Raw genomic sequence first — 57,671 nt, 5'->3', positions numbered from 1 at the left:
TAAGAAACAGGATAAAACTATTTTGTGTTCATAAGAACCGGAAACACGCATGATAGCAGGAGATACTTGATAACACAGGCTGAAAAAAAGATTGATTTGAAATGCATATTAAACACAAACACCAGGGTGTGACTATACGTCCAGAAGGATATCAGGGGAAAAATGAAAGCGCATTCTCTTCGATTTTTAAAAAAAGTGATGAGGTATAAGTCCTGCTGTTTTCCAAAAATAGAAAACAGTTTGTAGGTATAAAATCTCTTTCAAAAGAGAAGTTTGGCTTAGTCGATTAGGGAAGATTATGTTACATAATGCCGATTGAGAATTCATAGTGATTCTATATACTGATGAATGAATTTACAACAATATAGAAGGAGATGTCGAAAAGCAATGTGGTTACTCATTATAGCCTGTGCTGTCATACTGGTCATCGGAATATTAGAAAAACGACGACATCAGAAAAACATTGATGCCCTCCCTGTTCGGGTGAATATTAACGGCATCCGCGGAAAATCGACTGTGACAAGGCTGACAACCGGAATATTAATAGAAGCCGGTTACAAGACTGTTGGAAAAACAACAGGAACAGATGCAAGAATGATTTACTGGGACACACCGGAGGAAAAGCCGATTAAACGGAAACCTCAGGGGCCGAATATCGGAGAGCAAAAAGAAGTCATGAGAGAAACAGTAGAAAGAGGGGCTAACGCGATTGTCAGTGAATGCATGGCTGTTAACCCAGATTATCAAATCATCTTTCAGGAAGAACTTCTGCAGGCCAATATCGGCGTCATTGTGAATGTTTTAGAAGACCATATGGATGTCATGGGGCCGACGCTTGATGAAATTGCAGAAGCGTTTACCGCTACAATTCCTTATAATGGCCATCTTGTCATTACAGATAGTGAATATACCGAGTTCTTTAAACAAAAAGCAAAAGAACGAAACACAAAAGTCATCATTGCTGATAACTCAAAAATTACAGATGAGTATTTACGTAAATTTGAATACATGGTATTCCCTGATAACGCTTCTCTGGCGCTGGGTGTGGCTCAAGCACTCGGCATTGACGAAGAAACAGCATTTAAGGGAATGCTGAATGCGCCGCCAGATCCGGGAGCAATGAGAATTCTTCCGCTGATCAGTCCGAGCGAGCCTGGGCACTTTGTTAATGGGTTTGCCGCAAACGACGCTTCTTCTACTTTGAATATATGGAAACGTGTAAAAGAAATCGGTTACCCGACCGATGATCCGATCATCATTATGAACTGCCGCGCAGACCGTGTCGATCGGACACAGCAATTCGCAAATGACGTATTGCCTTATATTGAAGCAAGTGAACTGATCTTAATCGGTGAAACAACAGAACCGATCGTAAAAGCCTACGAAGAAGGCAAAATTCCTGCAGACAAACTGCATGATCTAGAGTATAAGTCAACAGATGAAATTATGGAATTGTTAAAGAAAAGAATGCACAACCGTGTCATATATGGCGTCGGCAATATTCATGGTGCCGCAGAGCCTTTAATTGAAAAAATCCACGAATACAAGGTTAAGCAGCTCGTAAGCTAGGGGGAAATGCAAACATGTTCGGATCAGATTTATACATCGCACTAATTTTAGGTGTACTACTCAGTTTAATTTTTGCGGAAAAAACAGGGATCGTGCCGGCAGGACTTGTTGTACCGGGATATTTAGGACTTGTGTTTAATCAGCCGGTCTTTATTTTACTTGTTTTGCTAGTGAGCTTGCTCACTTATGTTATTGTGAAATACGGTTTATCCAAATTTATGATTTTGTATGGACGCAGAAAATTCGCTGCCATGCTGATAACAGGGATCGTCCTAAAAATCGCGTTTGATTTTCTATACCCGATTGTACCATTTGAAATCGCAGAATTTCGAGGAATCGGCATCATCGTGCCAGGTTTAATTGCCAATACCATTCAGAAACAAGGTTTAACCATTACGTTCGGAAGCACGCTGCTATTGAGCGGAGCGACCTTTGCAATCATGTTTGTTTACTACTTAATTTAATGTAAGGTGTGTCAAACGATGAAAAAAGAACTGAGCTTTCATGAAAAGCTGCTAAAGCTGACAAAACAGCAAAAAAAGAAAACCAATAAGCACGTATTTATTGCCATTCCGATCGTTTTTGTCCTTATGTTCGCTTTCATGTGGGCGGGAAAAGCGGAAACGCCGAAGGTCAAAACGTATTCTGACGACGTACTCTCAGCCTCATTTGTAGGCGATATTATGATGGGACGCTATGTTGAAAAAGTAACGGAGCAAAAAGGGGCAGACAGTATTTTTCAATATGTTGAACCGATCTTTAGAGCCTCGGATTATGTAGCAGGAAACTTTGAAAACCCGGTAACCTATCAAAAGAATTATAAACAAGCAGATAAAGAGATTCATCTGCAGACGAATAAGGAATCAGTGAAAGTCTTGAAGGACATGAATTTCACGGTTCTCAACAGCGCAAACAACCACGCAATGGATTACGGCGTTCAGGGCATGAAAGATACGCTTGGAGAATTTGCGAAGCAAAACCTTGATATCGTTGGAGCGGGATACAGCTTAAGTGATGCGAAAAAGAAAATTTCGTACCAGAAAGTCAACGGGGTAACGATTGCGACGCTTGGCTTTACCGATGTGTCCGGGAAAGGTTTCGCGGCTAAAAAGAATACGCCGGGCGTGCTGCCCGCAGATCCTGAAATCTTCATCCCTATGATTTCAGAAGCGAAAAAACATGCTGACATTGTTGTTGTGCAGTCACACTGGGGCCAAGAGTATGACAATGATCCAAACGACCGCCAGCGCCAGCTTGCAAGAGCCATGTCTGATGCGGGAGCTGACATCATCGTCGGCCATCACCCGCACGTCTTAGAACCGATTGAAGTATATAACGGAACCGTCATTTTCTACAGCCTCGGCAACTTTGTCTTTGACCAAGGCTGGACGAGAACAAGAGACAGTGCACTGGTTCAGTATCACCTGAAGAAAAATGGAACAGGACGCTTTGAAGTGACACCGATCGATATCCATGAAGCGACACCTGCGCCTGTGAAAAAAGACAGCCTTAAACAGAAAACCATTATTCGCGAACTGACGAAAGACTCTAATTTCGCTTGGAAAGTAGAAGACGGAAAACTGACGTTTGATATTGATCATAGTGACAAACTAAAATCTAAATAATCGGAGTGATAAAGATGAAATTTGTCAAAGCCATCTGGCCGTTTGTTGCCGTAGCCATCGTGTTCATGTTTATGTCAGCTTTTAAATTCAATGATCAGCTGACAGATCAGGAAAAACAGAAGATTGATATGGAAATGAATAAAATCCAGCAGCAGGAAGAACCGGTAAACGCCAATAAATAATTCAAAAAAGAGAGTGTCTGATGAGACACTCTCTTTTTATTTGCCCAGCATATTCATTCTGTAAAAATATTAAAAAGTCTCTTAACATATTCAAAAAAATACCGATGTTAAAACTGCAAAAAGAGGAGGAGATAATAAAAGTGAACACACTGGCAAACTGGAAGAAGTTTTTGCTTGTGGCGGTTATCATTTGTTTTTTGGTTCCAATTATGACAAAAGCGGAGATTGCGGAAGCTGATACATCATCAGAATTGATTGTCAGCGAAGCAAAAAACCTGCTTGGATATCAGTATAAATATGGCGGGGAAACGCCGAAAGAGGGTTTCGATCCATCAGGATTGATACAATATGTGTTCAGTAAGGCTGATATTCATCTGCCGAGATCTGTAAACGACCAGTATAAAATCGGAACAGCTGTAAAGCCGGAAAACCTGAAGCCGGGTGATATTTTGTTTTTCAAGAAAGAGGGAAGCACCGGCACTGTTCCGACACATGACGCCCTTTATATCGGAGACGGCCAAATGGTTCACAGTACACAGTCAAAAGGGGTTATCATCACCAATTACAAACAAAGCAGCTATTGGAGCGGAACTTATATCGGGGCGAGACGAATCGCTGCCGATCCGGCAACGGCTGATGTTCCTGTCGTTCAGGAGGCCGAAAAATATATCGGTGTCCCATATGTGTTTGGCGGAAGCACGCCGTCAGAGGGCTTTGATTGCTCGGGGCTTGTGCAATATGTGTTTCAACAGGCACTTGGCATTTATCTGCCGCGATCAGCCGAACAGCAGTGGGCAGTGGGCGAGAAGGTAGCCCCTCAGAACATAAAGCCTGGTGATGTCGTCTATTTCAGCAATACGTATAAAACGGGAATTTCACATGCAGGCATTTATGCGGGCGCAGGCAGGTTCATTCAGGCAAGCCGGTCAGAAAAAGTAACCATTTCCTATTTGTCAGAGGATTACTGGAAATCGAAGATGACGGGTATTCGCCGATTTGACAACCTGACAATCCCGAAAGAAAATCCGATTGTTTCCGAAGCGACGCTTTATGTCGGAGAAGTGCCTTACAAACAGGGCGGAGTAACACCTGAGACAGGATTTGATACAGCTGGATTTGTCCAATATGTCTACCAGAAAGCAGCTGGCATTTCCCTGCCTCGATACGCAACAAGCCAGTACAATGCCGGAACTAAGATTGAGAAGGCGGACCTGAAGCCGGGAGACATTGTGTTCTTTCAATCAACAAGCTTAAATCCCTCCATCTATATCGGAAACGGACAAGTTGTTCATGTCACATTATCAAACGGCGTGACCATCACCAATATGAACACGAGCACATATTGGAAGGATAAATACGCAGGAAGTATACGGGTGCAATAAAAGAAAAAGACTCCAATCTCTGGAGTCTTTTCTTTATGCATATTGGCCTGAAAGAAGCTGGTCTATAAAGAAGGCCACACCATTTTCGTCATTGCTTTTTGTGACAAAGGTGCTTTTTTCTTTTAATTCATCAATTGCATTTTCCATGGCGATACGGTGTCCGGCGACTTCAAACATGGACAAATCGTTTGGACTATCGCCGATCGCATAGATATCCTGTGTTTCAATTCCGTATATGTCCGCCAGCTTTGTTAACGCGCGTCCTTTTCCTGACGAGGCCGGCAGGATTTCGATAATATGTTTTCCTGAAGAGGTTTGCGCCAGTTTTTTATGATGCTTCAGTTCTTCCTTCGCTTGTTTCAGCTTGTCCATATCAAAGGAGAAGCAAAGAAGCTTATAAATGTTTTCACCGCCGTCAAAAACCGATTCGATATGAGGGATTGGTTTAATGCCAAACTGTTTGAATTGAGTCATGGCTCCTTGCCACAAGTCATCCGTCTGCTCGTTTGGGTTTGCGCTCTTTAGAATGTCAAGCTCCGCGTGCAGCTTAGCTTCGCCGTCAAAAGGAGAAAGCAGATGGTCATCTGTATATACCTCAAAGTAAATGTTTTTTGAAAGTAAGTAATCAGCAATCGCTTTACCGGCTTCCTGATCCATTAATGTCCGGCTGATCAAACGGTAACCCGTGTCGTGGATCGTGCCGCCATTAGCTGCAATGATAGGGATGTCCAAGTCATCCAGCAGCGCTTTTACATCAAATGTCGCTCTTCCCGTGCAAATGGTGACGAGGATGCCGGCATCAACGGCCCGCTTGATCGCCTCTCTGTTTTCCGCAGAAATGACGCTTTCTTTATTGAGTAATGTTCCGTCTAGATCAATCGCAATACATTTCATATGTAGGGGAACCTCCTTAAAAATGAAGCTGCTTCGTGTAGTATGTTCAGCTTGCCTGTGAAACATAATCCATATAAATTAAGGCTAAACGTTACTTTGATAATTTTCAACAAGGAAATATGTAAAACGGGATGGCGTAATCGCCATCCCGTTCATTATACACCTAAATCGTTTTGCAGCTCTTCTTTAACTTCCTGCAGCTTTTGCTGATTCAATTTGAAATAATAGACTCCGGCAGGTTCATAATCATAACCCGTCAGCTGAATAGACTCAACTGATTTCAATGAAGTGATGAACGGGAACAGGCCGATGGCATCTTTAAGAGATAAGTTCATTTTTAAATTTTGCCCCATCGTATCCACAATATCATCATAAGCCGGAATTGAGCTCAATGATTTTGATTTATCTATAATGGCGCTCAGCACTTCCATTTGTCTTTGCCCGCGTAAAAGGTCACTGTCCGCTTTACGTGTTCTTACGTAAGCGAGCGCTTCTTCCCCATCAAGCGTATGTGTTCCTTTTTGAAGAACGACTTTACCTTTTGTATCTTTTTTGATTTGCTGAATGACTTTATCGCTTTTTACAGTTACTTTGACGCCATTTAACTCGTTTACGACGTCTTCAAAAGCCGTGAAATTGCTTTCTACGACATAATCGACTGGAATATCCAGCATTTCTTCAACTGTTTTCACAGTCAAGTCAACGCCGCCGTAAGCGTGAGCATGTGTGAATTTATCATACCCGTGACCTGGGATGTTTACATAGGCGTCACGCGGAATGCTCAGCATTTTAGCTGTTTTTTCTTTCCGATTAAATGTAACCAGCACATTCGCGTCACTTCTTGCCTGATCGACGGTCTCGCCGTTTTTCTCCCTGGCATCAATTCCTAAGAGCAATACAGAAAAAGAATCTTTTCCAGGATCAAATTCTTTGATCCGTTTTACAGATTGTTCTCCGCGTGCAAGGCTGACGTGAGCTTCCTTAGAAGCATTGTTCAGCTTTACAAAAGCATAGGCGCCGACAGAGCCTGCAGTAATGATTAAAAAAGCCATTAATCCGGCAACAACTTTCACCCATTTTTTTAGTTTTCTTTTTTTCTTTCTGCGCTGTGATCGTTCTTCCATATATCAATACCTCACGTTTCTTTAATATTTGAAGCGTACCATTCTATTTGCCACGGGGCAACTACTCGAAAGACATTTTTCGATAAATATTCCTATATTTATAAGTTCTTGTTTTTGAAAATTGATAACGATGATGTACTGAATCACCTTATATTGGACGCCGCAGCAGGTAAAATGTTTCGGCGACATTGAAAAAAATACAAGTAAATGATTGGAAAACTTATGATCAGCAAAATAAAAAGGTTTAATGGCCGGAAAAAGAGGCTAAAAGATTTCTAAAAAAATCCCACAGACAATATCATTGCAGCTGATGGAGAAAGGGAGTCATCTTTATGAAAAAGCAGTCAAATATATGGCTTTATTTTTTCGGAGCTCTTGGAGGCGCGTTATATGGCTATGATACCGGAGTGATTTCCGGAGCTATTTTATTTATGAAAAAGGAGTTAGGCTTAAACGCGTTTACAGAAGGTCTTGTTGTCAGCTCCTTGCTGGTTGGGGCGATATTGGGCTCAGGAGCGGCCGGCAAGCTGACTGACCGTTTCGGAAGAAAAAAAGCAATTATGGCAGCCGCGCTGCTGTTTTGTATAGGCGGTCTTGGTGTGGCACTGGCCCCAAATACAGGAGTCATGGTGCTGTTTCGCATCATTTTGGGACTTGCAGTCGGAACATCGACGACAATCGTGCCCCTTTATTTATCTGAACTGGCGCCAAAACATAAACGCGGGGCGCTGTCATCACTGAATCAGCTGATGATCACGGTCGGCATCCTTCTTTCTTACATTGTCAATTACATATTTGCCGATGCCGAAGCGTGGCGCTGGATGCTTGGATTGGCTGCTGTGCCGTCATTGCTCTTGCTTATTGGCATTTTGTTTATGCCGGAGAGCCCGCGCTGGCTGTTCACGAATGGCGAAGAAAGCAAAGCGAAGAAAATTCTTGAAAAATTGCGTGGCACAAAAGATATTGATCAGGAAATACATGATATAAAAGAAGCGGAAAAGCAGGATGAAGGCGGCCTGAAGGAGCTGTTCGATCCATGGGTGCGCCCAGCGCTTATTGCCGGTTTGGGACTCGCTTTTTTGCAGCAATTTATCGGAACGAATACGATCATCTACTATGCGCCAAAGACCTTTACAAACGTCGGATTCGGAAACTCCGCTTCGATTTTAGGCACGGTCGGAATCGGCACAGTCAATGTTGTCATGACATTAGTAGCGATTAAAATCATCGACAAGATTGGAAGAAAGCCGTTACTGCTATTCGGGAATGCGGGCATGGTGATCAGCTTGATCGTTCTCGCTTTAGTAAATCTCTTTTTCGATAACACTCCGGCTGCCTCATGGACGACCGTCATTTGTTTAGGCGTGTTTATCGTTGTCTTTGCGGTCAGCTGGGGACCGGTTGTATGGGTGATGCTTCCTGAATTGTTCCCGCTTCATGTCAGAGGAATCGGGACCGGTGTTTCGACCTTAATGTTGCACGTTGGGACACTGATTGTTTCATTAACCTATCCAATATTAATGGAAGCGATCGGAATCAGTTATTTATTCCTGATTTATGCCGCGATCGGTATCATGGCGTTCTTATTTGTCCGATTTAAAGTAACAGAGACAAAGGGAAAAAGCCTTGAAGAAATTGAGCAGGATTTACGGGACAAAAACGGACAGGGAGGAGCGGCCGGAAAACAGCAGACTGTCGGAACATAAAAAAGGGTGCGCGATCATGCGCACCCTTTTGATTGCTTACTTTCCCACCGTGCCAAAATTAATGATTTTAAAAGAAATATCGTACTTAAAATCAGTCTCAGAAAATATTTCCTCCCAATGCCCTTTTACTTTATTCCAGTAGTCAGGGTGTTGAATCCTTATGTGGTCTGATAAAAAGACCGGATCGGTTTTATACTCGTGCTGCAGTTTATCCATTACCTGCTTTACATCTCGTTCAAGCTTTTTTTCAAAAATGTTTTCCAGCCTGTGCAAATAACTTTTGCTGAACGAGTTTTCATTCGGGTTTTGGTCTTCTGTCAGGATGCCCTTCGTTTTAACAGAAATATGAAAGATAGGCTTTCCGTTTTCAATGACCGGCTTAATTTTGGTTTTCGACTTTTTGATTTCAAACGTAATCGGATGTCCTTTATCTGTCGTCGGCATGACACCGCCTTGGATCGTCCCCATGACCCATGACAGTGTTTGGGTTTCATCAGCTGAAAGAAACCCAACGAGTTTATTGCTGCCCCTTTTGATAATGCCTGCTCCGTCATACTTGGCTTTTCCCTTTTCGTTTTTCACGGCTTGAATAAGATAACTGTACCCGTTCTGAGAGTAGACAGAAGCTCTTCCGATGCGCAGCGGTATCATAATCTTACCGTTATATCCGCTGTGAGTTGTCAAATCAATCAGTTTTTCGGAGGGCATCGGCTGCTGCTGATTGGGGTTTCCTTTTGTGAGAACATCAGCTGCATTCCCTCTGGCTGCCATCAAATAGCTGCTTCGCCGCAGCTCATCATCTCGGATAAAGTGGTTGAGGACTTGGTCTACATTTTGATTCCTCATCAGTTTTTCTCCCAGAAGAATGACTTTTAAATGATCGCTATAAACAGGAGGGTCCTTGATGGATACATCACTGACTGCTTCCAGAATCGTTTTCCCGTGGGACGTCACATTGACAAATTCGGGTTTTCCGGATGCTTGGCTGTCTTCGCTTTGGGGAAGAAGGTTTTGATACGTCAGTTTGTACTGGTGATCATCTGTCTCATCGATCGCCAGCCCTCTGGCGAAGGATAGTTGCTCGATATCTTTGACATCCCAGCACCCGCAGAGGACCAGCAGCATAAAAAACATGACGGAGAATTTTGTTGCTGTTTTCATTGCAGCTGCCCCCTCCCTAATTTTTTCTGTATCCAGCTTAAAAACCAGACGAAGAATGGAATTGTAATCACAATTAAGAAAGCATATCCAAGAAGCGTCCCGTAATAAAACACGTCATTCAAGTCCTTGGGATACATCGTTATGAAAAACGTCGCAGCCAGCATTGCAGTCAGCAGCCATGCATTGTTTTTATTTTTCAGATGAAAGATTTCCGTTAACCCGATATGGGCGCCTTTAAAGGATCCGAGCATACAGGCAAATTGCTGGACTGTCCAGGTCAGCTGTAAGAACAAATCAAATCGTTCAATAAAAATACCCGGAACCTCTAATGCGTGAATAAGGGAAATGGTCGGCCATGTCACCGTTTTTGCCTCAGCCACAGTCATACAGCCAATCACAATGAGCAAAGTAATGCTGTAGAACAATGTGGAAGTCGCGATGCCCAGAGCAACAGCCTTTTTCACTTGCTTTGGATCTCTCATAAAGGGGACCAGGTAAAAAATGATTTCAAATCCGGAGAAATATAATAATGTTTTTGGGAATAAAGAGAAAAAGCTTTGATAGCCTCCTTCAAATACCGGCCGGATAAAATCAAGCTGGAACAAGCGAAAGCTGAACATCAGAAGCATCATAAAAATAATAAGGGTTATAGGAAAAATATAAGCGTATACTTTTGCAATTGAATAAACGCCTCCGCCTACATGATAGATGGCAACTGCAAGAAATATAAACACCACAACTGCCATTGGCGTATTTTTCAACAAAAAGAATCCGACAACCTCTCCCAAAATCCGAGCTTGAAAGCAAACAATCCCAATGAAATATAGACAGATATATAAATTCAATAGAAAGCCGATGAATGTTCCAGCTACAATGCTGTTGAGCTTAAAAAGAGTTTTTCCGCTGTTTTTTTGAAGAAAAGGCAAAAAAAGCAGAGCGATGATAATAAAAATAACGCCCTGGAGCAGTATCATTAGCCATCCGCTCGGACTGCCGGTTTCGGCGGCTGAGCGGGGAAGGGTCAGCACCCCGGCACCAATCAATGTGCTGCTGATCATAATGAGCGTCTGCATAAATGTCAGTTTATGCTCTGATTTCCTCATAGCCATCACCTTTGTCTGATGTTATCTTCGGGATCGTTTCGTGTCGGTCTTCTTTTTAAAAACATCGTGGGAATACGGATGACTGTGTCTTTCAAATCCTGTCCAGGCTGCGCCATGATCGGGATAATGTAATCCTGTCCAAAGCTTTTCAGGCGCATGAGATGGCCGATCACAAACAGATAAACCATTATAACGCCATACATGCCAAGCGCTGTTGCACTTATCATAACCCCGATCCGAATGATCCGCAGCGGAAAGTTATAGGCGTATGAAGGAACGGTAAAGGATGCCAGTGCTGTGACAGAAACGACAATGACCATAAGCGCACTGACAATTTGCGCCTGAACAGCTGCCTGTCCGATGACAACGCCGCCGATAAGGCCAATTGTCTGTCCAATCGGCTTAGGCAATCTTAATCCGGCTTCTCGAATCAATTCGATAGTAAAGATCATGATAAAGGCCTCTACAAAAGGCGGGAATGGTACGTTAAGCCTGCTGCCTGCAATGGAAATGGCCATTCTAGTCGGCAATAGCCCGGTGTGAAAAGAAACGAGAGAAATATACAGACCGGGCAAATAAATGGTGATCAGGATGCTGGAATAACGAAGAAGGCGTACAAGTGACATTGGGATCCAGCGCTGGCTGTAATCATCGGGCGAATGAATAAATTCGTCAACCGTAGCCGGTACAATCAAAGCAAACGGCGTACCATCCACTAATATGGACACTCGCCCTTCTAATAGAGAACTTTCGACCCGGTCCGGTCGTTCTGTGCTTAATATTGTGGGGAAAATTGAAAATGGTTCGTCTTCAATCAGCTGTTCAAGCGTCCCCGATTCCGGCAAATTATCTATATTGACTGATTTCAGCCTTTTAAACACTTCTTTGACGACATAATCTGGGGCGATATCCTGAATATAAGCGACAGCGATTTTCTTTTTGGTCCTTTTTCCGAGTGTCATTTCTTTGATGACGAGATTAGGATCACTCGTCCGTTCACGCAAAAGCGCCGTGTTTGTCCGCAGTTTTTCAATAAATCCTATTTTAGGGCCGCGTTCCACGACTTCGGAGGAGGGTTCATCAAGACTGCGTGTTGCGACTGACTTTGTGTCGAAAGCTAATCCTCCGCGATAGCCATCAGCGAGCAAAATGGCTTGCCCTGAAAAAACGAGCTGCTCTATTTCTTTCATTGTAGAAACAACGCTGTGGTGAAAGCCGAAAAAAAAGGCGGATAAGTCTTCAATCGAGCATTCCTTATGGGCCAACGCCTCTTTTTGTAAAGGAGAAATGACGTATTGCGCCAGCATTTTATTCTCTGTCAGACCGTCAATATACAGTAAACACGCCTTTTGTCTGCTATCTCCGAAAGCAAATGTATAAAACATCATATCGTCGTTTTGTCCCAATGTTTTTTTCAGTGTGTCTAAATTGTTCTGGAGATCAGAGTCGATTTGCATAGTTTCTCTCCTTCGTAAACAGATTGACGGTTTTTATTAATTTGTATCAAAAAAGGAGAATTATTCTTATCGAGGAAAAGGCTGAAACAAAGCTTCTTTTCGACGTGATATAATAGATAGGAAGCGTTTTCTTTGAAGGGGTAATGAAAAGATGATGCTTTGTACATATGTTGTCATCGGAAAAAGACAGCTTATACGGGCGTTTGTAAGAGGGGCGCACCGGGAAAATGATGATCAGTTATTTACAGGGGAGGGGTACGGATCATGACGCAATCACCGATTTTTCTAACGCCTGTGTTTAAAGAAAAAATCTGGGGCGGAACCGCTTTACGAGATAGATTTGGATACAGTATTCCTTCAGAATCAACGGGGGAATGCTGGGCCATTTCCGCTCATCCAAAAGGACCGAGCACTGTTGCAAATGGCCCGTATAAAGGAAAGACATTGATCGAGCTTTGGGAAGAGCACCGTGAAGTATTCGGCGGCGTAGAGGGGGATCGGTTTCCGCTTCTGACAAAGCTGCTGGATGTGAAGGAAGATACGTCAATTAAAGTTCACCCTGATGATTACTATGCCGGAGAAAACGAAGAGGGAGAACTCGGCAAGACGGAATGCTGGTACATTATCGACTGTAAGGAAAACGCAGAAATCATTTACGGGCATACGGCCCGCTCAAAAACCGAACTTGTCACAATGATCAACAGCGGTGACTGGGAGGGCCTGCTGCGAAGAATCAAAATTAAACCGGGTGATTTCTATTATGTGCCGAGCGGAACGCTGCACGCATTGTGCAAGGGGGCCCTTGTTTTAGAGACTCAGCAAAATTCAGATGCCACATACCGGGTGTACGATTATGACCGTCTTGATAGCAACGGAAGTCCGAGAGAGCTTCATTTTGCCAAAGCGGTCAATGCCGCCACGGTTCCCCATGTGGACGGGTATATAGATGAATCGACAGAATCAAGAAAAGGAATAACCATTAAAACATTTGTCCAAGGGGAATATTTTTCGGTTTATAAATGGGACATCAATGGCGAAGCTGAAATGGCTCAGGATGAATCCTTTCTGATTTGCAGCGTGATAGAAGGAAGCGGTTTGCTCAAGTATGAGGACAAAACATGTCCGCTCAAAAAAGGTGATCACTTTATTTTGCCGGCTCAAATGCCCGATTTTACGATAAAAGGAACTTGTACCCTTATCGTGTCTCATATTTAAACTTAATCTCACTTCGAGGTTAAGTTTTTTTATTAGAAAATGGAAGTGATTCACCTATAAATGAAGCATGCGCGTGCCGATAAATAAACTAGTTTTATATACTCATAGAATAAGAAAGAGGAGAAGGAATGAAAAAGAGACTAATCGCACCTATGCTTCTATCCGCCGCGTCCCTTGCCTTTTTTGCCATGTCTGGTTCTGCCCAGGCAGCCGCGTATACCGACTACTCACTATATAAAGTAGAGCCGTCGAATACGTTCAGTACAGAAAGCCAAGCCTCACAAGCTGTCGCCAAACTGGAAAAAGATACTGGCTGGGATGCATCCTATCAGGCTTCAGGCACAACAACGACCTACCAAATTTCCGCCTCAGGCATTCATAGCGAATCAGAAGCGAAAGCAATACTGAGCGGACTCGCCAAACAGACATCAATTACAGGAACGTCAAGTCCTGTTGGAAGCAAACAGCCATATGTCACCATCTCGTCAGGTGCCATCTCCGGAGAAAAACAGGCCAACACTATCCTAGCAAAGCTGAAACAGGAGACGGGAGTGGCTGGCGCTGTAAAAGCTTACGGAGCAGCTCAGCCCTATATGAACGTCATGACATCAGACATTGCTGATGAGACAAAAGTCAAGGCGCTTATCCAGAGCCTGGCCAAGCAAACGGGGATTAAAAGCTCGTATCAGCCCATCACACACACGGTGTCTGTCACAACCATTCAGTCTGGCACAATCGTGGGAGACAGCAGAGCAGCGCAGATCAAAAACGCCTTCCAAAAGGAATCTGGGCTGCAGGCATCATTAAAGGAAACAGTGAAAGGGCAAGCCTATTATACGTTCACAACTGCCGCCATTTCAGGTGAAGCCAATGCCAAAACTCTATTGCAGCAGCTGAAACAGAGCACTGGCATCACAGGCAGCTACAAGTCCATCAATCAAAAAACAACCGTTGAGTCATACAATGTCCAATCAGCTTATTTCAAAGGGCTGAGTACAGTAAAGGACGCCATCAGCCAAATCAAGAAAAACACTGGCGTATCCGGCAGTTATCAACAGGTTGGAAAAAGCACATCATATACCGTGAATATGAAGGGTATAACAAAACAGCAGCTCCAAAAAATAGACACTTTCTTTAAAAAGAAAAAATGGCATTACACGTCATCCAGCGTCAAAAAAACGACAACGTCTGCAGCTTATCAAATCACGACGGCAAAGATTTTAGGCGAGCAGCAAGCAAACAAAGCAGCAGCCTTCTTTGCTCAGAAAAAAGTAAAAGCTGCAAAAACAGCAGCTGGATCAACAGCAGAAAATCAATATCAGCTCATCTCAGAAGAAACATCAGATCAAGCAAAAGTCACAAAGGGTTTGAACATATTAAAGAAAAATCAGCTAAGTGCTTCTGCGAAATCCGTCAAAAAACAAATAGCTGACACGTTTAAAATCACAACCGAATCTCTGCTTGATCAAACGAAAGTCAATCAGGCACTCACGTTTTTCAAATCGAATCATATATCAGTAGCAAGCCAGAAAACCGGTCAGACAGCTGCGAGCAGCTATCAAATCACAACTGAAGCTATCATCAGCCAAGAAGAGATTGACCGCGTTTTAACATTTTTCAAACAAAATCATATCGCAGTCACAACATCAAAAACAGGCCAGACTGCATATACACAATACAAAATCGTGACAACACAGCTTAGCAGCAAAACCGCATTGAACAATGGGTTAACCTATCTTAAATCGAAAAGTGTAACCCCGAGCTATACAACGAAAAGCAATACGTTTTATAAAATCAGCGTAAATGAGCAGTTCACAGGCAATGATACAGCTGCTGCGGCATCAACGAAGCTAAAACAATTATACGGATGGACATCATCTATCGTGAAGATCAAAAACGGCCCGCAAATCATGAAAACAAACTACAATCTCTCGCTTCGTGATATGGTCCAAAAACAAATGACAGTAAGTCCGCAAACAGACGGAGCGGCTTACGTATCGCTCACGTACATTAATACAGCAACATCAACTGTTACGGCTGATGTACTAAATATCCGGTCAACGCCGGAAGTCAGCCCGACAAACGTGATCGGCCAATTTAAAAAAGGCGATAAAGTGAAAATCATCGGACAGATAAACGGCTGGGCTAAGATCAATTTGGGCTGGCGAAACGCAAGCAGTGATGAAGTAGTTCAATACGTGGATCCAAATAACTTTACCAGAGACAGCAAATACTACTTCCAATTTCTCAAGCTGTCACAGACAGCGGGCCTCAGCGTTACTGAGGTCAATCAGAAAGTGCTTGCGGGTAAAGGCATCCTGACAGGGAGAGCAAAGGCATTTATCGATGCCGCCAATCAATATAGCATCAACGAACTGTATTTAATCTCACACGCTCTTCTTGAAACAGGAAACGGGACATCCGCCCTAGCCAATGGATTAACCTATAACGGAAAAAAAGTATACAACATGTATGGAATTGGAGCATACGACAGCAATCCGAATTACTACGGAGCCAAATATGCGTACGAGCAGGGCTGGTTCACACCAGAAGCGGCCATTATCGGCGGAGCTAAATTCATAGGCTCATCGTATATCCACAACACAGCTTACAATCAGGACACACTGTACAAAATGAGATGGTCAGCTACAGCGACACATCAATACGCAACAGACATCGGCTGGGCGTACAAACAAGTAAACCGCATGTACAGCCTGTATTCATTGCTGGACGGCTATACACTTTACTTTGATGTTCCGGAATATCGATAAAAAACTTAGAAAGTTGCAAATAGGCTGTAGCTATTTAATAGCTACAGCCTATTTGTTTATCACACCTCAATCTTGTCCGCAACAATCATAAAAATACTCATTCTTGAAGCATTTGAGATGGCTGCATCATCGGGTCTGATTTTTGTACTCCCTTTCATAAAACCTATTTCAAGCACATTTGATTTTTCTCCGCCGGCAAAATACCAGGATCCCATTCGGATATCCTTTTGTTTTAAGCGGAAATCTCCTTCTATCGATTGATGCAGTAAACTAATATAGCGTTCATTTAATGTGACTTGCAAGTTTCCATCTGCATTGATAGTAATATTTCGGACTAAATTTGATGTGTAAGATGGTAAATAACCTGAAGTCGGAACCATCCATTTTTTGTTTTGAGCATTATACTCTAAAATGAAGGTTTGCATAAATGGTTGAAATCTTTCTGGAGGTGTATCTTGGTGCCCCACGGTTTTTAATAAAGGGGATCGAAGCATAGGTACATGATTCATGAAGTTTTCATAAGAATGGTATGCATAAATTCTGCTTATACGATTTCCTTCTTTTCCACTTGTAATTCCCACCATTAATGATTTTGCCCCAGTTTCAGGATTGGTGTACATACAGATCCCTTCCGGTTCACGGAAGTTATTCTCATATCTGGTGGACAAGTCTTTGCCAACAGTAATTTCTTTTTGCAGCACTATTTTATTATCGGAATCAAATACAGTTATGAGATTCGGATAGCTTTTGCTGTTTGTATCTCCTGTATACCAATATAAATAACCGTCATCTAAAAAGAAACCTTGTAAATAATGAAGTTCGTCAGGAATGTTAATAGTATAAAGAGGATTGTTTTTATTTGCTATTGCATCGTCCAGGTTAAAGATTGTCACCCACTGTTTATTATTATTATTTTTTGTATCGTATTGTCTAATTGCCAACTGTCTATTCTTCATATCAAGAGCAGGTGTAACCCTATGATCGAAAGGCATATTCGAGAATCGCTGAAGTTCTTTAGAATTTTCATCTAAAGTCGCGCCTGCTTTATATGGGAAACAAACTAATTCACTTTTATCTGTTTCGTTTGGTTTATCGTATAGAGACCAAATATAAATGGTGCCATTACGGTTTTCAATTCCAATATTTGTACCATGACCTCCATGTTTCAACAGCATGCTGTCTAATTGTAAACCTTCAAGAGATAGACGAGTTATGCGATAGCTTTGGGTGTTGTCTTTTCCTAATCCACTTGCGACTTGGGTTGTATAAATTTGGTGGTTTTTCTCATCGAAATTGAATGATTGAAGTACGGTTTTGTCTGCTACACGTAGTTCAGTAAATAATTTTGGTGTGATGTTGGTGAAATCAAACAGTTCTTTTTTTCTCATAAATTTACCACCTCTATTATTATTTGCTGCCATAAGCAACTAATTACATTAAAGCAAACATACGTTCGGTAGTCAAGAGAAAAAAGAACACTTGTTCTGTTTTGAACAAGTGTCATCATTTAGCTTATTAAATTTTCGATGAAATTCAATAAATTTTGGCTTGAATTCCCATCAGAATACTTATTCCATCTATCGGAAAAAACTTTTATTTTGGAATAATTAAATGGGGTTTGAATTTCATTTATTAATGATTCACTGTCATAGCAGGCTCTTCCAGGTATTATGGAAAGATAATTATCAACCAATCCCCGCTTCTGTTGATAAAGTTTTAAATCGTAAGTATAAAAAAGAATGGGTTTATTTAAAATCGAAAATTCAAAGGGAACAGAAGAATAGTCAGTGATTAATATGTCTGCAGCCATGAGTAGATCAAACAAGGCATAGTTAGAAACATCTTTAATATAATCACTGGAATATTTAATATCAATATTGTTCTGAATGGCGGGATGCAGCTTAACAAATAAAACATATTCTTCTTTTAACTGATGAATTAATTGTTCTTCTGTAAAAGGCAATTGAATTGATTGCATATTATAATCTCTAAACGTCGGTGCATAGAGGATTATTTTTTTTCTTTGTATGTTTAGAGTATCTGAAATTTTTTTCTTGTTTTCTCGGTAATAAGGGTCTGTTAAAGGTACACCTATTTTTAATAATTGGTTATCCTTTATTCCAAATGATTTCTTGAAGATATTTGCCATCCCTTCTGAGCCAACAGTTAAATAATCATACGAACTGTATACTTTTTGGAACCTTTTAATATCAGTTTTCGTCCGTTGCATGTTTGTAATGTCTTCCAAACCAAATTTTTTGAGTGAGCCATTTGCGTGCCATACTTGGATACATTTCGTTTGCTTCCGCTTATTTAACACACTTGTTAATAGAAAGTAATTATCTGTTATGATCACTTTACTGTTAAACATTAGGTATACAGCTTTAATGAGATGGATAGGGTTTTTTTCTTGTAATAAATATGCATCTACATTCGGGAAGCTCTCGGCAATAGCAGAGGCCTGCTGGGTATACAGGATGTTAAGTTTATAAGAGTATTGTCCTTGTTCATATTCCTCAAGAATCGCTTTTGCGTTTGCTTCGAATGAGATCAGGAGGGTCACTTTGCTTTCAGGTTTCACCCATTGCAGAAAAAAGGCGATTGCTGATAAAAAATACAAATAGCAATTCGCCAGTAGTGATCTTATTTTCATTTTTATCATCCATTTATTTGAAAGTTTTCGTTTTTAAATCTGTTTTGTATGATCTTTTTCAGGCTTTGGATAGAAAGTTTTTTTGTTTTTTTCTTCTTTTAAAACCGTTAAAGCATATTTTGGGATGCTAAGCATTCTTTTCCATCGCCATGGATTCAAGATTAACCGGTAGAACCATTCTAAATTTAAACGTATCATCCAGGAAGGGGCCCGTTTGACATTACCGCTAAATACATCAAAGCTTCCTCCTAGACCTATAGATACGGCTTTAGGGAACAAGTGTCTGTAGTTATGAATGAATTTCTCTTGATGAGGATACCCTAAAGCTACGAATACCATGTCAGGATTTGCTCTTGCAATTTGTTTTGCCACTAGGGTGCGATCTTGAACATAACCGTCTGAATAACCTGCGATTTTAATGTTTGGGTATTCAGAAGAAATTTTGGATACAACACCTTTTATAACATCTTTCTTCGCACCGTACAGAAATATGCGTTTTTTCTTTTTGTTAGCAACGCCCAGAAGTTCTTTAAAAACATCGTAACCTGCGATTCGGGACTGAAGCCTGTTGTTAGTCAAACGTGACATCATGACTACACCGATCCCATCAGGCAAAATGAAGTTTGAAGAAGATAGTACATCAAAGTAGTCCCGATCTTTAATAGCTGCAAATGCAATTTCAGGGTTGACTGTGGAAATGACAGCACCAATCTTTTGATCAATATAATGTTGCTCTAGATAATTGATAAATGATGTTAAGTTACTGTTAACATAAGGAATATTGTGAATAGTCTCTGTTTGCATGTCTGGCTCCTCCTTCCTTTAAGATTCTATTTATATAGTTAAAAACCGAGAGTTTCTAAAAGCAAAATCAAGCTACCTTATATTTTAACATAAATCTTCAACAAAGGATTAACATTATCTTTACATTAAATTTAAATATGTTTCCAATTTTACAATTGAATGAACGAATGAACAACAGACCTTGGTGCCAATGGAGTCTGAGTGTAATTACATATTTTGGAATGTTTTTCTCCTCATGAGTACTTAACCTTTTTTAGGCGGTATGCTATAATTAATGATCAGTGAAGACATAAGAGAAATATGTCGATATAAGGAATACAAACAGGTTTTTTAGAATTTAATCGCTAACGTCAGTAGTGTTTTTAATAGTGTTTAACATTAGGAAGGAGCGTTTCTTTAAATGAAAAAAGTTATCACATATGGAACTTTTGATTTACTGCATTGGGGCCACATTAAATTGCTTGAGCGTGCAAAGCAGCTTGGTGATTATTTAGTTGTTGCTATTTCAACGGATGAATTCAATTTACAAAAGCAAAAAAAAGCTTATCACAGCTATGAGCACCGTAAATTAATTTTAGAAACCATTCGATATGTGGACGAAGTAATTCCTGAAAAGAATTGGGAGCAAAAAAAGCAAGATATTATTGATCATAATATTGATGTTTTTGTTATGGGGGATGACTGGGAAGGTAAATTTGACTTTCTCAAAGATCAGTGTGAGGTTGTTTACCTCCCAAGAACAGAAGGCATCTCTACAACAAAGATCAAAGAGGAAATTGCTGGTTTATAATTTAGGATCCTGATATCATTGGTTCAATATCTAATTAAAGTACTTCTTATTGAAATAAGAAGTACTTTTTGATGCTTACATTGGTTTTTGTGACTAAAGTATCCGGGTAGATATAAATTTCAATGATCATATATTCTAGATGCCGAAAGGGAGTAAAAAATTGTCTTTACATGCGGTGAGTGAATCTAATATAAAACAAATTCCTGACATGGATTATTATTTTATCTCTGGTGGACTGCCAAGTAATTATGGCGGTCTGACGAAATCATTATTATTGCGTTCAAAATTATTTGGAGAAGAGTGTAACCAAAACACCTTTTTCTTAACGTTTCGTTTTGATTTAGAGTTGTCTTCAAAAATTGATGAATTGTACAGCAACGGTAAGATTGATAAAAAATTCACAAGTGTTATTAATCTATTCGATGATTTTTTAAGTGTTAGAACAAATGGGAAAAGATCATACGAAGAAAGGATAGGCCTTGACCAGATAAAAAAGCAAGTTGGAATGGGAAAATTTTCAAAAACTGTGTCGAGATTGTTTGGTAAGAAGAACAATGAAATGTCTGTAGTTTACTACGGAGATGGAGAAACTATCCGGTACGTCGACTATTGGAATGATAAAAACCAGCTCATAAAGAGAGAGGAATATACGAAGAACGGAAACTTAGTTCTCGTTACTCATTATGATGTGCAGCTAAACAAGATGTATCTGCAGGAATATATTAATGACCAAAATCAAGTATATTTAGACAAACTCTATGTATGGAACAATGAAGAAAAAGATGTTCAATTATCTCATATTATTTGGTACTCCCTTGAGGGTGAGATAAAAGTAAAAGATGAATCGGAACTGCGTCAATATTGGATAGAATATCTGCAAAAACAAAATGATAAACCTAAGTTGTTTTTAGTGGACAGCAGACCGCAAGACAAACATGTCTTTAAAGTGAAAAAATCACCTTCTTCCTATTATGGAGCAATTATTCATAACAAGCATTACGGCAGCAATAAATATCAAATTAAGGGTCGCTATAAAGAAGTATTTAGTCAGATGTATAATTTGGATGCTGTCTTTTTTATAACTGAGGAGCAGCTAGAAGATTTTAAATTGATTTCAGGGGAACAAGAGACGTTTTTCTTTACTCCGCATACAATTGATAAGCCTCTTGATCCCGCTGTATTGAATGTGCCGAGTGAAAAATACAAAGTTGTCATTATTTCAAGACTTGCATCTATGAAAAATCTGATACATGCAGTAAAAGCATTTAGTTTAGTCGTGAAAGAAATTCCTGAAGCAAAACTTGATATATTCGGATCGGGTGAAGATTTCGAAAAAATAAAAAAAGAAATTGAAGATACCAAACTGCAGAACAATGTCTTTTTGAAAGGCTATACGGATAACCCTGACTCAGAGTTTCAAAAAGCTTGGCTAACCATTTCAACCTCTCATTTTGAAGGGTTCGGTCTATCAAATATGGAGGCACTGAGCAATGGATGTCCAGTTGTAACATACGATTATGATTACGGAGCAAGGAGCTTAGTTACTAACGGAGCAAATGGATATGTCATTGAACAGTATAATATAGAGAAATTGGGTCAAGCTATTATCTCTTTGATGAAAGATGAAAGTACTCATCAAAAATTTTCAGAACAAGCTTTTAAAATGGCTGAAAAATATTCAAGACCCAACTATATTGAAAATTGGGCTTTTGCTCTTAATCAGATGATTGAGGTGCGAATAGAAAGAGAGAAGTTCTCTAAAAAGGTTGGAAAAAAAGATCCTTCTATTAGTTCCTATACTGAGGATTTTGATAAAACTAAAATAGAAATTGACATTGAGAATTTTGATCATAATGATATTAAAAAAATACGTTTAGTGGGCTTGGACAGAAAGAATAAGGCTGAAATTATTTCAACAAACTTACAAAATGATCAACTGTTTGTAATTGATCTCGAAAAAGATGTAAATATTGAAAAGATAGCTGCTAATAAAACCCAAGTTATTGATTTTTATATTGTTTTCAATGCAAATGGCCATATTAAAACAATGCGAAGACTTTCGAGTGAAGAAACAAAATTGTCAGGAAACAGTATAGATACTAATAATGGCTATAGAGTAGAGCCCTATACAACAGTTAAAGGCAATTTCTCTTGGAGGGTCACGGAAATAAAAGGGAGTTAATATTTTGGGTAATGTCCTTAGTAGTTGACACTAATAAAAGGAAGCAAAAAGGAAAGAGCTTTTATACAGAGGAGCAGAAAAAAGTAATGATTGAAAACACTGTGATTAAATGTATTTTGAAAAGCTTGAAAAACAATTTAGGAAGTCTTGAATTGTTAATCTCAATTGATTCAGAACACCAATTTTTAGAGGATTACCAGTTATTTTTAAAGCTGAAAGAGAGACGTTCAGGAACGGAATCTGAATTTCCGCTTCAAAACACTGGCTCATTAGAGTATAAAACTGAGATAAATGCTCATGTTTTGCCTATGCCTGTTGAAATGGGACAAACATATGATTTTTATGTCGAATTTCGAAAAAAATATGAAGATGCGGAGCAGGAACCACTCTTGAAGCGTCTTTCTGCTGAAGTAAATTCAATTGAGCGCGCCTTTCATGTCGATCAAACCACAGAACTTTTGATTTTACCTTATACAACTGATAAAGGCAACTTTTCTATTAAGGTGAAAAGAGAGGCCAAAATCATCAGATTTGATCAAATCGAGATTAGCTCTGAAGAAATAAGCATAACAGGTTATGCGGGATACCTGAGTTCCGAAAATCAATATCGGATAAAAAACTTGAACCTTATTTTAAAAAAGGGTGGAGAAACACCTATTGAGGAAAAATTTCCAATCAAGCTAGATAGAAAAACACATGGCCTTGAAAACATGAGAGCAGATGGTTTTGTTCCGGAACTGTATGATTTTGAAGTGAAAGTGCCTTTGAAAGAAATTCCTTTCTCAAATGAAAAACGTTATGTTTATCGTCTTTTTATGGAGTATATATGCAATGACGATAAAGGAACGGATATTCAGTTCAACAGCACTGCTCTTGTTTTAGGAGATCGAAAAAACAAATTAAAAGGATTAGTAAGTATTATTAAAACAAACAACGCACCAGTTCGTTATGAAGTCTTTAAGAAAAAGAAAAAGCAGACTCTAGGTATCAGAGTAAACGACTATAGCCTGAAAACAAGGATGAAATACTTTATTAAAGGAAAGAAGAAGAGATTAGTATCAAAATTAAAAAAGATCACAAAAATGAGAAACAAGTTAATCACTAAAACATACAAATCTCTATTCATGATGGCTAGCAGAATGCCAGTTAAAAGGAAAACAGTCATTTTTGAAAGTTTTAATGGGAAACAATACAGTTGTAATCCGAGAGCGATTTACGAATATATGCGGGAAAACCACCCTGAGTATAAAATGTATTGGAGTGTAAATAAACAATATTCAGCGCCTTTTGACGAAAAGGGAATTCCTTACATTAATCGCCTCTCATTAAAATGGCTCTTCGCTATGGCAAGAGCTGAGTATTGGGTTGTTAACAGCCGGCTTCCATTATGGATTCCGAAACCTAGTCATACAACATATTTACAAACATGGCATGGCACGCCTTTAAAAAGACTTGCAATGGATATGGAAGAAGTCCATATGCCTGGTACAAACACTAAAAAATATAAAAGGAATTTTATCAAGGAAGCTTCTAATTGGGATTACTTGATTTCCCCAAATGGTTATTCAACTGAGATCTTTACACGGGCGTTTCAGTTTAACAAGACAATGATTGAATCTGGATATCCTAGAAATGATTTTCTTCATAATGATAATAATGAGGAAACAATATCATTGATAAAGAGTAGGTTAAATATTCCTCGTGATAAAAAGGTTATTTTATATGCCCCTACATGGAGAGATGATCAGTTTTATGCAAAAGGGCGTTATAAGTTCGATCTCGATTTAGATTTGCATCAACTTAGACAAGAGCTTGGAAATGAATATATCGTAATCTTAAGAATGCATTATCTGGTAGCTGAGAATTTTGATTTAGGTCCTTTTGAAGGATTTGCATATGATTTTTCTGCTTATGAGGATATTCGAGAATTGTATATGGTTTCTGATTTGCTGATTACTGATTATTCTTCAGTATTCTTTGATTTTGCAAATTTAAAACGGCCAATGCTATTCTTTGTCCCTGACATCGAGACCTACCGGGATAAGTTGCGTGGTTTCTACTTTGATTTTGAAAAAGAAGCTCCTGGTCCTTTGGTAAAAACTACTGAAGAAACGATTGAGGCTATCAAGCAGATCTCATCGCCTGATTATAAGCTTCCGGTTTCTTTTGGTCCTTTCTATGATAAGTTTTGCTATTTAGAGTCAGGACGTTCATCTGAAAAGGTTGTTAATACTGTATTTAAAGCTGAATAATTTAGGTTATTTTATAAAATGTATAGCTGTCGATATTTCGGCAGCTTTTTAGATACTTGTTGAGAAGTGAAAAAAAATGCAGGATCTGTTACAATAATCAGCGGTGCTTTCAAATTTTTAAACAGAAAGATTCCCAAAAACAATTAAGTCTAAGGAAGATAAAAAATGAATGATCTGTTGCGTATACTCAGAGAGCAAATAACGTCATTTCCTTTAATTTTAAGATTGGCGGCTTATGAAACCAAGTCTAAATATCAAATGAATTATTTAGGTGTCTTATGGCAGTTCTTAAATCCGCTTATCCAAATGCTGGCCTACTGGTTCGTATTTGGTATGGGGATTAGAAAGGGCGGTCCTGTGACAACCGGAGCGGGCGAAGTGCCTTTTATTATTTGGATGCTGGCAGGATTAATCCCATGGTTTTTCATCAGTCCAACTATACTTGATGGATCAAATAGTGTATTTAAGCGCATTAATATGGTGGCTAAAATGAACTTCCCGATTAGTTCTCTACCGTCCGTGGCCATTGCATCTAACTTATTTAGTTATATGATCATGATGGTGATTTATATCATTGTACTCCTAGTTAATGGTGTGTTCCCGAGTGTGCATTGGTTACAATATATTTATTACTTCATCTGTATGATTGCTTTTATGTTTTCGTTTAGTTTGTTTAACTCAACGATCAGTGTGCTGATTAGAGATTATCAATTTTTGCTGCAGGCCGTAACAAGACTTTTGTTTTTCTTGTTGCCAATTTTTTGGGATGTTAATGCGAAACTCGGTCAAAGCCACCCCGAATTAGTGCCTGTTCTGAAGTTGAATCCACTATTCTATATTATTGAAGGATTCCGGAACAGCTTCTTAGATGGAGCATGGTTTTTCCATGACATGAAGTACACGCTGTACTTTTGGTTGTTCACATTTCTTTTATTGTTAGTAGGTTCTATCCTGCATATGAAATTCAGAGACAAGTTTGTTGACTTTCTTTAATACGTAAGGAGATTGTACGATGAAACTAAAAGTTTCGTTTCGAAATGTTTCAAAGCAGTATCATTTGTATAAAAAACAATCAGACAAGATTAAAGGATTGTTTTTTCCGGCTAAGGATAATGGTTTTTTTGCTGTGCGGAATGTCTCCTTCGACGTGTATGAAGGGGAGACAATCGGCTTTGTAGGAATAAACGGGTCAGGAAAATCGACCATGTCTAACCTGCTGGCTAAAATTATTCCGCCGACCAGCGGTGAAATTGAAATGAACGGCCAGCCGTCGCTGATTGCGATTTCGGCCGGTTTAAATAACCAATTGACGGGCCGGGACAATGTCCGGCTCAAGTGTTTGATGATGGGGTTAACCAACAAAGAAATTGACGAGATGTATGACAGTATCGTGGAATTTGCTGAGATTGGCGATTTTATTGATCAGCCGGTTAAAAACTATTCCAGCGGGATGAAATCGCGTCTCGGTTTCGCGATCTCCGTTCATATTGACCCTGACATTTTAATTATTGACGAAGCTCTTTCTGTAGGGGACCAAACGTTTTATCAGAAGTGTGTGGACAGAATAAATGAGTTTAAAAAGCAAGGAAAAACGATTTTCTTTGTCAGCCACTCGATCGGCCAGATTGAAAAGATGTGTGACCGCGTCGCTTGGATGCACTACGGCGAGCTTCGTATGTTTGATGAAACAAAAACCGTTGTTAAAGAGTACAAAGCATTTATCGACTGGTTTAATAAGCTGTCTAAAAAAGAAAAAGAAACATATAAAAAGGAGCAAACGGAAGAGCGGAAGAAAGAAGATCCTGAAGCGCTTGACCGTCTCCGCAAAAAAAAGAAAAAGCCAAAATCACTGGCTAATGCTGTTCAAATTGCTATTTTGTCTATTCTGACTGTCTTCATGGCTGGAACGATGTTCGTTAATGCCCCGCTTCGTACAATTGCTTCGTTTGGCGCTATTCCGCAAAATGAAGTGAAAAACCATCATGGCGATGCAAAGGGCAAGTCAGAGGAACGCTTAACCACAATCAATAAGCAAGGGTTTATAGCAAATGAAAAAGCGGCTGCTTATAAGGATCAGGGTTTGAAACAGAAGGCTGACGTTACACTGCCATTCGGTACAGAGGTGACGGTAGCTGCAAAAGGCAAACAAGCAGCGAAAATACAGTTTAACGGACAATCTTATTTTGTGAAGAAGAGGGCTGTTGCAACAAACGTGAAACATGCTGAATTGCGTGCTGCTGCATTTACGTCTTATGTCTCGCAAAACGCAGCATCTTCCTATGAATACTTTCTGAAATTCCTGGGAGACAGCAGAACCAGCATTCAATCCAAATTGAATGGATATACTGAAGGGGATACGGCTGACGGCAGAAAAACGTTAGATTTTGATTATGAAAAAATCAGCTATGTGCTGGAGAATGATAAAGCAACAGAGCTTATTTTTCATAACATTTCTCCTATCAACCCGGCGTCACTATCCTTAAGTGATAGCAATGTATTGTATGACAGCAGCAAGAAGCGTTTTCTTGTGAATACAGATGATCAGGTTTTTGCAGTTGATAATGAAGAGCATACACTGACTTTGATGTTGAAATAAAAAAAGGCTATTGGATGAATGTCCAATAGCCTTTTTGTTTAGATTTCTTCTTTGTTTAGTAAACCTTCCATAAATGGAACGAGCTGATCGCGAAGTTCTTTATCCTGCATCGCAAATTCTAGAGTTGTTGTGATAAAGCCGAGCTTTTCACCAACATCATAACGCTTGCCTTCAAAATCGTAAGCAAACACTCTTTGAATTTCATTCAGTTTTTGAATGGCGTCTGTGAGCTGAATTTCTCCGCCAGCGCCAACCTGCTGCTCTTCTAAATACATGAAGATCTCAGGCGTGAATACGTAACGGCCTAAGATGGCAAGATTAGAAGGTGCTGTGCCTTTAGGCGGTTTTTCAACGAAGTTTTTCACCTGATAACGGCGGCCTTCACTTGTCAGCGGGGCGATGATGCCATAACAGTGTGTTTCATCTTCAGGCACTTGCTGAACACCGATAATAGAAGAAAGTGTTCTTTCATATTCATCCGTTAATTGGCGCAACCCTAGTGTGTCAGCCTGAACAATATCGTCTCCAAGCAGAACCGCAAACGGCTCATCGCCGATAAAGTTAGGCGCGAACCAGACAGCATGTCCAAGACCTTTAGGTTCTTTTTGGAGGATATAGTGAAAGAAACTTATCACTTTTTTCAGAAGTGTTCAGTTTTTCCTTTATCTAATTGATTTTCGTTTATATCATATCAACCCTCCTTTTCATCTATATATCTCCATATGTAATTCGTAGTTTAGATAAAGTCCCTTAGCCTGATAAAGACTTCACTAAAATTTTACCACGAAAATTTTTAGGAACTACGTATTACAATTCCTTCACGTTTTGACGATGAAGTAATATGAGGAGGGCGTACAAAATAAATGACGCAGCAGAAAGAAAATCATTACACTTGAAAACGCGACAAAAAGAATTGACTCTTCCGGAATAGAAAACTTGTTGTAATGAGTATAGATAAGATATCAGATCTGTAAAAAATACACATCAATGCAACGATATTGTCAAAAAGTGCTGAGGATTTACATTTTTAAAGAGTCTTAACTTTTATAGGAACATATGCTATTATTGTTTATTATTAATGGAACGTAAAAAATATGTCGAAATGATAAACAATCAGTTAAGGATTTTTGTTTTTTCTGGCACGCTAAGTTGGAAAAGGTTGGAAGGTGATGTTATCTAATGAAGAAAGTGATACGTACGGAATGTTTGATTTATTTCACTATGGACATATGAAGCTACTGGAAAGAGCAAAAGAACCTGGGATTACTTAATCGTACGATTGTCTACAAAGGAATACTATGAGGCCATTTACCTTACAAGAATAGCAGGCATTTCAACTACCCAAATCAGAAAAGATATGGCTAGTTTATAGAAGCACTAACTAAAAGAGGCTTGAAGTAAATTCAGTTGCTTCTTTTTTTCTTGTTTGCGTAAATATTAATCTTCACTCTTTAAGGAGTTCACTGATGAAATTTTTATTATAACCAATTGCAGAAGTTTACTAGTTAGAGTTTATTCAGTTTTGTTTAAAATTTTTGTCCTTCTGCCAAGAAACAATAAATTAATTTTATTTGAAAGCTATTCTGGAAACAGTTTAGCTACAATCCCCTACCAATTTACGAATATCTGCTATAAAAAGGTTTTCTCTTAAGTGGATTTGGTACATGGCTGCAGCTAAATATAGAATTGAAAACAGCTTGCTGCCTTTATGGATTCCAAAACCCTAAAACACATTGTATGTGCAAACGTGGATCGGCACTCTGTAAAAAACTAGATAATGATATGGCGAAGTGCACATGCTCGGAACCACAACTGAAAAGGTATAAACAGAATTTCTACAGGAAGCCAAAAAACGGGGTTATTTAATTTCACTAATGCTTACTCGACTAAACTTTCATACGTGCATTTCAAAAAGGAAATTTTGAAAACTGGTTATTCGAGAAATGACATTCTACATTATCAAATAAGGAATTAAAGAAAAATAATTTTATATGCACCAACTTTGCGGGATAATGAATTTTAAGAAAGCTGGCCAGTATAAATTTAACTTTAATTTGATTAGAGGAAATGAAGAGGAAACCTTGGAGACTCTATGGTTATTCTTGTAAGAATGGTATTATCCAGTTTCAGAACAATTTAATTAGGGAAATATAAATATTTTGTGAACGATGTTTCTTTAAATAAAGATATTCGAGATTTATATTTAATTAGTGATTTATTGATTATGGATTATTCTTCTGTCTTTTTTGATAATATGAATTTTTAAAAAAACCTTGTATTTTTTGTGTATGATCTCCCGGCTTATAGAGACTGTATCAGAGGTTTTTACTTTAATTTTCAGCAAAAAACGCCAGGAAACTTGCTTCAAACAAGTGAAGAACTTATAGATACGGTAAAAGAGTTGTTACATAATCCTTATATAGATCATAACTATGAGGATTTTTATAATAAATTTTGTAATTTAGAAGAGGCAAGGCTTCTAAAAGAGTAATTGAAACGATCCTTTAACTTCTAAATAAAGAGGTACAAACATGTTTTCTATAATTATACCAATATATAATTCTGAAAATTATTTAAGATATTCAATAGAGAGTGTCCTTAACCAGTCAATTGGATTTAAGGAAAATATAGAACTGATATTAATAGATGATGGTAGTGTTGACAGCAGTCCTCAAATTTGTGAATCCTTTAAAAATCTATATCCTAATAATATTAAAATCATGAAAATTGAAAACTCTGGACCTTCTGCTGCAAGAAATTGTGGATTATCAAATGTAAGCGAAAGATCTAAATTTATTGGTTTTCTTGATTCTGACGATGCATTCTCTCAAAATGCGCTGCAAAGTGTTTATGATTTTTTTTGTGATTCCGAACATGTAAATATTGCGGTATTACCTGTTTATTACACAGGTGAAAAAGAAGGGGGACATAAATTAAATAATAGATTTGAAAAAGGAACAAGAGTTATAAATATTCTCAACGATTATAAAGCTATTCATTTTTATATTGGCGGCACTTTTTACAGAAGACATACACTAACTAGTACCGTCCTTTTTGATGAATCTATAAAGTTTTGGGAAGACGCTATCTTTTTTAACCAGTTATTACTGAAAGAAAAAAGATACGGAGCAGTTGCAGAAGGAAAGTATTTTTATAGAAAACGGAAAGAACAGGATTCTTTAGTTGATCGTTCATGGTTTAACAAAAAAAGGTACACATATTTGTTGAATGAATGTTACATGACTTTGTTGATGGATTCATTCAACAAATATGATATAGTTTTGCCTTATTTGCAATTTTTAATTGTATATCATATAAAACTGTTTTTATATCCGAACTATAGAGATGTTTATAAGTCTGTTTTAGATCAACAAGAACAAAGAGTTTTTGTTGATGATTTTATTAAAGTTTTAAAATTTATTGACCCGCAATTTATAAAAGAACAAGATATGCCGATGTACTATAAAGAATTTATGTTTCACTTATTAAAAGAAAATACAGAAGCTCTTGAAAATATAAAAAAAGAAAGAGTACTGCATAGTTCATGTACTGTTACTTCGGCAAAAATAAAAGGGCTTAGACTTGAATTAACAGGGCACTTTATTAACCAGTATTATGAGATGAAAGAAAATGACAGAATATATATAAAATATTTTAAAAGATTAAAAAAATGCAAACGAAAAGAACTGAAAAAAACAATTGAAGTATGGGGATATAAATTAAGAGATTTTAGATATGCTGGTTTTGTTGTCGAAATACCGATTTGGGCCTTTGCATTTGACTTTGTACTAAAAACACCAAATGATTCTTTAGAACTTAACCATGTGAACATTTTTAAAAGTTTGCTTACAAGGGTTTTTAAAAAAAGGTAAGGAATGCTTTTCATACATTTTACTAAATTAAAATTGTTTTGCAAAAATTAGTACTCTCTTGTTTCTTACTTTTATTTACCCGAATTCTTATTCATATAAACATTATGTTAGGAGTAATCTTTTATGAACGAAAAAAGTTTTAACTATGATTTCAGTGTTATAATGCCGATTTATAATGTTGAGTTGTATCTCACTGAAGCTATAGAAAGTATCATTAACCAAACTGTTGGTTTTGAGAATATTCAGTTAATACTGGTGAATGATGATAGCCCCGATAAAAGTGAAATCATTTGTAAAGAATATGCTCAGAAATATCCCAATAACATTGTCTATGCAAAGAAACAGAATGGCGGAGTGAGCAGTGCTCGAAATTATGGTTTAAAGTATGCTGAAGGTAGATATATTCAATTTTTGGATCCGGATGATTTAGTTTCAGAAGGAACATTCGAAAATGTTTTAAACTTCTTTGACGAACATAAGAATGAAATTGATATTGTAGCAATCCCTATTTTTTTTGCAGAAGGAAGAACTGGAGAACATAATCTAAATAATAAGTTTTCTTCTACAAGAATTTTGGATGTAGAAAAAGAACCGCATCATATATTAACTCATTGTTGTTCTACATTTATAAAAAAAGATGCCTTGAAAAATATCAGGTTTGATGAAAATTGTAAAATAGGTGAAGATGCCAAACTAGTTAATTTAATCATATCGCAAAAGAAAAAGTATGGTCTGGTTAAAGAGGCAAAATACCATTATAGAGTTAGAGAAGATGGATCATCTGCCATGCAGACTGCTAAAGCAAATAAGAATTGGTTTAACCATTCACTTATCACTTTCTCAAAGAATTTAATCGATATTATAAAAAATCATGAACAGAAAATACCTTTATTTCTTCAATATATGGTTATGCATGATTTGAAGTGGAAATTATTGATTAAGGATATCAGTGAAACACCTTTAGACGAAAATGAATACAGTGAATTTTTAACATTGATTCGAGAAGTATTGTCGTATATTGACGACGATGTCATCATTGAAACAAAAAGTGTCAGCCATTTCTATTTATATCATGCTTTAAAAATAAAGCACGGTGAAAATTATAGTAGGTATGTATATGAAAGAGAAACTGAACAGGATTATTATTTATACAGAGAAGGTAAAATTGTTTCGAAATTATCGGATCAAACTTTAACTATTGAAATTTTAGAAGAAAATGAGGATTCCATTCACATAGAAGGCTTTTGGAGCTCGCTGTTTAATTCTAAAGGTTTTAAGTTTTATGCTAAAATTGGCGAAACAAAAATAAAAGCAAAGAATATAAAAAGACAGCATAATGATTATATAAGTTTAGGAGAAGTAATAAAAAAATATCCCGGTTTTTCAATAGATATTCCCAAAGGTCATCTAGCAGATAATCATCATATTGAGTTTTTTATAACTAAGGGTAAAAAAAGGAAGTTGACAAAACTTCGTTTTTTCAAGTATTCAGGTTTGTCAAACGATTTATATAATACTTATGTGGCTAAAAAAGATTATATTTTTTATTATAATTATAAAAAATTAATGTTCAAAAAAAACAATTTTAAAAATAGATTTATAAAAGAGTTTCGTTTCTTAAAATCCCTACATAAATCAGGGGAAAAATCAAAAAAACGAAAATCAGCGATTAAGAAGGCACTGATGGCAAGAATGGTACACCATGTTTTCACTATTTTTAATAGAAAACCAGTATGGTTATTCATAGACAGACAAGACAAAGCTGATGATAATGCCGAGCACCTCTTTAAATATGCAATCAACAAGAATGATGGGGTAAAAAAATACTTTATAATAAAAAAAGATAGCAAGGATTACGACAGAATCAAAAAATATGGAAAGGTCATACCATACAGATCTTTTAGACATAAAATTTTAACCTTATCCTCTTCCAAAGTAATATCGACACATGCAGATATATGGGTTGTAAATCCATTTTTTAATATGGAGATTTATTTTAGAGATTTATTTAACTTTGAGTTTATCTTTTTACAGCACGGAATAACAATGGCAGATCATTCTGAATGGTTAAACAAATACAACAAGAATATCAAATTATTAGTCACTTCTGCCAAACCTGAATATCGGTCTATTGTGAAAGGGAATTACAACTATAAAAAAGAGAATATTTTGTTGGGTGGATTTCCGAGATACGATAATCTTAAGAAGAGTGAGGGAGAAAAGCAACTTCTAATAATGCCGACTTGGAGAAAAGATATTGTATTACCGAAAGATCAGGCAAAAGGAGTAAGACCGTACAACCCGAAATTTAAAGATAGTGAATATTTTTCTAGGTATAATGCTTTGATTAATGATGAACGGCTAATCGAATTTGCTAAGAAAAATAATTATAAAATAACTTTTTTTCCTCACCCAGATATTCAGCAACAGATTGTAGACTTTGAAAAGCATGACTATGTGGAATTTGCCGACTATAACAGCAGCTATCAAATGCTATTTAATTCTTCTAATATAATGATTACTGATTTTTCATCTGTTGCGTTTGATTTTGCATATGAGAAAAAACCTGTTATTTATTATCAATACGAAAAGTCATACCATTTTAAACTTGATTATTATGATTATAAAAAAATGGGGTTTGGTGATGTATTAGAAAATCATAATAGCTTAGTGGATAAAGTTATCTATTATATGAAAAACAATAGTCGTATGGAAGATAAGTATAGAAAAAGAGTAGATAACTTTTTTGCATATACTGATAAAAATAATAGGAATCGTATTTATAATGCTATTTTGGAATTAGATAATAATAAAGTTGCTGAATGAGGTTGGTTTGTTTTATATTGACACTTCAAATGTTGGGAGAAGTTCTGCGAGACTTCTCTTTACTTTTTAAAAGTGAAAAAAACTCAACATTTGTTACAATATTCACTGGTACTTTTAAATTTCTTTAACCGAAAGATCCAAAAAATCAATTATTTTGGTGTATTATGGCAGGTTTTAAATCCCCTTATTCTAATGATGGCGTACTGGTTTGTATTTGGGATGCGCAACAGTAAGCTGGTCATAACAGGTATCGGAGAAGTGCCTTTTATCGTTTGAATGCTGGCTGGTTTGATTCCGTGGTTTTCTATTAGCCCGACAATTCTTGATAAATCCAACAGCGTAGTTAAAGGGATTAATATGGTAGCCAAAATGAACTTTCCGACAGTTCACTGCCTTCTGTTGTAATTGCTTCAAATTTATTTAATTATTTTGTAATGCTGGTTGTTTAGTCATTGTTCTTTTAGCAAGTGGTGTTTACTTAGCTTGCATTGAATACAAGATATTTACTATTTAATCTGCATGTTTGTATTTATGTTTTCATTTAGTTTGTTTAACTCTACAATCAGTGTGTTTGTCTGGGATTATTAATTTTTGCGGCAGGCCGTTGATCAGGTCTTCGCAGTTGATAATGAAGAGCATACGCTGACTTTGATGTTGAAATAAAAAAAGGCTATTGGATGAATGTCCAATAGCCTTTTTGTTTAGATTTCTTCTTTGTTTAATAAGTTTTCCATAAATGGAACGAGCTGATCGCGAAGCTCTTTATCCTGCATCGCAAATTCTAGAGTTGTTGTGATAAAGCCGAGCTTTTCACCAACATCATAACGCTTGCCTTCAAAATCGTAAGCAAATACTCTTTGAATTTCATTCAGTTTTTGAATGGCGTCTGTGAGCTGAATTTCTCCGCCGGCGCCAACCTGCTGCTCTTCTAAATACATGAAGATCTCAGGCGTGAATACGTAACGGCCTAAGATGGCAAGATTAGAAGGTGCTGTGCCTTTAGGCGGTTTTTCAACGAAGTTTTTCACCTGATAACGGCGGCCTTCACTTGTCAGCGGGTCAATAATGCCGTAGCGGTGTGTTTCTTCTTCAGGCACCTGCTGAACACCGATAATAGAAGAGAGTGTTTTTTCATATTCATCCATTAATTGGCGCAACCCTGGTGTTTCAGCCTGAACAATATCGTCTCCAAGCAGTACCGCAAACGGCTCATCGCCGATAAAGTTGCGCGCGCACCAGACAGCATGTCCGAGACCTTTAGGTTCTTTTTGGCGGATATAGTGAATGTCAGCCAGGTTAGAAGCCTTTTTCACTTTTTCAAGCAGCTCAGTTTTTCCTTTTTCTTCTAGGTTTCTTTCAAGCTCAGGAGAGTAATCAAAATGATCCTCAATCGCACGCTTGCTTTTTCCTGTTACGATAATAATATCTTCAATACCGGCTTCAACAGCTTCTTCAATTATGTATTGAATGGTAGGTTTATCAACGATAGGAAGCATTTCTTTCGGCATTGCTTTCGTAGCCGGAAGAAAACGTGTTCCTAAGCCTGCTGCTGGAATTATGGCTTTACGTACTTTTTTCATTTAAAAGGCACCTTCCTTATGATCGAAAAAATTTATGGTTAAACTATTCACTATTTACCCTTTTCATTATGTTTTTACACATTTTTATGATATCGGATAAACCATTTTTAAACAAGCTTTATCCTTAATATTAAAAACTTATATCATTTTATTTGAATCAAGAATGAAATGATTTAAAATGATGCATTTTCATGTAGAATATGTAGTATGAATTTATTTACTATAGCAGAAAACCAGGTGACAAATATGAAAAAACTAAAAGTGATGACCGTTTTCGGGACCAGGCCTGAAGCAATCAAGATGGCACCGCTTGTGCTTGAATTGAAAAAATATCCTGAAATAGATTCCTATGTAACGGTAACTGCACAGCACAGACAGATGCTCGATCAGGTGTTAGATGCGTTTCACATCAAGCCTGACTTCGATTTGAACATTATGAAGGAGCGGCAGACACTGGCAGAGATTACGTCTAACGCACTTGTAAAATTGGATGAGTTGTTTAAAGATATCAAACCCGATATTGTGCTTGTCCATGGTGATACGACGACGACGTTTGCCGGAAGCCTAGCCGCTTTTTACCATCAAATTGCTGTCGGTCATGTGGAGGCGGGGCTCCGTACAGGGAATAAGTATTCCCCGTTTCCGGAAGAGCTCAATCGACAGATGACAGGGGCAATTGCTGATTTGCATTTTGCTCCGACAGGCCAGGCGAAAGACAATTTATTAAAAGAAAACAAAAAGGCCGACTCTATTTTTGTAACGGGCAATACAGCGATTGACGCACTCAACACAACGGTTAGGGATGGTTACTCACATCCTGTTCTCGATCAGGTGGGTGAGGATAAAATGATTCTCTTGACCGCTCACCGCCGGGAAAATTTGGGTGAGCCAATGGAAAACATGTTCAAGGCCATCCGCAGAATTGTAGGGGAATTTGAAGATGTACAAGTCGTTTACCCTGTGCACCTGAATCCTGTTGTCCGGGAAGCGGCTCAGAAGCATTTTGGTGATTCTGACAGAGTGCATCTGATTGAACCTTTAGAGGTGATTGATTTCCATAACTTTGCAGCGAAATCGCATTTTATATTGACAGATTCGGGCGGCGTGCAGGAGGAAGCCCCATCTCTCGGGAAACCGGTTCTTGTTCTGCGTGATACGACGGAACGGCCTGAAGGAGTGGAAGCGGGAACGCTGAAACTTGCAGGGACGGATGAGGAAAACATTTATCATCTGGCAAAACAGCTGTTAACTGATCCTGATGAGTACAAGAAAATGTCCCAGGCTTCTAATCCGTATGGAGATGGAGAGGCTTCCCGCCGGATTGTGGAAGAATTGCTGTTTCATTACGGGTACCGGAAAGAACAACCGGATTCATTTACAGGCAAATAAAAAAGAAGCTTTGCACATTGTGCGAAGCTTCTTTTTGTTTTACTTTTCGAGGCTTTCCTTCAGCTCTTTTGTAATATCGGAAAGGGCGCTTTCATCAGCTTGGTAGTAGTAAATTCCATTGATTTTCGTGCCTGTACCTTTTAGTTCGTGCTGTTTAATATGTTTCCGCGCACCTTTGTAATCGGACTGGATATCCCACATGTTATCGAAGGTCAAGTTCGTTTTCACATTATCTTCAACAACTTTAAACATATCTCCGAATTTCGTGATGGAAGAAATATTAGCGCCTTTATTAATAATACCTTGGATGACTTGGCGCTGGCGGTCCTGGCGTCCGAAGTCGCCTCTCGGATCTTCTTTTCTCATCCGGGTATAAGCGAGCGCTTCTTTTCCGTTCAGTGTGATTTCTCCTTTGCCGAACGAATAACCGTCATAACTGAACGCGAATGTGCTGTTAACTGTAATGCCGCCAAGTGTATCAACAACGTCTCTAAAGCTTTCCATGTTCACTTTCACAAAATAATCAACCGGAACATCTAGGAAGTTCTCAACAGTGTCTACCGTCATCTGCGTGCCGCCGAAAGCGTATGAATGGTTGATTTTATCCATTGTGCCTTTTCCGATAATTTTTGTATACGTGTCACGCGGAATGCTGACCATGTCGGTTGTATTCGTTTTTGGGTTAACGGTCATATAAATGAGCGTATCGGCACGGCCCTTATCGCCGTCGCGTTCATCCACACCCATGATTAAGACGGAAAAAGGATCTTTTTTATTGATACTGACCTCTTTATCCCTCTTTTTAGATTTATCAATGCTTTCATGAATACTTGCCACGGTTGAAGCTGCTTTATGCCATAAGTAGTATGCATAGCCGCCAGTTCCGAGTACAAGAAGTCCGATTATCGTTAAAATTGTCAGTAATAAAGTTTTTTTCTTTTTTCTGCGTTCGTTTCTCATCCTTTGCACCTCGTCTGTTAAATTACTTTCATTATGAGTTAAATTTCCAATAAATACAACTCTATTTAATACAAGAATGAAATCCTAAAATAGTCGTTTTTTATAAAAAAAAGTTTCATTGTTTCTTAATTTTTCTTTAAAATATAAAATAGGTTGACGATAAAATATAATGAGGTGAAAAAAATGAAAAAATTTATTGCTTTACTGTTCTTTATATTGCTTCTTTCGGGTTGCGGGGTTAATAGTCAAAAGAGTCAAGGTGAAGATGTATCGCCAGACAGTAACATTGAAACAAAAGAAGGTACTTATGTAGGGTTAGCTGATACTCATACAATAGAAGTAACAGTAGATAATGAGCCGGTTAGTCTTGATATCACTGAAGAATCGACAAGTGATCTTGATAAGTTTAACAGTGGAGATAAGGTCACGATTACATATGAAAAAAATGATGAGGGTCAGCTTCTGTTAAAAGATATTGAACGTGCCAACTAAGATATAGGGAGGAACCTGAAATTTTGAAATCTTGCAAACGATTGATAGTGTGTTCACTTGCTGCAATCTTATTATTGATTCCATCAGTTTCTTTTGCAGCAGACTCAAACATCTCAGTTAAATTGTCAAATTATATTGGAAATAAATCTAGCATCAGTCTATCGCCAACAGGATTTTATAAAGTAACTGGAGATAATGTTGCTGTTACGGATCGTTTTGCAGGCGCTTCACGATACGAAACTGCGACTCTTGCATCCAACAGCCAGTGGAAAAATCCTAATACAGTGATATTGGTGAACCGAGATATTTTTATTGATGCATTGCCTGTTATTCCATTGGCGAAAAAACTGAACGCACCAGTTTTATTTACTCAGCCTGACACGTTAACAAAAACTACTGAAAGACAAATTGCTAAGTTTAACCCTGATAATATTTTAATCATTGGGGGAGCGCGAAGCATTTCAAAAGATGTAGAAAACAAGCTGAAATCATATGGCGCTGTGAAAAGGATAAGCGGAAAAAATAGATATGTCTTATCAGAAAATATTGCAAAGCAAATGGGCAGCTATGATAAAGCGATCGTTGTAACCGGAAGAGTATTTCAAGACGCTTTAGCCATTGCTCCATATGCAGCAGCACACGGATACCCTATTTTGCTTACAGAGAAAGACAAGCTTCCGGATTATAATTTGCCAAAACAAGTCATCATTATAGGCAGTTCATTTAGCGTCAGTGATAGTGTAGAAAACCAAATTAAAAAAACTTCAACTGTGCAAAGGATTCCTGGATCAACCAGATATGAACTTACGGCAAATATAATTAAGCAACTAAAGTTGAAGGCTGATAAAGTCGTAATGACGAACGGGACAAAATATGCAGACGTACTGATAGGCGCTTCGCTTGCCTCGAAGAAAAACAGCCAAATTTTATTTATTAAACAAGATAGCGTTCCGGCTGCGGCTAAAAGTATAACGAAAGATAAAGCCACATATGCATACGACTTTATTGGAAGTACCAGTTCAATTTCTGCTGAAGTTGAGAATTCACTTGCTGATGAATTTTATTTAGCTGACGGTAGCACCTATAATCTAAAAATCAACAGCGGAAAATTAAACCTTGAAAACATCAAAACTTATGGAAACTCCCTAAGAATTAAACCAGAAAACTATTCTACTTCAAACAGAATTAGTCTTGATGGAAAGCAGTATCTTGGCACGGTTAATTTCTCTATTGAGTCTACTAAATATATCCGACCGGTAAATGAGAATATTCCATTTGAGGATTACTTAAAAGGAGTAATTCCGAATGAAATGCCTGCTAGCTGGTCACTTGAGGCTCTTAAAGCACAGACTGTCGCTGCAAGAACCTACTCAATAACAAAAACAGGAACTACTGTACCTGATACAACCGCTTTTCAAGTTTATGGTGGCTACAGTTGGAATTCGAATACCAATAAAGCGGTAGAGCAAACGAAGGGGAAAGTTCTGAAATATAATGGATCTCTTATAACTGCAGCTTATTCTTCCAGTAATGGTGGTTACACAGAAGCTAGTAATGAAGTGTGGTCATCAAGTGTACCTTACTTGATTGCAAAAAAAGATACAAAGGATCCTCAAATAGGCTGGACGCTTACTTTGTCAAAACAACAGCTAGATACGAAATCTTTGGACTTAACGAAGCCTTCTTCTTGGTGGTCTTCAGCGACTGAAACTGATTCTGCAAGACTTTCCGGAGTTAAGAACTGGATCTTGAAAAATAAAGAAACAAGCGCTGATTCTGTCAAAATTGCAAGTATTGACGATTTAAGCTTTAGTGGAACGACACAAGGGCAGCGTGCAAAAACAGCATCGATGAAAGTGAAGTATTTTGTTAAAAGCAGTACTGGCTCCTATAACTTGAGCAAAATTACAACCATTAGTGTACCAACAAGTGAGTTAAGAACAATGATTGGAGCGACTGTATTTAAAAGTACTTATGTGACTGTAAAAAAAGATACTTCAAAGTACACAATCAGCGGTAAAGGATATGGTCACGGGATCGGAATGAGTCAATATGGAGCAAAAGCAAGAGCAGAAGCTGGAGATTCATATAGTTCAATTTTGAAATTTTACTATCCAGGTACAACTCTGACAAGTTATTGATTATTTTAGGATATAACGCCATTTAAGGAGGAAATCAATTGCGTTCTTATATAAAAGTCCTAACAATGTGTTTTCTGGGGCTCATACTTTTTGTGCCAACAGCTTTGGCCGATAACTCAGTGAAAAGAGTTGGGGGAAGCAATAGATACGGCACTGCTGTACAAATATCAAAGCAAATGTATTCAACAGCAAGTACAGCTGTAATTGTTGGTGGGAGTTCCTATGCAGATGCTATTTCAGCAGCACCTCTTGCTTACCAGAAGAATGCGCCATTGCTTTACACTAATTCTGATAAGCTTTCATATGAAACGAAAACAAGATTGAAAGAGATGCAGACTAAAAATGTAATTATTGTAGGCGGAACACCTGCTGTTTCTTCTAACACTGCTAACCAGATTAAAAGCTTGGGGATAAGTATTAAACGAATTGCAGGAAGCAACCGTTATGATACGGCTGCACGGGTGGCAAAAGCGATGGGTGCGACTTCAAAAGCTGTTATTTTGAACGGCTTCTTATATGCAGACGCTCCGGCCGTCATCCCTTATGCAGCGAAAAACGGGTATCCAATTCTTTTTACAAATAAAACATCTATAAATAGTGCGACTACGTCTGTGATAAAAGATAAGGGAATTTCGAGTACCGTTGTTGTAGGAGGCACTGGAAGTATCAGCAATACGGTATACAACAAGTTACCTTCTCCTACAAGAATTAGCGGTTCAAACAGATATGAGCTTGCTGCAAATATCGTACAAAAACTTAATTTATCAACAAGCACCGTATATGTAAGCAATGGATTCAGCTACCCTGACTCTATTGCAGGAGCTACACTGGCAGCTAAGAAGAAGCAATCTCTTATCCTTACAAATGGTGAAAATTTATCTACAGGAGCCCGTAAAATTATTGGAAGTAAAAACATGTCAAACTTTATGATTATCGGAAACACTCCTGCCGTAAGCACAAAGGTTGCTAATCAGCTAAAGAATCCAGTTGTAGGTGAAACAATCTTTATTGATCCGGGTCACGGTGATCAAGATTCAGGAGCAATCGGCAATGGACTCCTTGAGAAAGAAGTCAACCTTGATATAGCGAAAAGAGTCAATACAAAGCTAAATGCTTCAGGTGCTCTTCCAGTACTGTCAAGATCTAATGATACTTTTTATTCTTTACAGGAGAGAGTAAATAAAGCAGCTTCTGCACAAGCAGATTTATTTATCAGTATACATGCAAATGCTAATGATAGCTCATCCCCAAATGGAAGTGAGACGTACTACGATACAACATATCAAGCCGCAAATAGCAAGAGACTGGCTGAACAAATTCAACCAAAGTTAGCGGCTAATCTTGGAACGAGAGACCGGGGAGTAAAAACAGCTGCTTTCTATGTTATTAAATATTCTAAAATGCCGAGTGTTTTAGTTGAAACTGCCTTTATCACTAATGCATCAGATGCAAGTAAATTGAAGCAAGCGGTTTATAAAGATAAAGCTGCACAAGCTATTCATGACGGCACAGTATCTTATTACAGATAATCGAAAGAGACAAATCTAATCACAGATTTGTCTCTTTTTTATATGAAATGATTAAAACAAATAGGACTTGTATATAAAATAGTAAAAGAGTATTAACAACATTTATCAGAAAAAACACGTAATTCACACTTCTTAACATACCATTTACATCTGATTAACATCCGTCTGCTAAACTGACTGGCATAGGTCATCATAACATCCCAAACAAATCGTGAGGTGTGTGTCAGTGAGTGCAGAGAAAAGCATGAATGTGAGTCGTGAATTCTCAGTTCAGCAAATACATTCTTTTACATTATCTGAAAAGACGGCTCGTTATTTGGCAATAAAGCGCGTAATGGATATTTGGTTTGCGCTCATTGGGTTGGCGATTGCGCTGCCAATGATTGCGGTATTTTCAATATTGATTTGTTTGGAGACGCCGGGGCCTGCCATTTATACGCAGGAACGCGTAGGGAAAGGCGGGAAACCATTTAAGCTTTATAAGCTTCGTTCCATGAAAATAGATGCCGAGAAGTCTGGGGCGGTTTGGGCACAGAAGCAAGATCCGCGGGTGACAAGGATCGGAGCTTTTATCAGAAGAACGAGAATTGACGAGCTTCCTCAGCTGTTTAATGTGCTGAAAGGCGATATGAGTATGATTGGCCCTCGTCCGGAACGGCCCGTATTTACGGAAAAATTCCAGAATGAGATTCCAGGCTTTACACAGCGTCTGGCTGTTAAACCGGGATTGAGCGGCTGGGCTCAGGTGAACGGCGGTTACGATATGACACCGAAGGAAAAGCTGATATTTGATTTATATTACATTCGCAATCTGACTTTCACTTTAGAATTAAAAATTATGTTAAAAACTTGTAAAGTAGTTTGGACGGGTGATGGTGCAAGATAAAACGGAATGCCATTATTCACCATCAATCTGAGCTTAAAAAGAAGTAGGGAATATGATGCCAAGTATTACAAAACAAATCATGAGCGGTGCAAAGTGGACAAGTATTTCAACCATGTGTATTACAATCATACAAATTGTTCAGTTTGCCCTGCTTGGAAATATGATGACCTTAACAGAATTTGGGCTTGTCGGCATGATCACAACGGTTACAGTTTTCGCCCAGATTGTGCTCGATATGGGTTTTGGCGCAGCATTAATTCAGAGAGACGACGCGACGGAGCGCCAGCTGTCAACATTGTATTGGCTTAACATTATGACGGGCGTTTTGCTGTTTGTTCTTTTATATGTGAGCAGTCCTGTCATTGCGGGATTTTATCAAAGAGAAGAGCTGGTGTTTCTGGTTCGGATTCTGGCGATTATGTTTTTGATCGCGCCAATTGGACAGCAATATCAGTATATGCTGCAAAAGCAGCTGCATTTTAATACGTTAAGCAAAATAGAGATTTTTTCAAATGTATTGTCATTCGGATATTTAGCGATAGCGGTTTTTATGATGGATGCGATTTTGGCGTACGTGATTTCTCAAGTCCTGCTGCAGTCCAGTAAAGGGATTTTATATTGGGCTGTATACCGAAAAAAGTGGCATCCTGCTTTTGTTTTTGATTTGAGGGGCATGAAGGATTTCTTTTCTTTTGGAGCCTTTCAGCTTTCATCCCGTCTTGTGAACAGGCTGGGAGCAAATATCGATATGATTTTGATCGGCCGGTTTATTGGTGCTGAAGCATTGGGGATTTATAACCTCGCTTATCAGATTGTCACCATTCCGGTTTTGAAGATCAATCCGATTGTCACACGGGTGGCATTCCCTGTTTTCGCAAAAAACAAATATGAAAACAGCGTGATCAGAGAAGGCTTTCTGAATATGACAAAAATGCTGGCGCTTGTTTCGTTTCCGCTGCTAATCGGGCTCGTGTCTGTGTCAGACGCCTTTATTACAGCGGTTTTCGGAGAAAAGTGGCTTGCTGCTGTTCCGATCCTAAATGTTCTGGCGATTGTCGGAATACTAAGAGTGCTTATGAATCCAAATGGATCTGTGTTGCTGGCTAAAGGAAGAGCTGACTTAGCGTTTTATTGGGATTCCGGCGTGCTGCTGTTGTACGGATTATCACTGTTTGCAGCTGTACAGACGGGAAGTCTGCTGACAGTCGCATGGGTGTATGCCATTATCAGCGTTGTTAATTTCCTGATTGGGCGCTGGCTTTTGGCATATGTCATCAAGCTTAACCTTTCAGCTTATTTCCAGTCGATTATGAAGCCATTTCTGATTACTGCGGCGATGGGCATCATCGCGTTTGGTGTAAGCCTCAGTACCGAACACTTCAGTATGCAGGCAGAAATGCGGCTGGCCATTTCAGTTGCGGCTGGGGCGCTGTGCTATCTCTTTCTTTTGGTAAAAGCGTACCCTCAAACGAAAAGCAAACTACTAAGAAAAGGACGTTTGTCATGAAGATTTTGTGGATCACAAGCGTATATCCGAGCAGTATGAAACCCGGTGAGGGTGTGTTTCATGAGACACAGGTGCAAGAGCTGCAAAAACTCGGGCTTGATATCACTGTGATATGCCCACGGCCTTTTCATTCAGCGCCTGTCCGCATGCTGAAAAAGACATATCGAAAAAAGGATGCCAGACCGGAGTATGAGATTAGAAAGGGTATACCGGTTTACCGGCCTTTCTATCGGGCAGTTCCCGGCCAGCTGAAGTGGGCGCAGCCTCATCGGAGAATCGCCTCAGCCGTTTTAAAAACCATGAAACAGCGCGACCTATATCCGGATCTGATCCATGCGCATTTTGCCATGCCATCGGGCGGGGCTGCGGCAGTCGTGTCAGAGTCAGCGCAAATTCCTTATGTTCTGACCTTGCATGGCAGTGATGTAAATGTCTATCCGCATTACAGCAAAGGTGCGTTTAAAGCCTTCAAGCGTGCCGTAGGTTCTGCATCAGTTGTTTTAGCAGTCAGCCACAAGCTTCAGGAAGAAGCCAAAAAGCTTTCGGGCTTTGACAGCTCGGTTTTGCCAATCGGCATACAGCTCAGCCGTTTTCAGGAGAATGAGGAGACGAAAGAGGAAATCAGAAAAAGACTCGGACTCCCGCTCGATCAGCGTCTGGCTGTCTATGTCGGCCGGCTGGTCAGAGAGAAAGGCATTTTTGAACTGTCTGAAGCGATCGAATCGCTGCAGGACTCTCCTAAGGCAGTCTTTGTCGGGGATGGTCCCGCAAAATCGATGCTGACGCAGAAGGGGCATATTGTCACAGGCCAAGTCCCGAATCATCAGGTAAGAGACTATTTACTTGCGGCAGATCTATTCGTACTTCCTTCTTACAGTGAGGGGATGCCGACTGTTGTGATTGAGGCCCTGGCACTAAGGGTTCCTGTTATTTGTACGGATGTTGGCGGAGTGTCGTCTTTATTCGGAAAGCACCAACATCTGCTGATTAAACCGAAATCCGCTCAAGCCTTGGCAGAAGCGATCACTCGGTACGAACATGAGCAAATATGGAAGCCGGAAGTAGCAGATGACTTGTATGAAACCGTGCAGGCTCAATTTGACGCAGGAAAAAACGCCAAGGCCTTGCATCATCAGTATCAGACGGTCACGAAAACGTCCGTTTAATCGTAAGACACTGCGACCAATATAAATAGGAAGATCATTTTACAGGAGAGGGTTGAGCGCTGTGAAAAAAATAGCTGTCATTGGAACAGGTTATGTAGGACTCGTATCAGGCACTTGCTTTGCGGAGATCGGCAATAAAGTTGTTTGCTGTGATATCGATGAATCAAAAATCAGAAGTCTGAAAAATGGGGTAATCCCAATCTATGAACCAGGGCTTGCAGACTTAGTTGAAAAAAATGTGCTGGATCAGCGCTTGACCTTTACGAACGATATCCCGTCTGCCATTCGGGCCTCAGATATTATTTATATTGCAGTCGGAACGCCTATGTCCAAAACAGGTGAAGCTGATTTAACGTACGTCAAAGCGGCGGCGAAAACAATCGGTGAGCATCTTAACGGCTACAAAGTGATCGTAAATAAAAGCACAGTCCCGGTTGGAACAGGGAAACTGGTGCAATCTATCGTTCAAAAAGCCTCAAAGGGGAGATACTCATTTGATGTTGTATCTAACCCTGAATTCCTTCGGGAAGGGTCAGCGATTCATGACACGATGAATATGGAGCGTGCCGTGATTGGTTCAACAAGTCATAAAGCCGCTGCCATCATTGAGGAACTTCATCAGCCATTCCATGCTCCTGTCATTAAAACAAACCTAGAAAGTGCAGAAATGATTAAATACGCCGCGAATGCATTTCTGGCGACAAAGATTTCCTTTATCAACGATATCGCAAACATTTGTGAGCGAGTCGGCGCAGACGTTTCAAAAGTTGCTAATGGTGTTGGTCTTGACAGCCGTATCGGCAGAAAGTTCCTTAAAGCGGGTATTGGATTCGGCGGTTCATGTTTTCCAAAGGATACAACCGCGCTGCTTCAAATCGCAAAATCGGCAGGCTATCCATTCAAGCTCATCGAAGCTGTCATTGAAACGAACGAAAAGCAGCGTGTTCATATTGTAGATAAACTTTTGACTGTTATGGGAAGCGTCAAAGGGAGAACCATTTCAGTCCTAGGATTAGCCTTCAAACCGAATACGAACGATGTGAGATCCGCTCCAGCGCTTGATATTATCCCAATGCTGCAGCAGCTGGGCGCCCATGTAAAAGCATACGATCCGATTGCTATTCCTGAAGCTTCAGCGATCCTTGGCGAACAGGTCGAGTATTACACAGATGTGTATGCTGCGATTGAAGACACTGATGCATGCCTGATTTTAACGGATTGGCCGGAAGTGAAAGAAATGGAGCTTGTAAAAGTGAACACCCTCTTAAAACAGCCAGTCATCATCGACGGCAGAAATTTATTTTCACTTGAAGAGATGCAGGCAGCCGGATACATTTATCACTCTATCGGCCGTCCCGCTGTTCGGGGAACGGAACCTTCTGACAAGTATTTTCAGGGCTTGCCGCTTGAAGAATTGGCTAAAGACTTGGGGAGCGTCAATTTATAAAAAGAAAAAGTGTTACTTGGTTGAAGCTGCCGGCTGCTAGGCTCGGCCGCCGGCTCCTGAAACATCAGGAAAGGGGTTAAACATGTGAGTATCAAACGATCAGCGGTCCATACGCTAGCGTTACTGGCCGCTGCTATATTTGGAGTCGTCCTATTGCTGGGAGCCATCCATAAAGATATAGGTTTCATGCAGATGGCTGCTGTGCTTGCGGTGTTGGCAATTGGCCTGTTTTTACTGACGCTTGCAACCGCATTTACAACAAAAGAACGGCTCTTTATGGCTGTAATCTATATTTTGATCGCCTGCACTTTTTTAAATAATGCATTTTTCGCTATTCATCTTGGATTTTTCAGTTTGTTCCTTTACCGGCTTCTGCTCATTGCAGCGGGTTGCCTTCATATTTTCGGCATGGTTCGGAATCGAACCCATATTGAAAGATGGCATGGGCTGCAAGTAAAAGGGATATTGCTCTTTTTCGCCTTTTGGTTTATATATGGCCTTGTTTCTCTGCTATGGGCCAAGTCGGTAACAGTTGGCCTCAAGTATTTAGCCTTATTGGCAATGGGAATTTTCTTCATTTATCTTATTGTCATGTACGTGCAAAAAATGGAGCGGCTGATGATTGTTTATGCCATTTGGCTGGTGATGACGGTATTTCTGATGATCATTGGTTTTTACAATCATATCACCCACCATCATCTTGCGAGTTCCACATTGTACAGCGGACCGGAGTATAAGCAGCATTATCCGACATCGGTCTTTTTTAATCAAAATGACTTTGCGACCTTTTTATCCATCAGCTTCTTTTTTTACATCACGATGATGAAAAACATTAAGAATGGATACATCAAGGCAATTGGCCTTGTGCTCTCGCTCTGTGCGTTGTATTTAATTTTTGCCACTGGCTCAAGAGCCAGCCTTCTGGGGATTTTTGCAGGTATTGCTGTCTACATCTTCATTGTATTGCCGCCTGTTTTAAAGAAAATGGCTATATGGCTGTCGGCGGCGGGAATTGCTCTTTTCGCAGTTCTTTTCGCCAGCAAAATCTATTCAAAGTTTTGGGAGCTGTTTCTGGCCCCGCAGACGCTGCATTCATTTCATGACAGGCTTCCATCAAATGTGGCTCGGGCAAATCTGCTGAAAAACGCTTGGCATTTTTTCCTTGATTCATACGGATTCGGAGTCGGGGCAGGAAATGTATCCTATTATCTTGAGCATTATGCTGTATATGATACTGACAATGTGGCAGAGGTGCATAACTGGCTTGTTGAAATTCTTGCTAATTTTGGCTTGTTCATCATGCTGGGATATCTGTCCGTTTATGCCTACCTCATATGGGTGCTTTACAAGTTTTATGAAAGAAAATTAGAAAATCAGTCAAAACTGATCACAGAAGGACTTATTACCGCTATGGTCAGTTTCCTGGTATCAAGTATCAGCCCAAGCTCTGTTTCAAATTTATTTTTCCATTGGGTGTTTATGGCGCTCGTCATCGCGGCCGTGAATGTGTTAAGGCGATCCAGACAAATGCCTGAGCCGATGTACAGATAAAACAGACTACAAAAAGCAGGGAGACTTATATGAACGATATATTGATAAGAATAGCCCGTCGCATAAAAAAAAATATCATTTGGATCATAGCGGTGCCAATTATATTAGGTGCGGCGGGGTATATCCTGCCGTCACAGATCGCTGATCAAAAGAGCTATACAGCTGAAGATACTTTGGCTGTGGGGAGCTATGATCATCCGGTTTATAACAGCACAGAAGAGATTCCGCTTCTATTAAAGAGCGACTCCTTTTTGAAGGAGGCGCTTCCTGATGAAAAGGATGAAGATGTAGCAGAGATCAAAGAGAAGCTTACAATCAAAACGGAATCCAAATCGTTACTGACTTTAAGCTATAGCGACGAGGATAAGGATAAAACGGAATCTGTCTTAAAAGCCATTTCCTCCACCTTCCTCAAAAACGATCAAAAGCTGTATGCAGAAAGAGAAGCCGTCATCCGCAGCAGCATAGACGCGCTTGAAGGCGAGTCGGTGAGCGAGGATTCCAAAGTGGATAAAGAGAGATTTTTGTATGAGCTCAAAAACACACAGCTTAACCTGAAAGCGGCCAGTATTACTGATTCCGAAACCGTAAGTGAGACAGCAGGCGGGGGAATGTCTCCGAAAAAGAAAGCAGTTCTCGGCGTTATGATTGGCCTTACGATTGCCTTTATGTTCGTTGTCATTCCTGAATTTTTCAGGGAATCCTTTTAAAATCATACGATGGAGATGTGATCATGACCAATTGGAAACCTCTCGTATCTGTCATTACACCTTCCTATAATGCGCGTGACTATATTGAAGACACGGTTCATTCGGTATTAGATCAGAGCCATCCTCATTGGGAAATGATTATCGTGGATGATTGCTCAACGGATGGGACCCGCGACATTTTACAGCAGTATGAAAAAATAGACGAAAGAATTCATGTGGTGTATCTGGAAGAGAACTCCGGAGCTGCGGTTGCTCGCAACAAAGCGTTGGAACGCGCTCAAGGGCGCTACGTAGCATTTTTGGACAGTGATGACAAATGGAAAAAAGACAAACTGGAAAAGCAGCTTGAGTTTATGATGGAGCGCTCCTGTGCGTTTTCTTTCACGGGCTACAGCTTAATGGCGCAGGACGGGACCCCACTCGATAAATTTATTCATGCGCCGGAAAGCCTGACGTACGATGACGCCCTGAAAAATACAATTATCGGCTGCTTGACGGTGATGATTGACAGGGAGCAAACGGGACAGATCCAAATGCCGAATATCAGAACGAGACAGGACTTAGCCACATGGCTGTCTCTTTTAAAAAAAGGATTTACTGCCTATGGAATGAATGAATGCCTGGCTGAATATCGGCTTGTCAATAACTCAATTTCCAGCAACAAATGGAAGGCTGCGAAAAAAACGTGGTTTGTCTACAGGGAGATCGAACGGCTTCATTTTATGAAAGCAACATGGTGTTTTGTTCAATATGCAAAAAACGCGGTGAAAAAAAGATTATAGCTGCAAACAGAGAGAAAAGGTGATGAAGGTGGAAACAAAAGAAGCAATCATTCATGTCATCGTTGCCACTGCTGAATGGGGAAAAGACCAATTGAGATACAGAAGGCACCGGCTGGCAGAATTTTTAGCTGCTCAGGAGGAAACGAAGGAAGTTATTTGGGTATGTCCGGCTCCGCGTGCCCAAGGGAAAGAGTTTCAGGAAGTCCATTCTGGCATCAGGCAATTCGCTGTCAAAGACCTGCTGCAGAAAAAAATGTTTCGTTTCGGACGATATACAGATGTCTTTTACAGACATAAGCTCTCCCCATTACTCGATGAGCTTACACCTGCTTCTGCAAACGGTGAACGCTGCTGTTTATGGTACACGTTTCCCGGATTCCCGCTGCTGTCTTCGCTGTATTCTTGGGATCAGGTCATTTATGACTGCAGTGACCTATGGGCTGCGCCGATCAGCGGCCGATCAAATCTGCTGTCTGAATTCCGGCGAAAAGTCATTAAATCGGCAGAGCTGAGAATTATACAACGAGCAGATTCAATAACCTGTTCATCAGATTATCTTCACAAGGAAGTAGACAAAAAACTGACTGCAGGACGAGAAAAGGTTCATACTGTGGAAAACGGTGTGGAGTATGAGCTGTTTTCTGCAAATAAACAAGCTCCCGATCGCAGTATACTGCAGGGGAGAGAAGGAACAGTGTTAGGTTTTATCGGCGGAATTAAACCGAAGCTCGATTTTAAAATGATTGAAGAAGCCGCCCTGCAAAAGCCTGATTGGACATTTTTATGGGTTGGCCCGGATGCCACCAATGGTGATGTTTCGTTTCAAGAGCTGCTGAGGCTTCCCAATGTCATATGGACCGGTCCGGCAGATCCAAAAGAAGTGCCTCATTATATGGAGCTTATCGACATTGGCATTATGCCATATAAACAATCACCGTATAATCAAGCTGTGTTTCCGCTGAAACTATTTGAATTTTTAGCGGCAGGAAAACCTGTTGTAGGCACTAATCTTCCGTCAACCTCAAAAATGCAAAAGCCGTATGTATACGAATATGTAGAGGGCGATCATCCGATTGATTTTATAGCCGCTTGTGAAAAAGTTCTCGGTCAAAACGGAGACGAGACCTATAAAGAAATGCGCCGAAACATCGCCCGGACACAAGATTGGAATTGCTTATTTAGACAAATTATGAAATATACAGGGATTCAAAAACATGCGTAGTCCTATAAATTGGGATGCGCGTTTTTTGATTATACGTGTTTCTTTTTGATGAAGCTTGTTATAATAACTAAGGAGAAGGTATAATGGAAGGAACGGTTCTCTATATAAATAAAGACTTCATTTAATTCCAAAGGAGACTTCTTTATGCTTGACGAACGCATGATTCGCATTGTTGTTGCGTTTATTGTCTCGCTGCTGACAGTTTTAATCATAACCCCAATCGTAAAAAGGATTGCGATTAAAATAGGTGCAGTTGACCAGCCCAGCAATCGAAAAGTACATGACAAAATCATGCCCCGCATGGGCGGGCTGGCCATATTTATCGGGGTGGTTGCAGGCGTGCTTGCATCCGGTATTTACACAGAAACAAGGATGACGGCAATTACAGTCGGAGCATTCATCATTATTGTGTTAGGTATTCTTGACGATAAATATCAATTAAGTGCAAAAGTTAAGTTTTTGATTCAATTAGGTGTAGCCATTATGATTGTAAGCACTGGCTTAAAAATGGACTTTTTCTCAGTACCTTTTTTAACAGAACGATTTGAGTTAGGATGGATGGCTTATCCGCTGACGGTATTATGGATTGTCGGCATCACGAACGCAATTAACCTGATTGATGGATTGGATGGCCTTGCTGCCGGTCTTTCTGTTATCGGCCTGTCAACGATTGCTGTCATGGCGCTATCCGGCGGAAAAGTGCTCATTCTGTCACTCTCATTAGTCGTTATTGCCAGCACGCTGGGGTTTTTGTTTTACAACTTCCATCCGGCAAAAATCTTTATGGGAGATACGGGATCACTGTTTTTAGGGTATAGTATCTCGATTCTTTCATTATTAGGCCTGTATAAAAGTGTCACATTGTTCAGTATCGTTATCCCGATTATTATATTAGGCGTACCGATTTTTGATACAACATTTGCTATCATCAGAAGAATATTAAACAAACAGCCGATTTCAGCGCCGGATAAGTCGCATATTCACCATAGACTGATGGCCTTTGGCCTTTCACATCGGATGTCGGTCTTAGTTATTTATTTAATTGGATTTATTTTCAGTATCAGTGCGATTGTACTTAAAAGTGCCACAATTTGGCTTTCTTTGTTTATTATCTTCATTTTAATTATTTTTATGCAAATCATAGCAGAAGTGACAGGACTCGTGAATGAAAAATTTAAGCCGTTTACAAAGTTTTATAAACGGCTGGTGAAAAGGAATTAAAAATTCCGGCTTATGTGCCGGAGTTTTTTTCTGCGCAAAAATGCCCGATCCTCTAAAAGGACCGGGCATTTTTTAATAGGGTGAATCAGTTGTTGAATTCGTTGTACTGTTGTTTGAGCTTGTGCTGCTGTCATTCGAATAGCTGTTTCCGCTCGTCGTCCCGTCAGTTGTTGTGCCAGTGCTGCCAGAACTGCTTGAGCTGTCAGTCCCGTCTGTTGCACTTCCGGTACCGGAAGTGCCAGTGCTTGTATCAGGAGTATAATCTAAATGCTCTTGAAGCGTTTTTCTGACTTTCTCGAGATTTGTAGCATCAGGTTCAAAGTAATATGTGTTGTTAGGCCCTAAATACAAATCAGAACCTGTAATGCTCAATGTGTCGATTTTTTTGCTGGTAAAGCCGCTGTAAATCTGCTGAAGTGCTAAACCTTCAGTAATGCGAATATTGGTTTCAACGTTTTCGCTGGCTTTTTCTGCGATTTTATCAATTTTAGCAATGTTGCTTGCACTTGACATGCGGTCAATCAGCGCGTTTAAGATTTGTTTTTGTCTGTCATTACGGCCAAAGTCTCCGCGTTTATCCTGTTTTCTCATCCGGGCATATGCTAAGGCTTCTTCGCCGTTCAAATGCATCTCGCCTTTTTTGAAGTAAATCCGTTTGCTTTCGTCTACATCACTTTTTTCATCGAAATCGAAAGGCACGTCTACATCAATACCGCCGACTTCATTAATCACATCTTTAAATCCGTCAAAATCAACTGTGACATATTTATCGATCGGGATTTGCAAGAAGTTTTCAACAGTTTCAACTGTTTCATCTTTACCGCCTTTGCTGTAAGCGGCATTGATCTTCGTCTTGCTTCCCGTTGTGTCACCAGCTAATTGCACACGTGTGTCACGCGGAATGCTCAGCATTTTCATGGTTTTATTTTTGGGATCCAGGGTAACAACAATAAGAGAGTCTGATCTCCCTTTTTGTCCTTTAGTCGCGTAATCCTCTATTCCCATAAATAAAATAGAAAATGGTTTTTTCTTCATGTCTACAACTTCGTTGCGAAGATTTGATTTATTCCCGCGGGATAGGGCATCGTACGATTCATCCGCAGCGTTAATGGTTTTATAAAGTTTATACCCGCCAAGCCCTACAACTACCAATAGTGCAAGGGCGAACAATAACATTATTCTTTTTAAAATTTTCCTACGTTTGCTCTTTTTCTTTTTTCGCACACGCACTCTAACGCGTTCAGCCATTATTCAGTCTCCTTTATGTGATTGACGGCTTTTTCAAGATACGTCAACTCTCCCTCTTTAATATCACTCTTTCCATTTGTCAGTTCTGTCATCCATTCAGAAAAAGCGTTGGTTTCTTTTTCTTCCACGTATGTTTCGAATTCAACATTTTCTGAATAATGGATTTCCTTTAACAGAAATTGTGACTCCCTTAATTCATTTTCAATCTTGCCAAGCCATGTGTAATCTGCAGAAGTATGCATGATTCGCATAAGCTTCCGTTCTACAACACCTATATGATTTAATCCTTCAGACACTGATTTCCCATAAGCGCGAATTAATCCGCCAGCACCAAGCTTAATGCCTCCGAAGTAGCGTGTAACGACGGCGCAAGTATCCTTCAGCCTGCGTTTTTTTAAAACCTCGAGCATCGGCACTCCCGCTGTACCGCTTGGTTCCCCGTCATCATTGGCTTTTTGGATATGATCATTCTCGCCAATAACATAAGCCGAGCAATTATGAGTCGCATTCCAGTGCTGTTTCTTTATTTTCTGTATAAATTCCTGTGCCTCTTGTTCGGTAGAAACACGGCTTAAATGACAGATAAAACGCGATTTTTCTATAACAATCTCGTGTTCTCCCGCTTCTTTCACAGTAAAATAGCTGTGCAGCATGCTAGCTGACCCTCCTGCTAAGCATAAAAGACTGCCTATACAAATTCGTACAGTCTTTAGAATTTTTGTGCGTATTTTGGTATCATAAAGAGTAGATAGTATATAAAAATGTTTTTTTCTAGAATATACGCATTCTTTCATTATAATTCGACATAATTTGCAGATCAATTACATTTATAATAAAAATATATGACAACGCCGTGACGGAGGGAAATTATGAATAAAACAAAGATGGATTCCAAAGTGCTGGATTCTATTTTGATGAAGATGCTGAAAACCGTTGACGGGAGCAAGGACGAGGTTTTTCAAATCGGGGAGCAGTCACGCCAGCAGTATGAACAGCTGGTCGAAGAACTGAAACAAATTAAACAGCAGGTGTATGAAGTGATTGAGCTTGGCGATAAACTTGAAGTGCAAACTCGCCATGCGAGAAACCGTTTATCCGAGGTCAGCCGTAATTTTCATAGATTCAGTGAAGAGGAAATCCGCAATGCTTATGAAAAAGCCCATAAGCTGCAGGTAGAATTGACGATGATCCAGCAGCGTGAGAAGCAATTGCGCGAACGGCGGGACGATTTGGAGCGCAGATTGCTAGGGCTTCAGGAAATCATTGAGCGGTCAGAATCATTAGTAAGCCAAATTACAGTTGTGCTCAACTACTTGAATCAGGATTTGCGCGAAGTTGGACTGCTTCTTGCTGATGCTCAGGCAAAACAGGATTTCGGCTTAAGAATTATTGAGGCGCAGGAAGAAGAGCGAAAAAGAGTCTCAAGAGAAATCCATGACGGACCCGCTCAAATGCTGGCGAATGTTATGATGAGATCGGAATTAATCGAGCGGATTTTCCGTGACCGGGGCGCAGAGGACGGATTCCAAGAAATTAAAAATCTCCGCCAAAATGTTCGGAATGCCCTTTACGAAGTGAGAAGGATTATATATGATTTAAGACCGATGGCCCTTGATGACCTAGGCCTGATTCCAACTTTAAGAAAATATCTATATACAACCGAGGAATATAACGGGAAGGTCAAAATACATTTTCAGTGCATTGGAGAAACAGAGGATCAGAGGCTAGCGCCTCAGTTTGAGGTTGCGCTCTTCAGGCTCGCACAGGAAGCTGTGTCTAATGCGCTAAAGCATTCTGAATCTGAAGAAATTACAGTCAAAGTTGAGATCACAAAGGATTTTGTGATTTTAATGATAAAAGATAACGGTAAAGGGTTCGACCTGAAGGAAGCGAAAGAGAAGAAAAACAAATCATTCGGCTTGCTGGGCATGAAAGAAAGAGTAGATTTATTGGAAGGAACGATGACAATAGATTCGAAAATAGGTCTTGGGACATTTATTATGATTAAGGTTCCGTTATCTCTTTGACTATGATTTGTAAAATAGAGCCAAAAGGCATATTGACCGAATGCTAGAGTATATAGAACAATAATACAAGGAGGCGTGGCTTGTGACTAAAGTAAACATTGTTATTATCGACGACCATCAGTTATTTCGTGAAGGTGTTAAACGGATATTGGATTTTGAACCTACCTTTGAAGTGGTAGCCGAAGGTGATGACGGGGACGAAGCGGCTCGTATTGTTGAGCACTATCATCCTGATGTTGTGATCATGGATATCAATATGCCAAACGTAAATGGTGTGGAAGCTACAAAACAGCTTGTAGAGCTGTATCCTGAATCTAAAGTAATTATTCTATCAATTCACGATGACGAAAATTATGTAACACATGCCCTGAAAACAGGTGCAAGAGGTTATCTGCTGAAAGAGATGGATGCTGATACATTAATTGAAGCGGTTAAAGTAGTGGCTGAGGGCGGATCTTACCTCCATCCGAAGGTTACTCACAACCTCGTTAACGAATTCCGCCGCCTTGCAACAAGCGGAGTTTCTGCACACCCTCAACATGAGGTTTACCCTGAAATCCGCAGACCATTACATATTTTAACTAGGCGGGAATGTGAAGTGCTGCAGATGCTTGCAGACGGAAAAAGCAACCGCGGTATTGGTGAATCATTGTTTATCAGTGAGAAAACCGTTAAAAACCATGTCAGCAATATTTTACAAAAAATGAATGTAAACGACCGGACGCAAGCCGTTGTGGTCGCCATTAAAAATGGCTGGGTAGAAATGAGATAGTATAATAGGAGACTTGCCTTTTACTAGGCAGGTCTTTTTTTAGGCTGCCGTTTCCCTTACAATAGAGTTATAAAGCAATAAGGCAGGTATCGAAGCTATGAATATTGCAGTCGTAACAGACAGCACGGCATATATTCCGAAAGAAATGCGTGAACAACATCAGATACATATGATCCCTCTCCAGGTTGTTTTTAGGGAGGAGACTTACCGTGAAGAAATTGAGTTGGACTGGAAAAGCTTTTACGAAGAAGTGAAAAAACATAATGAGCTCCCGACGACTTCTCAGCCGCCAATCGGCGAGCTGGTTGCGTTGTATGAAGAGCTTGGCAAGTCTTATGATGCGGTTATCAGTATCCATCTTTCCAGCGGGATCAGCGGAACATTCAGCAGTGCGGCAACGGCTGATTCAATGGTCGACAATATTGATGTGTATCCATTTGATTCAGAGATAAGCTGTTTAGCCCAAGGCTTTTATGCTCTTAAAGCCGCTGAATTAATTAAAAACGGAGCATCATCGCCGGAAGATATTATAAAAGAATTGGAAGAAATGAAAAAAACAGTTCGAGCTTATTTTATGGTAGATGACTTAGCTCATCTTCAGCGCGGCGGGCGATTAAGCAGCGCCCAAGCCTTCATTGGTAGTCTTCTAAAGGTAAAGCCTATCCTTCATTTTGACAATAAGGTAATTGTGCCTTTTGAGAAGATTCGCACACGTAAAAAAGCAATTTCGCGAATTTATGAGCTTTTAGATGAAGATGCGAGTAAAGGGTTGCCTATGCGAGCTGCTGTTATCCACGCTAATCGAGAGGAAGAAGCAGCGAAAATCATTGAAGAGCTTTCTGCAAAATATCCTCATGTTGAATTTTATAACAGCTAT

General features: G+C 39.4%; 44 protein-coding genes and 3 pseudogenes (1 of these 47 running past the window's edge). 33 read left to right on the top strand and 14 right to left on the bottom strand.

Annotated elements, in window-relative coordinates; all coding sequences use genetic code 11:
- Positions 1–387 precede the first annotated feature (387 nt).
- The 5 genes from pgsB (at position 388) to pgdS (ending at position 4,758) form a co-directional block, all read left to right on the top strand.
- Positions 388–1,569 carry a poly-gamma-glutamate synthase PgsB gene (pgsB, locus tag NSU05_RS18130; protein WP_003227883.1) on the top strand — a complete coding sequence of 394 codons (1,182 nt, stop codon included), beginning with the start codon at positions 388–390 and terminating at the stop codon, positions 1,567–1,569.
- A gap of 14 nt (positions 1,570–1,583) precedes the next feature.
- A complete protein-coding gene (gene pgsC / locus NSU05_RS18125) occupies positions 1,584–2,033 on the top strand; it encodes a poly-gamma-glutamate biosynthesis protein PgsC (RefSeq protein ID WP_003227889.1) in 450 nt (149 codons plus the stop codon).
- Positions 2,034–2,051: 18 nt separating this feature from the next.
- Positions 2,052–3,194, top strand: a complete 1,143-nt coding sequence (gene pgsA / locus NSU05_RS18120) for a capsular polyglutamate synthetase PgsA (protein WP_003243306.1) — start codon at positions 2,052–2,054, stop codon at positions 3,192–3,194.
- Positions 3,195–3,208: 14 nt separating this feature from the next.
- On the top strand, positions 3,209–3,376 hold the full coding sequence (edmS, locus tag NSU05_RS18115; RefSeq protein WP_003227896.1) for an extrachromosomal elements maintenance protein EdmS: 168 nt from the start codon (positions 3,209–3,211) through the stop codon (positions 3,374–3,376).
- A gap of 140 nt (positions 3,377–3,516) precedes the next feature.
- Positions 3,517–4,758: a gamma-DL-glutamyl hydrolase gene (gene pgdS, locus NSU05_RS18110; protein ID WP_038430050.1), complete on the top strand. Its 1,242-nt coding sequence runs from the start codon at positions 3,517–3,519 to the stop codon at positions 4,756–4,758.
- Positions 4,759–4,791: 33 nt separating this feature from the next.
- On the opposite strand, the gene ywtE is transcribed toward pgdS, so the two are convergent.
- Together ywtE and tagT are read right to left on the bottom strand one after the other, a co-directional pair.
- Entirely contained in the window at positions 4,792–5,652 is an 861-nt protein-coding gene (ywtE, locus tag NSU05_RS18105) for a 5-amino-6-(5-phospho-D-ribitylamino)uracil phosphatase YwtE (RefSeq protein WP_038429744.1), read from the bottom strand.
- Between the two features lie 155 nt (positions 5,653–5,807).
- Positions 5,808–6,776 (bottom strand): polyisoprenyl-teichoic acid--peptidoglycan teichoic acid transferase TagT, encoded by a 969-nt coding sequence (gene tagT, locus NSU05_RS18100; protein ID WP_038429743.1) that lies wholly within the window; start codon positions 6,774–6,776, stop codon positions 5,808–5,810.
- Positions 6,777–7,108: 332 nt separating this feature from the next.
- Here tagT and NSU05_RS18095 point away from each other — a divergent pair, with 332 nt between their 5' ends.
- On the top strand, positions 7,109–8,482 hold the full coding sequence (locus NSU05_RS18095) for a sugar porter family MFS transporter (protein ID WP_038429742.1): 1,374 nt from the start codon (positions 7,109–7,111) through the stop codon (positions 8,480–8,482).
- A 36-nt stretch (positions 8,483–8,518) separates the two neighbouring features.
- Here the strand turns inward: NSU05_RS18095 and gerBC are convergent, their stop codons facing one another.
- From gerBC to gerBA, 3 genes are read right to left on the bottom strand one after another with little or no spacing between them, the layout of a single operon-like run.
- Positions 8,519–9,643, bottom strand: coding sequence for a spore germination protein GerBC (gene gerBC, locus NSU05_RS18090; protein WP_038429741.1), 1,125 nt, complete (start codon positions 9,641–9,643; stop codon positions 8,519–8,521).
- A complete protein-coding gene (gene gerBB, locus NSU05_RS18085) occupies positions 9,640–10,746 on the bottom strand; it encodes a spore germination protein GerBB (RefSeq protein WP_032722630.1) in 1,107 nt (368 codons plus the stop codon). The genes gerBC and gerBB overlap by 4 nt, the downstream gene beginning before the upstream one ends.
- A 5-nt stretch (positions 10,747–10,751) precedes the next feature.
- Positions 10,752–12,203: a spore germination protein GerBA gene (gerBA, locus tag NSU05_RS18080; RefSeq protein WP_003243291.1), complete on the bottom strand. Its 1,452-nt coding sequence runs from the start codon at positions 12,201–12,203 to the stop codon at positions 10,752–10,754.
- Positions 12,204–12,467: 264 nt separating this feature from the next.
- On the opposite strand from gerBA, the gene manA reads away from it, so the two are divergent.
- Positions 12,468–13,418 (top strand): mannose-6-phosphate isomerase, class I, encoded by a 951-nt coding sequence (gene manA / locus NSU05_RS18075; RefSeq protein WP_003244253.1) that lies wholly within the window; start codon positions 12,468–12,470, stop codon positions 13,416–13,418.
- 128 nt (positions 13,419–13,546) lie between these two features.
- Positions 13,547–16,189 (top strand): beta-N-acetylglucosaminidase LytD, encoded by a 2,643-nt coding sequence (gene lytD / locus NSU05_RS18070; protein ID WP_038429740.1) that lies wholly within the window; start codon positions 13,547–13,549, stop codon positions 16,187–16,189.
- 59 nt (positions 16,190–16,248) lie between these two features.
- On the opposite strand, the gene NSU05_RS18065 is transcribed toward lytD, so the two are convergent.
- The 3 genes from NSU05_RS18065 to tagA form a co-directional block, all read right to left on the bottom strand.
- A complete protein-coding gene (locus NSU05_RS18065; RefSeq protein ID WP_033884187.1) occupies positions 16,249–17,577 on the bottom strand; it encodes a teichoic acid biosynthesis protein in 1,329 nt (442 codons plus the stop codon).
- Positions 17,578–17,696: 119 nt separating this feature from the next.
- Positions 17,697–18,842 (bottom strand): teichoic acid glycerol-phosphate primase, encoded by a 1,146-nt coding sequence (gene tagB, locus NSU05_RS18060; protein WP_038429739.1) that lies wholly within the window; start codon positions 18,840–18,842, stop codon positions 17,697–17,699.
- Between the two features lie 33 nt (positions 18,843–18,875).
- Entirely contained in the window at positions 18,876–19,646 is a 771-nt protein-coding gene (tagA, locus tag NSU05_RS18055; protein ID WP_038429738.1) for an N-acetylglucosaminyldiphosphoundecaprenol N-acetyl-beta-D- mannosaminyltransferase, read from the bottom strand.
- 400 nt (positions 19,647–20,046) lie between these two features.
- Between tagA and tagD the strand changes: the two genes are divergently transcribed.
- The 5 genes from tagD (at position 20,047) to tagH (ending at position 27,466) form a co-directional block, all read left to right on the top strand.
- Positions 20,047–20,436: a glycerol-3-phosphate cytidylyltransferase gene (gene tagD / locus NSU05_RS18050; protein ID WP_003227921.1), complete on the top strand. Its 390-nt coding sequence runs from the start codon at positions 20,047–20,049 to the stop codon at positions 20,434–20,436.
- Positions 20,437–20,596: 160 nt separating this feature from the next.
- The gene (gene tagE / locus NSU05_RS18045) at positions 20,597–22,618 is read left to right on the top strand and encodes a poly(glycerol-phosphate) alpha-glucosyltransferase (RefSeq protein WP_038429737.1); all 2,022 of its coding nucleotides are present in this window, start codon (positions 20,597–20,599) and stop codon (positions 22,616–22,618) included.
- 11 nt (positions 22,619–22,629) lie between these two features.
- The gene (gene tagF, locus NSU05_RS18040; protein WP_038429736.1) at positions 22,630–24,870 is read left to right on the top strand and encodes a teichoic acid poly(glycerol phosphate) polymerase; all 2,241 of its coding nucleotides are present in this window, start codon (positions 22,630–22,632) and stop codon (positions 24,868–24,870) included.
- 165 nt (positions 24,871–25,035) lie between these two features.
- Positions 25,036–25,863 (top strand): teichoic acids export ABC transporter permease subunit TagG, encoded by an 828-nt coding sequence (tagG, locus tag NSU05_RS18035; RefSeq protein ID WP_003227928.1) that lies wholly within the window; start codon positions 25,036–25,038, stop codon positions 25,861–25,863.
- Positions 25,864–25,882: 19 nt separating this feature from the next.
- On the top strand, positions 25,883–27,466 hold the full coding sequence (gene tagH, locus NSU05_RS18030; protein ID WP_038429735.1) for a teichoic acids export ABC transporter ATP-binding subunit TagH: 1,584 nt from the start codon (positions 25,883–25,885) through the stop codon (positions 27,464–27,466).
- A gap of 38 nt (positions 27,467–27,504) precedes the next feature.
- Here the strand turns inward: tagH and NSU05_RS18025 are convergent.
- Positions 27,505–28,133 (bottom strand): annotated as a pseudogene (locus tag NSU05_RS18025) (UTP--glucose-1-phosphate uridylyltransferase); the annotation flags it as partial.
- A 502-nt stretch (positions 28,134–28,635) separates the two neighbouring features.
- On the opposite strand from NSU05_RS18025, the pseudogene NSU05_RS18020 reads away from it, so the two are divergent.
- The 4 genes and pseudogenes from NSU05_RS18020 to ggaB all read left to right on the top strand — a co-directional run bounded on the left by NSU05_RS18020 (position 28,636) and on the right by ggaB (position 34,164).
- Positions 28,636–28,838: pseudogene (locus NSU05_RS18020) on the top strand (adenylyltransferase/cytidyltransferase family protein).
- A gap of 789 nt (positions 28,839–29,627) precedes the next feature.
- Positions 29,628–29,957: pseudogene (locus NSU05_RS18015) on the top strand (CDP-glycerol glycerophosphotransferase family protein).
- Positions 29,958–29,997: 40 nt separating this feature from the next.
- The gene (locus NSU05_RS18010) at positions 29,998–31,338 is read left to right on the top strand and encodes a glycosyltransferase family 2 protein (protein ID WP_009968267.1); all 1,341 of its coding nucleotides are present in this window, start codon (positions 29,998–30,000) and stop codon (positions 31,336–31,338) included.
- Positions 31,339–31,461: 123 nt separating this feature from the next.
- Complete coding sequence (gene ggaB / locus NSU05_RS18005; RefSeq protein ID WP_339204205.1) at positions 31,462–34,164, top strand: poly(glucosyl N-acetylgalactosamine 1-phosphate) glucosyltransferase; 2,703 nt, start codon at positions 31,462–31,464, stop codon at positions 34,162–34,164.
- Positions 34,165–34,313: 149 nt separating this feature from the next.
- On the opposite strand, the gene NSU05_RS18000 is transcribed toward ggaB, so the two are convergent.
- Together NSU05_RS18000 and galU are read right to left on the bottom strand one after the other, a co-directional pair.
- Entirely contained in the window at positions 34,314–34,532 is a 219-nt protein-coding gene (locus tag NSU05_RS18000; RefSeq protein ID WP_119123078.1) for a hypothetical protein, read from the bottom strand.
- A 333-nt stretch (positions 34,533–34,865) separates the two neighbouring features.
- Complete coding sequence (gene galU / locus NSU05_RS17995; RefSeq protein ID WP_015714812.1) at positions 34,866–35,744, bottom strand: UTP--glucose-1-phosphate uridylyltransferase GalU; 879 nt, start codon at positions 35,742–35,744, stop codon at positions 34,866–34,868.
- Between the two features lie 246 nt (positions 35,745–35,990).
- Here galU and wecB point away from each other — a divergent pair, with 246 nt between their 5' ends.
- A complete protein-coding gene (wecB, locus tag NSU05_RS17990) occupies positions 35,991–37,133 on the top strand; it encodes a UDP-N-acetylglucosamine 2-epimerase (non-hydrolyzing) (RefSeq protein WP_038429734.1) in 1,143 nt (380 codons plus the stop codon).
- 39 nt (positions 37,134–37,172) lie between these two features.
- Here the strand turns inward: wecB and lytR are convergent, their stop codons facing one another.
- Positions 37,173–38,093 (bottom strand): transcription antiterminator LytR, encoded by a 921-nt coding sequence (lytR, locus tag NSU05_RS17985; RefSeq protein ID WP_014478144.1) that lies wholly within the window; start codon positions 38,091–38,093, stop codon positions 37,173–37,175.
- Between the two features lie 183 nt (positions 38,094–38,276).
- Between lytR and lytA the strand changes: the two genes are divergently transcribed.
- From lytA to NSU05_RS17925, 12 genes are all read left to right on the top strand, one after another.
- Positions 38,277–38,585, top strand: coding sequence for a membrane-bound protein LytA (lytA, locus tag NSU05_RS17980; RefSeq protein WP_003242772.1), 309 nt, complete (start codon positions 38,277–38,279; stop codon positions 38,583–38,585).
- A gap of 23 nt (positions 38,586–38,608) precedes the next feature.
- The gene (locus NSU05_RS17975; protein ID WP_015714810.1) at positions 38,609–40,726 is read left to right on the top strand and encodes a SpoIID/LytB domain-containing protein; all 2,118 of its coding nucleotides are present in this window, start codon (positions 38,609–38,611) and stop codon (positions 40,724–40,726) included.
- A gap of 38 nt (positions 40,727–40,764) precedes the next feature.
- A complete protein-coding gene (gene lytC / locus NSU05_RS17970; protein ID WP_033884184.1) occupies positions 40,765–42,255 on the top strand; it encodes an N-acetylmuramoyl-L-alanine amidase LytC in 1,491 nt (496 codons plus the stop codon).
- Between the two features lie 226 nt (positions 42,256–42,481).
- The gene (locus NSU05_RS17965; RefSeq protein ID WP_003242561.1) at positions 42,482–43,141 is read left to right on the top strand and encodes a sugar transferase; all 660 of its coding nucleotides are present in this window, start codon (positions 42,482–42,484) and stop codon (positions 43,139–43,141) included.
- A gap of 55 nt (positions 43,142–43,196) precedes the next feature.
- Entirely contained in the window at positions 43,197–44,648 is a 1,452-nt protein-coding gene (locus tag NSU05_RS17960) for an MOP flippase family protein (RefSeq protein WP_029725996.1), read from the top strand.
- Positions 44,645–45,814 (top strand): glycosyltransferase family 4 protein, encoded by a 1,170-nt coding sequence (locus NSU05_RS17955; RefSeq protein WP_033884183.1) that lies wholly within the window; start codon positions 44,645–44,647, stop codon positions 45,812–45,814. Before NSU05_RS17960 ends, NSU05_RS17955 begins: the two co-directional genes overlap by 4 nt.
- A gap of 61 nt (positions 45,815–45,875) precedes the next feature.
- A complete protein-coding gene (gene tuaD, locus NSU05_RS17950; RefSeq protein ID WP_038430049.1) occupies positions 45,876–47,261 on the top strand; it encodes a UDP-glucose 6-dehydrogenase TuaD in 1,386 nt (461 codons plus the stop codon).
- Positions 47,262–47,345: 84 nt separating this feature from the next.
- Positions 47,346–48,812, top strand: coding sequence for a teichuronic acid biosynthesis protein TuaE (gene tuaE / locus NSU05_RS17945; protein ID WP_032726971.1), 1,467 nt, complete (start codon positions 47,346–47,348; stop codon positions 48,810–48,812).
- A 29-nt stretch (positions 48,813–48,841) separates the two neighbouring features.
- Positions 48,842–49,522, top strand: coding sequence for a Wzz/FepE/Etk N-terminal domain-containing protein (locus tag NSU05_RS17940; RefSeq protein WP_029318784.1), 681 nt, complete (start codon positions 48,842–48,844; stop codon positions 49,520–49,522).
- Positions 49,523–49,545: 23 nt separating this feature from the next.
- Positions 49,546–50,304, top strand: coding sequence for a glycosyltransferase family 2 protein (locus NSU05_RS17935; protein WP_003242619.1), 759 nt, complete (start codon positions 49,546–49,548; stop codon positions 50,302–50,304).
- A gap of 28 nt (positions 50,305–50,332) precedes the next feature.
- The gene (locus NSU05_RS17930; protein ID WP_082201021.1) at positions 50,333–51,526 is read left to right on the top strand and encodes a glycosyltransferase family 1 protein; all 1,194 of its coding nucleotides are present in this window, start codon (positions 50,333–50,335) and stop codon (positions 51,524–51,526) included.
- Positions 51,527–51,670: 144 nt separating this feature from the next.
- Positions 51,671–52,747, top strand: a complete 1,077-nt coding sequence (locus tag NSU05_RS17925; protein WP_003227975.1) for an MraY family glycosyltransferase — start codon at positions 51,671–51,673, stop codon at positions 52,745–52,747.
- A gap of 72 nt (positions 52,748–52,819) precedes the next feature.
- Here the strand turns inward: NSU05_RS17925 and tagV are convergent, their stop codons facing one another.
- Entirely contained in the window at positions 52,820–53,995 is a 1,176-nt protein-coding gene (gene tagV, locus NSU05_RS17920) for a polyisoprenyl-teichoic acid--peptidoglycan teichoic acid transferase TagV (protein WP_038429732.1), read from the bottom strand.
- Positions 53,995–54,648 (bottom strand): YigZ family protein, encoded by a 654-nt coding sequence (locus tag NSU05_RS17915; RefSeq protein WP_003227979.1) that lies wholly within the window; start codon positions 54,646–54,648, stop codon positions 53,995–53,997. The genes tagV and NSU05_RS17915 overlap by 1 nt, the downstream gene beginning before the upstream one ends.
- A 216-nt stretch (positions 54,649–54,864) precedes the next feature.
- Here NSU05_RS17915 and degS point away from each other — a divergent pair, with 216 nt between their 5' ends.
- The 3 genes from degS to NSU05_RS17900 form a co-directional block, all read left to right on the top strand.
- On the top strand, positions 54,865–56,022 hold the full coding sequence (degS, locus tag NSU05_RS17910; protein WP_003227983.1) for a two-component sensor histidine kinase DegS: 1,158 nt from the start codon (positions 54,865–54,867) through the stop codon (positions 56,020–56,022).
- 82 nt (positions 56,023–56,104) lie between these two features.
- Positions 56,105–56,794, top strand: a complete 690-nt coding sequence (degU, locus tag NSU05_RS17905) for a two-component system response regulator DegU (RefSeq protein WP_003219701.1) — start codon at positions 56,105–56,107, stop codon at positions 56,792–56,794.
- Between the two features lie 97 nt (positions 56,795–56,891).
- Positions 56,892–57,671: the 5' portion of a DegV family protein gene (locus NSU05_RS17900; protein WP_038429731.1), read on the top strand. Its footprint extends 66 nt past the window's final position; 780 of the gene's 846 nt are visible here — the first part of the coding sequence; its start codon is at positions 56,892–56,894; the stop codon falls past the right edge of the window.

Origin of the sequence: Bacillus sp. EU52 (genome assembly GCF_037964975.1) — a bacterium.
GTDB classification, from domain to species: Bacteria; Bacillota; Bacilli; order Bacillales; family Bacillaceae; genus Bacillus; species Bacillus subtilis.
This window is presented reverse-complemented; position numbering and strand designations above follow the sequence as displayed.

What these genes read in the sequence shown, in the direction of transcription:
- pgsB (WP_003227883.1), top strand. Translation starts at nt 388, where the DNA reads ATGTGGTTACTCATTATAGCCTGTGCTGTCATACTGGTCATCGGAATA.
- pgsC (WP_003227889.1), top strand. Translation starts at nt 1,584, where the DNA reads ATGTTCGGATCAGATTTATACATCGCACTAATTTTAGGTGTACTACTC.
- pgsA (WP_003243306.1), top strand. Translation starts at nt 2,052, where the DNA reads ATGAAAAAAGAACTGAGCTTTCATGAAAAGCTGCTAAAGCTGACAAAA.
- edmS (WP_003227896.1), top strand. Translation starts at nt 3,209, where the DNA reads ATGAAATTTGTCAAAGCCATCTGGCCGTTTGTTGCCGTAGCCATCGTG.
- ywtE (WP_038429744.1), bottom strand. Translation starts at nt 5,652, where the DNA reads ATGAAATGTATTGCGATTGATCTAGACGGAACATTACTCAATAAAGAA.
- tagT (WP_038429743.1), bottom strand. Translation starts at nt 6,776, where the DNA reads ATGGAAGAACGATCACAGCGCAGAAAGAAAAAAAGAAAACTAAAAAAA.
- NSU05_RS18095 (WP_038429742.1), top strand. Translation starts at nt 7,109, where the DNA reads ATGAAAAAGCAGTCAAATATATGGCTTTATTTTTTCGGAGCTCTTGGA.
- gerBC (WP_038429741.1), bottom strand. Translation starts at nt 9,643, where the DNA reads ATGAAAACAGCAACAAAATTCTCCGTCATGTTTTTTATGCTGCTGGTC.
- gerBB (WP_032722630.1), bottom strand. Translation starts at nt 10,746, where the DNA reads ATGAGGAAATCAGAGCATAAACTGACATTTATGCAGACGCTCATTATG.
- gerBA (WP_003243291.1), bottom strand. Translation starts at nt 12,203, where the DNA reads ATGCAAATCGACTCTGATCTCCAGAACAATTTAGACACACTGAAAAAA.
- manA (WP_003244253.1), top strand. Translation starts at nt 12,468, where the DNA reads ATGACGCAATCACCGATTTTTCTAACGCCTGTGTTTAAAGAAAAAATC.
- lytD (WP_038429740.1), top strand. Translation starts at nt 13,547, where the DNA reads ATGAAAAAGAGACTAATCGCACCTATGCTTCTATCCGCCGCGTCCCTT.
- NSU05_RS18065 (WP_033884187.1), bottom strand. Translation starts at nt 17,577, where the DNA reads ATGAGAAAAAAAGAACTGTTTGATTTCACCAACATCACACCAAAATTA.
- tagB (WP_038429739.1), bottom strand. Translation starts at nt 18,842, where the DNA reads ATGAAAATAAGATCACTACTGGCGAATTGCTATTTGTATTTTTTATCA.
- tagA (WP_038429738.1), bottom strand. Translation starts at nt 19,646, where the DNA reads ATGCAAACAGAGACTATTCACAATATTCCTTATGTTAACAGTAACTTA.
- tagD (WP_003227921.1), top strand. Translation starts at nt 20,047, where the DNA reads ATGAAAAAAGTTATCACATATGGAACTTTTGATTTACTGCATTGGGGC.
- tagF (WP_038429736.1), top strand. Translation starts at nt 22,630, where the DNA reads ATGTCCTTAGTAGTTGACACTAATAAAAGGAAGCAAAAAGGAAAGAGC.
- tagG (WP_003227928.1), top strand. Translation starts at nt 25,036, where the DNA reads ATGAATGATCTGTTGCGTATACTCAGAGAGCAAATAACGTCATTTCCT.
- tagH (WP_038429735.1), top strand. Translation starts at nt 25,883, where the DNA reads ATGAAACTAAAAGTTTCGTTTCGAAATGTTTCAAAGCAGTATCATTTG.
- NSU05_RS18010 (WP_009968267.1), top strand. Translation starts at nt 29,998, where the DNA reads ATGTTTTCTATAATTATACCAATATATAATTCTGAAAATTATTTAAGA.
- ggaB (WP_339204205.1), top strand. Translation starts at nt 31,462, where the DNA reads ATGAACGAAAAAAGTTTTAACTATGATTTCAGTGTTATAATGCCGATT.
- galU (WP_015714812.1), bottom strand. Translation starts at nt 35,744, where the DNA reads ATGAAAAAAGTACGTAAAGCCATAATTCCAGCAGCAGGCTTAGGAACA.
- wecB (WP_038429734.1), top strand. Translation starts at nt 35,991, where the DNA reads ATGAAAAAACTAAAAGTGATGACCGTTTTCGGGACCAGGCCTGAAGCA.
- lytR (WP_014478144.1), bottom strand. Translation starts at nt 38,093, where the DNA reads ATGAGAAACGAACGCAGAAAAAAGAAAAAAACTTTATTACTGACAATT.
- lytA (WP_003242772.1), top strand. Translation starts at nt 38,277, where the DNA reads ATGAAAAAATTTATTGCTTTACTGTTCTTTATATTGCTTCTTTCGGGT.
- NSU05_RS17960 (WP_029725996.1), top strand. Translation starts at nt 43,197, where the DNA reads ATGCCAAGTATTACAAAACAAATCATGAGCGGTGCAAAGTGGACAAGT.
- NSU05_RS17955 (WP_033884183.1), top strand. Translation starts at nt 44,645, where the DNA reads ATGAAGATTTTGTGGATCACAAGCGTATATCCGAGCAGTATGAAACCC.
- NSU05_RS17940 (WP_029318784.1), top strand. Translation starts at nt 48,842, where the DNA reads ATGAACGATATATTGATAAGAATAGCCCGTCGCATAAAAAAAAATATC.
- NSU05_RS17935 (WP_003242619.1), top strand. Translation starts at nt 49,546, where the DNA reads ATGACCAATTGGAAACCTCTCGTATCTGTCATTACACCTTCCTATAAT.
- NSU05_RS17925 (WP_003227975.1), top strand. Translation starts at nt 51,671, where the DNA reads ATGCTTGACGAACGCATGATTCGCATTGTTGTTGCGTTTATTGTCTCG.
- tagV (WP_038429732.1), bottom strand. Translation starts at nt 53,995, where the DNA reads ATGGCTGAACGCGTTAGAGTGCGTGTGCGAAAAAAGAAAAAGAGCAAA.
- NSU05_RS17915 (WP_003227979.1), bottom strand. Translation starts at nt 54,648, where the DNA reads ATGCTGCACAGCTATTTTACTGTGAAAGAAGCGGGAGAACACGAGATT.
- degS (WP_003227983.1), top strand. Translation starts at nt 54,865, where the DNA reads ATGAATAAAACAAAGATGGATTCCAAAGTGCTGGATTCTATTTTGATG.